47 protein-coding genes and 2 tRNA genes (1 of these 49 only partly in view) are annotated in these 57,350 nt (G+C 70.7%); 30 read left to right on the top strand and 19 right to left on the bottom strand.

What is annotated here, in order from left to right; genetic code table 11:
- On the top strand, positions 1-426 hold the 3' portion of the coding sequence (locus ACIPSE_RS01890) for a hypothetical protein (protein WP_401656319.1). The gene continues 342 nt to the left of window position 1, outside the view; 426 of the gene's 768 nt are visible here — the last part of the coding sequence; its start codon lies beyond the left edge, outside the window; the stop codon is at positions 424-426.
- Between the two features lie 80 nt (positions 427-506).
- On the opposite strand, the gene ACIPSE_RS01885 is transcribed toward ACIPSE_RS01890, so the two are convergent.
- Positions 507-3,824, bottom strand: coding sequence for a S8 family serine peptidase (locus ACIPSE_RS01885; protein ID WP_401656317.1), 3,318 nt, complete (start codon positions 3,822-3,824; stop codon positions 507-509).
- Positions 3,825-4,132: 308 nt separating this feature from the next.
- Between ACIPSE_RS01885 and ACIPSE_RS01880 the strand changes: the two genes are divergently transcribed.
- From ACIPSE_RS01880 to ACIPSE_RS01870, 3 genes are all read left to right on the top strand, one after another.
- A complete protein-coding gene (locus ACIPSE_RS01880) occupies positions 4,133-4,579 on the top strand; it encodes an NUDIX hydrolase (protein WP_401656315.1) in 447 nt (148 codons plus the stop codon).
- 230 nt (positions 4,580-4,809) lie between these two features.
- Complete coding sequence (locus ACIPSE_RS01875) at positions 4,810-6,597, top strand: TIGR03767 family metallophosphoesterase (RefSeq protein ID WP_401656313.1); 1,788 nt, start codon at positions 4,810-4,812, stop codon at positions 6,595-6,597.
- Between the two features lie 82 nt (positions 6,598-6,679).
- Complete coding sequence (locus ACIPSE_RS01870; protein ID WP_401656311.1) at positions 6,680-7,126, top strand: hypothetical protein; 447 nt, start codon at positions 6,680-6,682, stop codon at positions 7,124-7,126.
- Between the two features lie 114 nt (positions 7,127-7,240).
- Here ACIPSE_RS01870 and ACIPSE_RS01865 read toward each other — a convergent pair whose 3' ends face one another.
- Together ACIPSE_RS01865 and pepN are read right to left on the bottom strand one after the other, a co-directional pair.
- On the bottom strand, positions 7,241-8,287 hold the full coding sequence (locus ACIPSE_RS01865) for a hypothetical protein (RefSeq protein ID WP_401656309.1): 1,047 nt from the start codon (positions 8,285-8,287) through the stop codon (positions 7,241-7,243).
- A 205-nt stretch (positions 8,288-8,492) separates the two neighbouring features.
- Positions 8,493-11,069, bottom strand: a complete 2,577-nt coding sequence (pepN, locus tag ACIPSE_RS01860) for an aminopeptidase N (protein ID WP_401656307.1) — start codon at positions 11,067-11,069, stop codon at positions 8,493-8,495.
- Positions 11,070-11,205: 136 nt separating this feature from the next.
- Between pepN and ACIPSE_RS01855 the strand changes: the two genes are divergently transcribed.
- On the top strand, positions 11,206-11,868 hold the full coding sequence (locus ACIPSE_RS01855) for a DsbA family protein (RefSeq protein ID WP_401656305.1): 663 nt from the start codon (positions 11,206-11,208) through the stop codon (positions 11,866-11,868).
- A gap of 222 nt (positions 11,869-12,090) precedes the next feature.
- Here the strand turns inward: ACIPSE_RS01855 and ACIPSE_RS01850 are convergent, their stop codons facing one another.
- Entirely contained in the window at positions 12,091-12,357 is a 267-nt protein-coding gene (locus ACIPSE_RS01850; RefSeq protein ID WP_401656303.1) for a hypothetical protein, read from the bottom strand.
- A 135-nt stretch (positions 12,358-12,492) separates the two neighbouring features.
- Between ACIPSE_RS01850 and ACIPSE_RS01845 the strand changes: the two genes are divergently transcribed.
- Positions 12,493-13,269, top strand: coding sequence for an SAM-dependent methyltransferase (locus tag ACIPSE_RS01845; RefSeq protein WP_401656301.1), 777 nt, complete (start codon positions 12,493-12,495; stop codon positions 13,267-13,269).
- Between the two features lie 120 nt (positions 13,270-13,389).
- Here the strand turns inward: ACIPSE_RS01845 and ACIPSE_RS01840 are convergent, their stop codons facing one another.
- From ACIPSE_RS01840 to ACIPSE_RS01800, 9 genes are all read right to left on the bottom strand, one after another.
- Positions 13,390-14,031, bottom strand: a complete 642-nt coding sequence (locus ACIPSE_RS01840; RefSeq protein WP_401656299.1) for a superoxide dismutase — start codon at positions 14,029-14,031, stop codon at positions 13,390-13,392.
- Positions 14,032-14,159: 128 nt separating this feature from the next.
- Positions 14,160-15,545: an amino acid permease gene (locus tag ACIPSE_RS01835; protein ID WP_401656297.1), complete on the bottom strand. Its 1,386-nt coding sequence runs from the start codon at positions 15,543-15,545 to the stop codon at positions 14,160-14,162.
- 123 nt (positions 15,546-15,668) lie between these two features.
- The gene (locus ACIPSE_RS01830) at positions 15,669-16,559 is read right to left on the bottom strand and encodes a TauD/TfdA dioxygenase family protein (protein ID WP_401656295.1); all 891 of its coding nucleotides are present in this window, start codon (positions 16,557-16,559) and stop codon (positions 15,669-15,671) included.
- 70 nt (positions 16,560-16,629) lie between these two features.
- On the bottom strand, positions 16,630-17,967 hold the full coding sequence (locus ACIPSE_RS01825; RefSeq protein WP_401656292.1) for an LLM class flavin-dependent oxidoreductase: 1,338 nt from the start codon (positions 17,965-17,967) through the stop codon (positions 16,630-16,632).
- Positions 17,964-18,689: an ABC transporter ATP-binding protein gene (locus ACIPSE_RS01820; RefSeq protein WP_401656289.1), complete on the bottom strand. Its 726-nt coding sequence runs from the start codon at positions 18,687-18,689 to the stop codon at positions 17,964-17,966. Before ACIPSE_RS01820 ends, ACIPSE_RS01825 begins: the two co-directional genes overlap by 4 nt.
- A complete protein-coding gene (locus ACIPSE_RS01815) occupies positions 18,665-19,504 on the bottom strand; it encodes an ABC transporter permease (protein WP_401656287.1) in 840 nt (279 codons plus the stop codon). Before ACIPSE_RS01815 ends, ACIPSE_RS01820 begins: the two co-directional genes overlap by 25 nt.
- Positions 19,501-20,580 carry an ABC transporter substrate-binding protein gene (locus ACIPSE_RS01810; RefSeq protein ID WP_401656285.1) on the bottom strand — a complete coding sequence of 360 codons (1,080 nt, stop codon included), beginning with the start codon at positions 20,578-20,580 and terminating at the stop codon, positions 19,501-19,503. The genes ACIPSE_RS01815 and ACIPSE_RS01810 overlap by 4 nt, the downstream gene beginning before the upstream one ends.
- A 251-nt stretch (positions 20,581-20,831) precedes the next feature.
- Entirely contained in the window at positions 20,832-22,043 is a 1,212-nt protein-coding gene (locus ACIPSE_RS01805; RefSeq protein ID WP_401656283.1) for an ROK family protein, read from the bottom strand.
- An 85-nt stretch (positions 22,044-22,128) separates the two neighbouring features.
- Positions 22,129-22,215 carry a putative leader peptide gene (locus ACIPSE_RS01800; protein ID WP_401657632.1) on the bottom strand — a complete coding sequence of 29 codons (87 nt, stop codon included), beginning with the start codon at positions 22,213-22,215 and terminating at the stop codon, positions 22,129-22,131.
- Between the two features lie 270 nt (positions 22,216-22,485).
- On the opposite strand from ACIPSE_RS01800, the gene ACIPSE_RS01795 reads away from it, so the two are divergent.
- Entirely contained in the window at positions 22,486-23,064 is a 579-nt protein-coding gene (locus ACIPSE_RS01795) for a biotin transporter BioY (RefSeq protein WP_401656281.1), read from the top strand.
- A gap of 91 nt (positions 23,065-23,155) precedes the next feature.
- Here the strand turns inward: ACIPSE_RS01795 and ACIPSE_RS01790 are convergent, their stop codons facing one another.
- On the bottom strand, positions 23,156-23,875 hold the full coding sequence (locus ACIPSE_RS01790; protein WP_401656279.1) for a hypothetical protein: 720 nt from the start codon (positions 23,873-23,875) through the stop codon (positions 23,156-23,158).
- Positions 23,876-24,151: 276 nt separating this feature from the next.
- Between ACIPSE_RS01790 and ACIPSE_RS01785 the strand changes: the two genes are divergently transcribed.
- Complete coding sequence (locus ACIPSE_RS01785) at positions 24,152-27,022, top strand: protein kinase (RefSeq protein WP_401657630.1); 2,871 nt, start codon at positions 24,152-24,154, stop codon at positions 27,020-27,022.
- A 72-nt stretch (positions 27,023-27,094) separates the two neighbouring features.
- Here ACIPSE_RS01785 and ACIPSE_RS01780 read toward each other — a convergent pair whose 3' ends face one another.
- Complete coding sequence (locus tag ACIPSE_RS01780) at positions 27,095-28,513, bottom strand: amino acid permease (RefSeq protein WP_401656277.1); 1,419 nt, start codon at positions 28,511-28,513, stop codon at positions 27,095-27,097.
- A 206-nt stretch (positions 28,514-28,719) separates the two neighbouring features.
- Between ACIPSE_RS01780 and ACIPSE_RS01775 the strand changes: the two genes are divergently transcribed.
- Positions 28,720-29,208: a ribose-5-phosphate isomerase gene (locus tag ACIPSE_RS01775; protein ID WP_401656275.1), complete on the top strand. Its 489-nt coding sequence runs from the start codon at positions 28,720-28,722 to the stop codon at positions 29,206-29,208.
- Between the two features lie 74 nt (positions 29,209-29,282).
- Positions 29,283-30,104, top strand: coding sequence for an Fpg/Nei family DNA glycosylase (locus ACIPSE_RS01770; protein WP_401656273.1), 822 nt, complete (start codon positions 29,283-29,285; stop codon positions 30,102-30,104).
- Positions 30,105-30,150: 46 nt separating this feature from the next.
- Here ACIPSE_RS01770 and ACIPSE_RS01765 read toward each other — a convergent pair whose 3' ends face one another.
- The gene (locus ACIPSE_RS01765) at positions 30,151-31,380 is read right to left on the bottom strand and encodes a GNAT family N-acetyltransferase (RefSeq protein WP_401657628.1); all 1,230 of its coding nucleotides are present in this window, start codon (positions 31,378-31,380) and stop codon (positions 30,151-30,153) included.
- 192 nt (positions 31,381-31,572) lie between these two features.
- Here ACIPSE_RS01765 and ACIPSE_RS01760 point away from each other — a divergent pair, with 192 nt between their 5' ends.
- Together ACIPSE_RS01760 and ACIPSE_RS01755 are read left to right on the top strand one after the other, a co-directional pair.
- Positions 31,573-32,757: a PP2C family protein-serine/threonine phosphatase gene (locus tag ACIPSE_RS01760; RefSeq protein WP_401656271.1), complete on the top strand. Its 1,185-nt coding sequence runs from the start codon at positions 31,573-31,575 to the stop codon at positions 32,755-32,757.
- A 26-nt stretch (positions 32,758-32,783) separates the two neighbouring features.
- A complete protein-coding gene (locus ACIPSE_RS01755; RefSeq protein WP_401656269.1) occupies positions 32,784-33,236 on the top strand; it encodes an HD domain-containing protein in 453 nt (150 codons plus the stop codon).
- A 66-nt stretch (positions 33,237-33,302) separates the two neighbouring features.
- Here the strand turns inward: ACIPSE_RS01755 and ACIPSE_RS01750 are convergent, their stop codons facing one another.
- Positions 33,303-34,418, bottom strand: coding sequence for an acyltransferase family protein (locus tag ACIPSE_RS01750; RefSeq protein ID WP_401656267.1), 1,116 nt, complete (start codon positions 34,416-34,418; stop codon positions 33,303-33,305).
- Positions 34,419-34,906: 488 nt separating this feature from the next.
- Between ACIPSE_RS01750 and ACIPSE_RS01745 the strand changes: the two genes are divergently transcribed.
- Positions 34,907-35,101, top strand: a complete 195-nt coding sequence (locus ACIPSE_RS01745) for a hypothetical protein (RefSeq protein ID WP_401656265.1) — start codon at positions 34,907-34,909, stop codon at positions 35,099-35,101.
- 181 nt (positions 35,102-35,282) lie between these two features.
- Here the strand turns inward: ACIPSE_RS01745 and ACIPSE_RS01740 are convergent.
- Positions 35,283-35,353: transfer RNA gene (locus ACIPSE_RS01740), tRNA-Gly, on the bottom strand.
- 130 nt (positions 35,354-35,483) lie between these two features.
- Between ACIPSE_RS01740 and ACIPSE_RS01735 the strand changes: the two genes are divergently transcribed.
- The 6 genes from ACIPSE_RS01735 (at position 35,484) to ACIPSE_RS01710 (ending at position 40,532) form a co-directional block, all read left to right on the top strand.
- A tRNA-Pro gene (locus ACIPSE_RS01735) sits at positions 35,484-35,560 on the top strand.
- A gap of 150 nt (positions 35,561-35,710) precedes the next feature.
- The gene (tig, locus tag ACIPSE_RS01730; RefSeq protein ID WP_401656263.1) at positions 35,711-37,087 is read left to right on the top strand and encodes a trigger factor; all 1,377 of its coding nucleotides are present in this window, start codon (positions 35,711-35,713) and stop codon (positions 37,085-37,087) included.
- 303 nt (positions 37,088-37,390) lie between these two features.
- On the top strand, positions 37,391-37,996 hold the full coding sequence (locus ACIPSE_RS01725) for an ATP-dependent Clp protease proteolytic subunit (protein WP_171143358.1): 606 nt from the start codon (positions 37,391-37,393) through the stop codon (positions 37,994-37,996).
- A 74-nt stretch (positions 37,997-38,070) separates the two neighbouring features.
- Positions 38,071-38,751 carry an ATP-dependent Clp protease proteolytic subunit gene (locus ACIPSE_RS01720; protein ID WP_401656260.1) on the top strand — a complete coding sequence of 227 codons (681 nt, stop codon included), beginning with the start codon at positions 38,071-38,073 and terminating at the stop codon, positions 38,749-38,751.
- 188 nt (positions 38,752-38,939) lie between these two features.
- Positions 38,940-40,229: an ATP-dependent Clp protease ATP-binding subunit ClpX gene (gene clpX / locus ACIPSE_RS01715; protein WP_401656258.1), complete on the top strand. Its 1,290-nt coding sequence runs from the start codon at positions 38,940-38,942 to the stop codon at positions 40,227-40,229.
- Positions 40,230-40,310: 81 nt separating this feature from the next.
- Positions 40,311-40,532, top strand: coding sequence for a hypothetical protein (locus ACIPSE_RS01710; RefSeq protein WP_401656256.1), 222 nt, complete (start codon positions 40,311-40,313; stop codon positions 40,530-40,532).
- A gap of 79 nt (positions 40,533-40,611) precedes the next feature.
- Here the strand turns inward: ACIPSE_RS01710 and ACIPSE_RS01705 are convergent, their stop codons facing one another.
- Complete coding sequence (locus ACIPSE_RS01705) at positions 40,612-41,553, bottom strand: hypothetical protein (protein WP_401656255.1); 942 nt, start codon at positions 41,551-41,553, stop codon at positions 40,612-40,614.
- A gap of 136 nt (positions 41,554-41,689) precedes the next feature.
- Between ACIPSE_RS01705 and ACIPSE_RS01700 the strand changes: the two genes are divergently transcribed.
- From ACIPSE_RS01700 to ACIPSE_RS01650, 11 genes are all read left to right on the top strand, one after another.
- Positions 41,690-44,314, top strand: coding sequence for a valine--tRNA ligase (locus ACIPSE_RS01700; protein WP_401656253.1), 2,625 nt, complete (start codon positions 41,690-41,692; stop codon positions 44,312-44,314).
- Positions 44,315-44,453: 139 nt separating this feature from the next.
- Entirely contained in the window at positions 44,454-45,938 is a 1,485-nt protein-coding gene (locus tag ACIPSE_RS01695; protein WP_401656251.1) for a bifunctional folylpolyglutamate synthase/dihydrofolate synthase, read from the top strand.
- 10 nt (positions 45,939-45,948) lie between these two features.
- Positions 45,949-46,344: a DUF4233 domain-containing protein gene (locus ACIPSE_RS01690; RefSeq protein ID WP_401656249.1), complete on the top strand. Its 396-nt coding sequence runs from the start codon at positions 45,949-45,951 to the stop codon at positions 46,342-46,344.
- Positions 46,345-46,408: 64 nt separating this feature from the next.
- Positions 46,409-46,822 carry a nucleoside-diphosphate kinase gene (ndk, locus tag ACIPSE_RS01685; RefSeq protein WP_401656247.1) on the top strand — a complete coding sequence of 138 codons (414 nt, stop codon included), beginning with the start codon at positions 46,409-46,411 and terminating at the stop codon, positions 46,820-46,822.
- A 297-nt stretch (positions 46,823-47,119) separates the two neighbouring features.
- Positions 47,120-48,139, top strand: coding sequence for a rod shape-determining protein (locus ACIPSE_RS01680; RefSeq protein ID WP_004001297.1), 1,020 nt, complete (start codon positions 47,120-47,122; stop codon positions 48,137-48,139).
- A gap of 194 nt (positions 48,140-48,333) precedes the next feature.
- Complete coding sequence (gene mreC / locus ACIPSE_RS01675) at positions 48,334-49,281, top strand: rod shape-determining protein MreC (RefSeq protein WP_401656245.1); 948 nt, start codon at positions 48,334-48,336, stop codon at positions 49,279-49,281.
- A gap of 13 nt (positions 49,282-49,294) precedes the next feature.
- The gene (gene mreD / locus ACIPSE_RS01670) at positions 49,295-49,975 is read left to right on the top strand and encodes a rod shape-determining protein MreD (protein ID WP_401656242.1); all 681 of its coding nucleotides are present in this window, start codon (positions 49,295-49,297) and stop codon (positions 49,973-49,975) included.
- 131 nt (positions 49,976-50,106) lie between these two features.
- Positions 50,107-52,389 (top strand): penicillin-binding protein 2, encoded by a 2,283-nt coding sequence (gene mrdA / locus ACIPSE_RS01665; RefSeq protein WP_401656240.1) that lies wholly within the window; start codon positions 50,107-50,109, stop codon positions 52,387-52,389.
- On the top strand, positions 52,386-53,582 hold the full coding sequence (rodA, locus tag ACIPSE_RS01660) for a rod shape-determining protein RodA (protein ID WP_401656238.1): 1,197 nt from the start codon (positions 52,386-52,388) through the stop codon (positions 53,580-53,582). The genes mrdA and rodA overlap by 4 nt, the downstream gene beginning before the upstream one ends.
- A gap of 76 nt (positions 53,583-53,658) precedes the next feature.
- Entirely contained in the window at positions 53,659-55,266 is a 1,608-nt protein-coding gene (locus ACIPSE_RS01655) for a CHAD domain-containing protein (protein WP_401656236.1), read from the top strand.
- Positions 55,267-55,357: 91 nt separating this feature from the next.
- Positions 55,358-57,322: a TIGR03960 family B12-binding radical SAM protein gene (locus tag ACIPSE_RS01650; protein WP_401656234.1), complete on the top strand. Its 1,965-nt coding sequence runs from the start codon at positions 55,358-55,360 to the stop codon at positions 57,320-57,322.
- The last annotated feature ends 28 nt before the right edge of the window (positions 57,323-57,350 follow it).

Genomic DNA, 57,350 nt, shown 5'->3' with positions numbered 1-57,350 from the left:
TGGCTGATCGCGACCAACGGGGCGGACATCACCGGTGATTCGGACAGCGGCGCCTCGAAGGCGGAGGCCGACGCCCCCGCCGCGGACGCCGCCCGCTTCGGCAGCCCGCACTACCTGGCCTGCACCCGGCTGGTCGCCGAGGGCACGGTCGTCTCGGTGGAACGCCTGGCGGACGGAGTGCAGTTGAGGGTGACGGTCGAGGTGAGCCGCTACTACAAGCAGGACACCGGCGACCGCCCCGACCGGCTCACCTATGTCGTCGACGACACGTTCACCGACGGCCTCGGGCGCGGCGACCAGGTCCTGTTCGGCGTCCCGCGGGGCGCGGTCGTACCCGACCACTGGGTGGTGGGGGAGCGGGAGGTCGCCCGCGAACGGGCCTGGGTCCAGGCCTCGTTGCCGCAGTCGCGCGACCTCGGCTGCTGACCCTCCGGCGTCCGGGACGGGCCGGGGAACGCGAAGGGCGGGCGCCCGCTTCGGACGCCCGCCCCGTCGTACGCGGACCGCTACGGGGTGACCGTCTCGATCAGGACGCTGCCGATGCCCGCGGCCGTGCCGCGCGCGTTGACGAGCTGCACCTGGCCGAAGAACTCACGGCCCTCCGGGGCGGGGGCCGCGGCGGTGACGCTCGCGGTGACGCCCGTGGAGGCGCCGGTGGCGAGCTTCACGGCGACGGAGTCGTCGACCGTGACGGTGCCCAGGGCGCTGGAGAAGAACACGTCCTGGTAGTCGTACGCGGTGGACCCGGCCGGGATCGAGTAGCCGACCACCTCGATGGTGTACGTGCCGGCGGCCGGGGAGGCCACGGAGACGGACTCCTCCGAGTCGCCGTCGGCGGACTGGCCGACCACGGTGCCCGCCGCGTCGTAGACCGTCAGGTCCAGGTCGGCGGAGGTGTCGGAGACGTTGCCGATGGCGACGTCCAGCGACTGGGCGCCTGCGGGCACCTCGACCGTGGTGGTCTGGGTGGCGCCGTCCGCGATGGTCGGGCGGTCGTTCTTGGCGGAGCCGAGCGGGCCGCCGACCAGCTTGCCGTCGATCGCGGCGAAGTTGTTCGTCACCGTCCAGGAGGCGGCGACCGGCGTACCGACCTTCGCCTCGGGCACGGTCACGGTCTCCGGGTCGAAGGCCGCGCCGTAGACGGCGACGTTCAGCTTGTACGGGTTGTCGAGCAGCGGCGACGTACGGCGCGACTCGACCTCGATCTCCCAGACGCCGGCCTGCGGGTCCGCGTACGCACGCACGTCGGGCTTGCAGCCGTTGCCGTCGAGGTAGTTGTTGTAGCAGTACGGGGTCGAGGTGTTGTCGACCGGGACGCCGTACGGGTGGATGGCGATGAACCGGGTCTGGCTCGCGCCCTTCAGCCCGCCGATCGCGACCTCCAGGGACTTGGCGCCCTCGGGGACCGTCACGAAGTACGACTGGGTGCTGTTGCGCTGCACGGTGGAGGACGCCGAGTAGGTGTACTTCACCGGTGCCGAGACGACGACCGTGGTGAGGATCTGCTTGTCGACGCCCTCGGTGCGCGGGTCGTCGACCTCCAGGATCGCGCTCTTGAGGCCGGCGGACGGCGACTTCGCGGCGATCTTGACGGTGACGGGCTTGTTCAGCTCCAGCTTGACCTCGTCCGAGCCGACGATCGAGAAGGTGCCGGAGGCGTTGTTCTCCAGGCTGAGCTCGTGACGGATCGCCTTGGCGGCGCCGGAGGTACGGGTGACGGTGACGTCGTACGTCTTCTTGACGCCGGCCTTCAGGCCGCCCTCACGGTCGTAGAGGCCGGTGCCGTAGCCCGGGGTCTTCAGGAACTGGTCGATCGCGGTGTCGACGGGTGCCTTGACGGTGTAGTCGTGGGCGGTCGCGCCGTCCTTGATGGAGTCCCACGCGTCGACGATGTCGATGAGGCCCGCGCCCTCCTCGTACGCCTGCACACCCTTGATGTGGTCGGCGGTGGAGGTGAGGGCGGTGCGCAGGGTCGCCGGGGTGAGCGCGATGCCCTTCTGCTTGGCGGCGCTCAGCAGCAGCGCCGAGGCGCCCGCGGCCTGCGGGGAGGCCATCGAGGTGCCCTGGAGCATCGAGTAGCCGGCCGGCAGCGTGTAGCCCGCCTCGGCGACCGGGGAGCCCGGCAGCCAGGTCTGGGTGGTGTTGATCGAGGCGCCGGGCGCGGACAGGGTCGGGGTGAAGCCGCCGTCCTCACGCGGGCCGCGCGACGAGAACGGCATCATCGCGTACGACTTCGTGACCTGCGAGCCGTAGTTGGAGGCCCAGGTCTGCTTGGAGATGGCCGCGCCGACGGAGATCACCTTGTCGGCCAGACCGGGGTCGCCGATGGTGTTGGCACCCGGGCCGGAGTTGCCCGCGGAGATCACCAGCTGGACGCCGTAGGTGTCGATGAGGCGCGTGTAGAGCTCGGCGCGCGCGTTGTTGCCGTCGTTCAGCGCGGGGAGGCCGCCGATGGACATGTTCACGATGTCGACGCCGCGGTTGGCGACGAGGTCGATCATGCCCTCGGTGAGTGCCACGTTGGTGCAGCCGCCGGTCCAGGTGCAGGCACGGGAGGAGACGATCTTCGCGCCCGGGGCCGCGCCGTTCATCTTCCCGCCGAACAGGCCGTTGGCGGAGGTGATGCCGGCGACGTGGGTGCCGTGCTCGGACTCGATGACGCCGATGTTGACGAAGTCGCGCTTCTGCCCGACCCAGGAGCCGCCGTAGGGGTCCATGGGGACGTCCTTGCGGATCTCCACCACGAACGGCTGCCGCTCGACCACGTCGGTCGCGGGGTTGTCGGTGCCGAAGTAGCCGATCTGGAAGCCGTCCTTGTACGGCTTCATCGGCTCGTCGTCACTGAAGTCGTTGTTGTTGTTCAGGTCGACGCGCACGGTCCCGGCGGCGGCGTCGTACAGGACGCCCCACGAGTCGGTGGTGTCGCCGTCGCGGTTGGCGTCGCCCGCGGCGTCGCCGCCGACGGTGTACGACTCCAGGAAGGTGCTGACGCTGTACGAGCCCGCGGGCGCCGTCCAGGTCTTGCCGCCGTAGGTGAAGGTCGGTCCGGAGACGTTGGTGACCTGCGGGCGCCAGGTGCGGTCGCTGTCGAGGATCGGGTCGGTCGCGGTGACCCAGTCGACGATCTTGCGCTCACCGGTGGTGGTCTTCTGCAGCGCCGGGTGGCCGAGGTCGACGCCGGAGTCCAGGATGCCGATGGTGATCCCGCGGCCGTCGGCCTTCGGGTGGTCCTCGACGAACTCGACGGCGCCCGTCTCGAAGGACGGGTTGTACGGGTTGACCGCGGGGGTCTTCTTGTTCGGCGCCGCGTACGTGGTGGTCGCGCTCGCGGAGGTCTTCGCGCCCTGGGCGGTGTCACCGGCCGGGGTCGGGTCGTCGAGGGCGATCTCCTGCCGCAGGTCGATGCCGTGCACGGAGGAGAGCTTGGCGGCGGCGGCGATGGCCGAGTCCGCCTTCGCGGTGGGGACGGTGGCCCGGACGTAACCGAGCTTGTCGTAGGTCCGGCCCACGGAACCGCCCTTGACCGCGTCCAGCTCCGCGGCGACCTGCTCGGTCTGGCCGGGGGCGGTGGCGATCATCAGCGTGACGTTCTTGTCGCCGCCGGCCTTGGCCTCGGCGAGCAGGTCGGCGTCGTCCGAACCCAGCTTGTCGTGGGCGGACTTGACACCCGGGTCGGCCGCCGCGGGCGTGGCGGCGGCATCGGCGGAGAAGGCCATGGGTATCGGCCCGGCCGCGGAGAGCGCGGCGACGAGTCCCGCGGCCACGGCTATGCGTGCCGCGCGTCTGGCGCCCGGTATCGGTTCACGCCTGGGGGTGTGGGTCATCGGCATCCCTTGTAGGTAAAGGAACGTGCAGGGGCGGCCGGAGCCGATCGGTCCTGACCGCGGCGGTCCGGATCAAAACCCCGGACGATCGCACAGCTTTACCTATGGGAAGGATGTTTAGGGAGAGTTGACCGAATCGATATGGGCCGATGGGGAAAACCCGCGATCACTTATCGGGATATGAGGAGTGAAACGGTCAAAACTCTGAGGGTTCCACAGGTTGTTCCGGTATCGGCACCCTGACGGCCCCGGCCCTGACAGCCCCGGGTGATCCCGGGGCCGGCCGGGGCAGGCCCTATCGTCCGTGTATGCGCGAGAAGTTGAGGGTGGCGGCCTACGCCGTGTGCGTACGGGAGGGGCAGGTCCTGCTCGCCCGCTGGATCGACGGCCGGGGCCGGGCGGAGTGGACCCTGCCCGGCGGCGGCATGGAGCACGGCGAGGATCCCTACGACACCGTCCTGCGGGAGGTCGAGGAGGAGACCGGCTACCGGGCCGAGATCACCGGCCTGCTCGGGGTGGACTCCCGCCGCGCCGTCGAGACGCGCCGCTTCGGCCGCAAGGTCGACCAGCACGGCGTACGCCTCGTCTACGAGGGCCGGATCGTCTCCGGCGAACTGCGCGACGAGATCGGCGGCTCCACCGACATGGCCGCCTGGCATCCGCTGGACGAGGTCCCCGCCCTGCACCGCGTCGGACTGGTCGACGTGGGCCTCCGCCTCTGGCGCGAACGTCCCGTCACAGGCCGGGTGCCCTAGGGGGTACCCCGGAAGATGAACAGCGCGTGACCGTCTTCGGGCCGTTCGAGAAGCGTCCGCGAACGCGAAGGGTGGCCCAAGATCCACGTACGGTGATCGGCGCTGCGCGTTGCGGTCTCGTTCACGCGCAGGTCATTCCCGGTGCCAACGATCCAGAGCGAGCGGGTTGTTCGCGATCGCGAGCCCCCCGCGACCACTGCCGACGCGTTCGCACTCGGGGAGACCGCGCCATGTCGCGCACACGCTCTGTCGTCAACTCCGCGCTGGAGACCACCGCGCGGGGCGTCAACCGCCGTACCGTGCTCGCCGCCACCGGCGCGGCAGCCGCCTCCGTGGGCATCGGCTACGCGCTGCGGCCCACCGACAGCCAGGCCGCCGACGCCGCCACCGCCGACGCCGCCGGGGCCGGTGAGGCGCCCGTGGCCCAGTCCCGGCAGGCCCCGGCCGCGCCGCTCGCGCCGTACACCCAGGGCACGACCCTCGCGAGCGTCTCCGCCCCGCGCACCTCCTCCGGGTTCCGCCGCCTGGGCGACGGCCCCGGCTGGAGCCGGGTGGTCCGCTCCGACCTGGCCGCGCCCAAGTCGGGGCGCGCGGGCCGCCGTACCGCGCTCGCCGCCTTCGTCCAGCTCACCGACCTCCACCTGATCGACGTCCAGCACCCGCTGCGCCTGGAGTACCTGCGCTCCACGGACGTGCACGCCTGGCGCCCGCACGAGGCGCTGACCGTGCAGGGCGCGGTCGCCCTCGTCGAGCGGATCAACGCGCTGCGCGGCGGTCCCGCCACCGGCGCCCCGCTGCACTTCGCGATGACCACCGGCGACAACACCGACAACAACGCGGGGACCGAGCTGGAGTGGTTCCTGAAGGTGATGAGCGGCGGCCGGATCACCCCCGACTCCGGTGACCCGCAGCGCTACGAGGGCGTCCAGAACAGCGGCATCCAGCAGTACTGGCAGCCCGACTCCACCGTCCGCGACGCCGACAAGCTGCTCGGCTTCCCGCGCCTGGACGGGTTCCTCGCCGCCGCCCGCCGCGAGGTCAACAGCCCCGGCCTGAACCTGCCCTGGTACTCCACGGTCGGCAACCACGACGCCCTTCCGCTGGGCACCTACGCCTCGCACGCCGACGCCTACCTCACCGAGCTCGCCGTCGGCGGGAAGAAGCTGATGACACTGTCCGCGTCGGACGCCAAGAAGCTCCAGGACTCCCTCAAGCAGGACAAGGACCCCCGGGGCGCCACCTACCGCGAGCTGCTGAAGGCCCACGCCCGCGACATGCGCTCGGTCACCCCGGACGAGGCCCGGGCGCCGTACACGCCCACCGAGTACGTCAGGGCCCACCTGGACCCGGCCCACCGTGGCCTCGGCCCCGTCGGGCACGGCTACTCCACCGCCAACCTCGACGCGGGCACCCAGTACTACTCGTTCCGCATCGCCGACGACGTCATCGGCATCAGCCTCGACACCACCGACCCGGGCGGCCACTACCAGGGCTCCATCGGCACGGCCCAGCTGAAGTGGCTGGACCGGACGCTGCGGGAGAACAAGGGCGCGTACGCGATCGTCTTCAGCCACCACACCAGCGCGACCATGGTCAACACCCGCCCGGACCCGGCCCGCCCCGGCGAGCGCCGCCACGACGGGCAGGAGGTGCTGACCCTGCTCGGCCGCCACCGGGGCGTCCTGGCCTGGGTCAACGGTCACATCCACCGCAACGACATCACCGCGCACCCGGTCGGCGGCGGACGCTCCTTCTGGGAGATCTCCACCGCCTCCCACGTCGACTACCCGCAGCTCGCCCGGGTCATCGAGATCGTCGACAACAAGGACGGCACCCTCTCCCTCTTCACCACCTGCGTGGAGTCCGCCGCCCCCCGCCGCACCGACTTCACCGACCTCTCCCAGACGGGCCTCGCGGCCCTGTACCGCGAGCTGTCCTACAACGCCCCCGGCGCCAGCACGGTGCTCGGCGGCGACGCCAAGGACCGGAACACGGAACTGGTGCTGAAGAAGGGCTGAGACCGGCGGTCCATTGACAACGCGCACGTCACCGTCCGAAGATCTGCCCGCTGATCACGAGTGCGTCGGGTGGGGATGCGTGATGTCGAGGGTGTCGGACCGGGTCGTCGAGCGTTCACGGCGTTTTCTGGCGCCGGACGAGCAGCCGCGGTGGGTGGTGCTGGCCCAGGGCGGCATCAACCCCTGGTACCAGGGGCTGTTCTTCGCGGTCGGGCTGATCGCCTTCCGGCTCCTCGCCGCCGGACTCGGCCTGGACTTCGACGGCGGCGCGTTCTTCGGACCCCTCGGCGGCATGATCGGCTTCGTCGTCTGCCAGTCCCGCGTCACCCGCCGCGTGCTCCTGACCACCGACCGGGCGATCGTCGTCCTGGAGTACGACAGCTTCGGCGGCGTGCACCCCTCCCGGGTACTGTCCCGGCTGCCTCTCGACACGCCCGTCGGTCCGCTGTCCGGCATCTGGGCCCGCACCGAACTCGCCGGTGAGCGCCTGTGGATCCACAAGAAGTGGCAGCGCGGCGTCCCCGCCTGACCCGGCGCCGTACGCGAAGGAGCCGCCGGGCCCCCTCCGCCCGGCGGTTCCTCCGCTCCCCTCCCGGTGCCTCCCCGATCCCCCTCCGGCCGGGGTGGCACCGTGCCCCGCGCGCTACCGGGGCAGCACCACGACATAGGCGGCCGGGTCGCGGTCGCCCGCGGCCATCAGGGCCGTGCGGACGACGGTGGCCTGCTGCTCCGCCGACTCGCGGAGCTTCTTCGGGGTGATGTGGACGACCGTGATGCCGAGCCGCTCCAGGTGCTCGCGCTTGCGGACGTACTCCGACCACATCGCGTCCTCGTCCTGCCGCGGGGCGCGGGTGTCCAGCTCCACCGCGACGGCCTGCTCGGGCCAGTAGGCGTCCAGGCCGCCCAGGTGCGGGCCGCCGGGCAGGCGCAGGTCCACGTTCCAGACCGGGTCGGGCAGGCCGTGGTCGCGGACCATCCGGTACAGACGGTCCTCGGCGATCGCGCGGCCCTCCGCGAGCAGGGAGTCCACCGCGTCCACCACGTGCGGCCGGGTCAGCAGCTTCGCGTTGTTCAACTCACGTACCACCGCGGCCGGTTCGCAGTGGCCGCCGCGCACCGCCTCCGTCAGCAGCCGCCGCACGGTCCCCGCGTCGGAGAGCTCCGCGACCGCGTCCGCGAGGGCGCGCGGCACCGGGGCGACCGGCAGTCCGGTCACCGTGCGGGCGGCGGGCAGGGACGTCGTGCGCACGATCCGGGCCGAGCCGGTGGAGCGCAGACGGCGCAGCCGGGGGACGAGGACGTCGAACCGGTCCAGCGACATCAGCGACGGCGACGAGGTGAAGCCGTGCAGGGTCAGCGCCGCGAGGCCGGTCAGCATGGCCTCCGCGTACAGCGGGGCGTGCGGCTCCTCCGCGCCGGGCTGGGCGGGCACCCCGGGCGTGCGCTCCTTCGCCGCGTACATCAGCACCGCGTGCAGCCGCTCCTCGCTGGTCGGCGGGCCGGCGTGCAACAGGACCACGCCGGGCAGGAGCTGCTGCCAGGGGCCGCCGGGGCGGCAGTGCTCGTTCGTCTCGGCCGGCGAGATGCCGCGGGTGCGCAGCTGGGCCGTCGTCAGCACCCGGCGGTGCGCCTCGGAGAGGTGGCGTACGGGGCGGGGGGAGAGCGGGGGGACCGGGGTGTTGTGGTTCATGCAGCGGGGATTCCCGCCACCCGGACCCCCTCTAACCGCTGTTACGCGGCTGTCGATAAATGCGGACAACACGGTACTAAAGGACGGGTGTTCGGATGCCGATAGGCGCCGAAAACCCCTGGTCCGAATGGGGTGGACCAGGGGTTACGGCTACTATTGCCCGGATTTCGTAACGGCTACCGCCCGCCTAAGCGTTGGCCAACGATCAGCCCGCCGCGGCGTCGCACTCCTGTCCGCGCAGCGCCCGCGCCAGATCGTCCCGCGCCTCCAGCACGAGCCTGCGCAGCGCCGGCGCGGCAGAGGCGTGCGCCGCCAGCCACGCGTCCGTCGCGGCCAGCGTCCCGGGGGAGTCCTGGACCGCCGGGAACAGCCCCCGCACCACGTCCATGCCGATCTGGATCGACCGCTCGGACCACACCCGCTCGATCGCCTCGAAGTACTTCGCCGTGTACGGCGCCAGCAACTCCCGCTGCGAGGACCGCTCGAAGCCCGCGATCGTCGCCTCCACCAGCGCGTTCGACAACGCGTCCGACTCCACGACCTGCGCCCACGCCTGCGCCTTCACCGCCGCCGACGGCCGCGCCGCCAGGCAGCGCACCTGATGCCGCCGGCCCGACGCCGTGTCGTCCCGTGCCAGCTCCGCGGCCAGCTCCTTCTCGCCCGCGCGGTCGTGCTCGGCCAGCCGGTCCAGGAACGCCCAGCGCAGCTCCTGGTCGACGTCCAGGCCCTCGACGGCCGCCGTGCCGTCCAGCAGCCCCAGGAGCAGATCGAGGCCCGCCGCGTCCTGCGCGACCCGCGCGTGGAACCGCGCCCACGCCAACTGCTGCTCGCTGCCCGGCTCCGCGGCCTCCAGCTCACGCCGGGCGCCCTCCGACAGCAGCGCCCCGCCGGTGGCCCGCCAGGACGGTGCCACGTAGTGCGCCAGCGCCGACTCCGACCAGGCGTGCAGCATCTGGAGCACCCCGATGTCGGACTCCCGGCCCGCGAACCGCAGGACCAGGTCCACGAAGTCCCGCGCGGGCAGCAGCGCGTCCCGCGTCATGTTCCACAGCGCCGACCAGCACAGGGCGCGGGCCAGCGGATCGGTGACCGAGCCGAGCGCCTCGCGCAGCGTCGCCAGCGACGTCTCGTCGAACCGGGTCTTGCAGTACGTCAGGTCGTCGTCGTTGACGAGCACCAGCTCCGGCGCCTCGGCCCCGGCCAGCTCCGCCACGACCGTGCGCGGCCCGTCGACGTCGGCCTCCACGCGCGCGTAGCGCTCCAGCGCGCCGGAGCCGCCGCGGCGGTACAGGCCCACCGCGACCCGGTGCGGGCGCAGTTCGGGATGGGACTCGGCCGCCTCCTGGAGCACCGCCAGCTCCCCTACCCGCCCGTCCGCGTCCAGGACCACCTGCGGGGTCAGCGAGTTCACGCCCGCCGTCTGGAGCCACGACCGCGACCAGGAGCTCATGTCCCGGCCGCTCGTCTCCTCCAGGACCGACAGCAGATCGCCGAGGCGGGTGTTGCCGTACGCGTGCCGCTTGAAGTAGCGGCGGGCGCCTTCGAGGAACGCGTCCTGGCCGACGTACGCCACCAGCTGCTTCAGGACGGAGGCGCCCTTGGCGTACGTGATGCCGTCGAAGTTGAGCTTGGCGTCCTGGAGGTCGCGGATGTCGGCGGTGATCGGGTGCGTGGAGGGGAGCTGGTCGGCGCGGTACGCCCAGGCCTTGCGGCGGTTGGCGAAGGTGATCCAGGCGTCCTTGAAGCGGGTCGCGCCCACGTTCGCGAAGGTGCCCATGAAGTCCGCGAAGGACTCCTTCAGCCACAGGTCGTCCCACCACACCATGGTGACCAGGTCGCCGAACCACATGTGCGCCATCTCGTGCAGGATGACGTTGGCCCGCGCCTCGTACGACGCCTGCGTCACCTTGCCGCGGAAGATGTACTCCTCGCGGAAGGTGACCAGGCCCGGGTTCTCCATCGCGCCGAGGTTGTACTCGGGCACGAACGCCTGGTCGTACTTCCCGAAGGGGTACGGGTGGTCGAAGTGCTCGTGGAAGAAGTCCAGGCCCTGCTTGGTGACGAGGAAGACGTCATCGGAGTCGAAGTGCGGGGCCAGGCCCTTGCGGCACATCGCGCCGAGGGGGATCTCCAGCGTCGTCCCGTCCTCGAAGGTGCGGGAGTAGGAGTCCGTCACGTAGTGGTACGGGCCCGCCACCACACAGGTGATGTACGTCGAGATCGGCTTCGTCTCCGCGAACCGCCACACGCCGTCCGTGAGGGCGCCCTCGCCGTTGCTCCACACCGTCCAGGCCTCGGGCGCGCGCACCTCGAAGCGGAACGGGGCCTTGAGGTCGGGCTGCTCGAAGTTGGCGAAGACGCGGCGCGAGTCGGCCGGCTCGTACTGGGTGTAGAGGTAGACCTCGCCGTCCTCGGGGTCGACGAAGCGGTGCAGGCCCTCGCCGGTGCGGGAGTACGCGCACCGGGCGTCGACGACGAGCTCGTTGTCGGCGGCGAGGTCCTCCAGCAGGACCCGGGAGCCGTCGAAGACCTCGCTCGGGTCGAGATCGCGGCCGTTGAGGGAGACGGAGGTCACACTCGGGGCGATCAGGTCGGCGAAGCTGGAGGCGCCGGGCTCGTTGCAGCGGAAGCGGATCGTCGTGACGGACCGGAAGGTGCGGGGCCCCTCGGCCGGCGCCTCGCCGAGCGCCGAACGGATGTCGAGGGACACGTCGTACCCGTCGACGGAGAGCAGGGCGGCCCGCTCCCGGGCTTCGTCGCGGGACAGATTCTCACCGGGCACGGGCGCACTCCCTCAAGGGGTGTTCGGTATGTGGACAGCACCGATCCTGCCATGTGCTCCTGACGCGCCGCAGCGGGGAATGCCATGGCGGGCGGGCGGTGTTCCCGCAGTATTCGAACGCTTCCCGAGGAGACGCATGTCCGAGACCGCGAGCACCGCCGCCAAGACCCCGGTCGACTTCTGGTTCGACCCGCTGTGCCCCTGGGCCTGGATGACCTCACGGTGGGTGCTGGAGGTCGAGAAGGTGCGGGACATCGAGGTGCGCTGGCACATCATGAGCCTGGCCGTCCTCAACGAGGACAAGCTCGACCAGCTGCCCGAGGAGTACAAGGAGATGCTCGCGACCAAGGCGTGGAAGCCCGCCCGGGTCGTCACCGCCGCCTGGCAGAAGCACGGCGCGGACGTCCTCGGCCCCCTCTACACCGCGCTCGGCACCCGCTTCCACAACAACGGTGAGGGCCCGACCCTGGAGGCCATCTCCGGCGCCCTCGCGGACGCAGGCCTGCCCGCCGACCTCATCGACTACGCCGAGCAGGACGACTTCGAGTTCGACGCCGAGCTGCGCGCCTCCCACAAGGAGGGCATCGACAAGGTCGGCCAGGAGGTCGGCACCCCCGTCATCGCCGTCCCCGGCCCCGACGGCGAGCAGATCGCCTTCTTCGGCCCCGTCGTCACCCCCGCCCCGAAGGGCGACGCCGCCGCCCGCCTGTGGGACGGCACCCTCGCGGTCGCCTCGGTCCCCGGCTTCTACGAGATCAAGCGCACCCGTACCAAGGGCCCGGACTTCAGCAACCTCTAGGTCTCCAACCTCTGGGTCCCCACCTTCTGGGTCTCCACCTTCTGGGTCTCCGCGTCCCGGTCGGGGAACTCGCCGGTGTCGTTGTGGTCGCCCCACCACGTCGGCACGCGGCCTCCCTCGGTCCGGTGGCATCAGGGCAGAGAGCCGCACGGTCCTGTCGGCAGCCCGGAATCCCGTCCCGCCGGGGCGGGATTCCGGGCTGCCGGGGGCGGAACCCGGGCGTCACGCTCCCGCCGTCCCTCCGCCCCCCTCCGTCCCGCCGGTCTCCCCGGCCGTCAGCCGGAACCGCTCCGGCAGCAGCAGGCCCCGGGTCTTGCGCAGGTGCGGGTAGTACGTCAGGCAGCCCTCGGCCGTGCAGCGCCACAGGTTGTCCACCGGGAGGCGTTCCCCCCGCTCCGCCCGCACCGCCGCCTTCTCCTCGCGGTTCAGCAGCCGGAAGAGCTGCATCCCCTGGCAGGTCGGGCAGTCCAGCGACCGCGTCCGTGTCATCGACCCCTCCTCGCTCCGCCGGGCCCGAAAATATCGGGGCCGGGCGAGAAGTCAACGCGTACGGATGTACGGGAGGCCGCGGCCCTCTGCTCCGATCCGGCGTACGGGCAGGGCACTTCGTAGCACGATGGGTCCATGACGGAGATCGACACCTCGGTGCCGCATTCGGCCCGGATCTGGAACTACTGGCTCGGCGGCAAGGACAACTACCCCGTCGACGAGGAGGCCGGTGACGCGTACACCGCGGTCTTCCCCGGCATCGTCACCATCGCGCGCAGCAGCCGCGCGTACCTCGGCCGCAGCATCCGCCACCTGGTGGAGGAGGCGGGCATCCGGCAGTTCCTGGATGTCGGCACCGGCCTGCCCACGGTCGACAACACCCACGAGGTCGCCCAGCGCAGCGCCCCCGAGTCGAGGATCGTCTACGTCGACAACGACCCCCTCGTCCTCACCCACGCCCGCGCCCTGCTCACCTCCACCGACGAGGGCGTGACGGCGTACGAGGACCTCAGCCTGTACGAGCCGGAGCGGATCCTGGAGGCGGCGGCCCGCACCCTGGACCTCTCACGGCCGACGGCCCTGATCCTGAGCGGCATCCTCGGCCATGTCACCGACTACGACGTGGCCCGCGACCTGGTCGCCCGTCTCCTCGCGGGGCTGCCCTCCGGCAGCTACCTCGACATCAACGACGGCTCGCGCGGCACCGACCCGGACTACGAGCAGGCGCAGGACGCCTACAACGAGACCGGCGCGGTCCCCTACCTGCTGCGCCCGGTGGACCGGATCGCCGCGTTCTTCGACGGCCTGGAGCTGGTCGAGCCCGGCATCGTCTCGGTACCGCTGTGGCGTCCGGACGGCGACACCCCGCCGGAGCCGATCGGCCAGCACGGCGGCCTGGGCCGCAAGCCCTGATCCGTTGCCGCGCGGGGCAGGAGGCCCCCGCGAGTCACGTCCTCGCGGGGGCCTCCGTCATTCCGCCTGCCACGTGAAGGGTGAGAAGACGATCACGAGCAGGACGTATTCATACACCCCTCAGGGCGCGAGCAGCAGCACATCCGCCCGGGTCCTGGCCGCCTCGTAACGCCGGGCCACGTCCTGCCAGTTGACGACGGCCCACATGGCGTCGATGAAGTCGACCTTCTGGTTCCGGTACTGGAGGTAGAAGGCGTGCTCCCAGGCGTCGAAGACGAGGATCGGCACGGAGCCCTGGCCGACGTTGCCCTGGTGGTCGTAGACCTGCTCGACGACGAGCCGGCCGCTGAGCGGCTCGTAGGCGAGCACGCCCCAGCCGGAGCCCTGGGTGGTCGCGGCGGCCTTGGTGAGCTGGCCCTTGAACCCGGCGAAGGAGCCGAAGGACTCGGCGATCGCGTCGGCGAGGTCGCCCACGCCGTCCGCCGCGAGCGGCTCGCCGCCGCCGTCGCCGGTCATGTTGTGCCAGTAGATCGAGTGCAGGATGTGCCCGGAGAGATGGAACGCCAGGTTCTTCTCCAGGCCGTTGATCGAGCCCCACGTCTCCTTGTCCCGCGCCTCCGCGAGCTGCTCCAACGTGTCGTTGGCGCCCTTCACGTACGCCGCGTGGTGCTTGTCGTGGTGCAGCTCGATGATCTCGGGGCTGATCACGGGGGCGAGCGCGGCGTAGTCGTAGGGCAGGTCAGGGAGTGTGTAGACGGGCATGGAGGGTCCCCTCGAAAGCGTGTGGCGCGTTCCGCGAACACATCTTGTTGCAAGTGACTTGCAATAACAAGCTAACAGCAAAAAGCCCCCGCGCGGATCCGCGCGGGGGCTCTCGGCGTGGTGGGGAATCAGACGGTCGCCCGCCTCCGCTGCCAGGCGTAGCCGGCCGCCGCCAGAGCCAGCGTCATCGCGCCCGTCGAGTACAACTGGACGCGGGTGTCCGGCTCACGGGCCATCAGGACGAGGATGCAGGCCATACCGGCCAGGGCGACCCAGGTCAGCGCGGGGAACGCCCACATGCGGACCGTCAGCCGTCCGGGCGCCTCGCGCTCCAGCCGCCGCCGCAGCCGCAACTGGGCGACGGCGACGAAGATCCATACGACGAGGATGACCGCGCCGATCATGTTGAGCAGCCAGCTGAACACGTCGTCCGGCCGCCAGTAGCTGAGCAGCACGCACCCGAAACCGAAGACCGAGGAGACCAGTACGGCGGTCCGGGGCACACCCGAGGACACCCGGCCCAGCGCCCGGGGACCCTGCCCCCGCTCGACGAGCGAGTAGGCGATGCGCGAGGCGCCGTAGATGTTGGCGTTCATCGCCGAGAGCAGGGCGACCAGGACGACGACGTTCATCAGCTGACCCGCGCCCGGGATGCCCAGGCGGTCGAGGGCGGCCACGTACGGGCCCTTCTCGACGACCTCGGCCGAGTCCCAGGGGACGAGCGTCACGATGACCGCCATCGAGCCGATGTAGAAGAGCGCGATGCGCCACATCGCCGTACGGACCGCGCTCGCCACCCCGCGCACCGGGTCCTCGGACTCGGCCGCCGCGATGGTCACCGTCTCCAGTCCGCCGTAGGCGAAGACGGAGGCCAGGATGCCGATGACCAGGCCCTCACCGCCGTGCGGGAGGAAGTCGGTGAGGTTCGAGACGCCCGGGGAGTCCGTGCCCGGCAGGACGCCCGCGACGGCCAGCGCCCCGAGGACCAGGAAGAGGGAGATCGCGCCGACCTTCAGCGCCGCGAACCAGAACTCGAACTCGCCGAAGTTCTTCACCGCGGCGAGGTTCGTCCCGCAGAACACGACCATGAACAGCGCCACCCAGGCCCACTCCGGGGTGCCCGGCAGCCAGCCCGTCACGATCTTCGCGGCGCCGATGCCCTCCAGGCCCACGGCCGTGCACAGCAGCACCCAGAACGACCAGCCCGCCGTGAAGCCCGCCCACGGCCCGATCGCCCGCTCGGCGTGCGCCGAGAAGGAGCCGGACGACGGGTACGCCGCCGACATCTCGCCGAGCATCCGCATCACCAGCATCACGAGGAGACCGGAGAGGGTGTAGGCGATCACGATCGACGGCCCGGCGGCGGCGATGCCCGCGCCGGAGCCCACGAACAGGCCCGCCCCGATCACCCCGCCGAGGGCGATCATCGACAGATGGCGCTGCTTGAGGCCGTGCGAGAGGGCCGTCGGGGCGTCCGCCCCCGGTGGGGCGGGGGCGGTGGTGCGGGAAGGCATGGGCGCGGCTCGTCCAATGGTCGAGAGGGGCGGTGGGGGGGCAAAACGCCCACAGTCTGGGCGGCCTCCCCGCTGACGGGGGAAGGCCGCCCACTATCCGGACGCGTCCGGTGCGCTGTGTGGTTACGCCGCTACGGAGGTGTAGTGCGAGGCGTCGCCCTGCACCGAGTAGCTCTCCTTGCCCTCCACGCCGACCGGGATGTCACCGGCGACGGTCACCCGGTGCAGCCTGCGGGCCTGACGGTCGTAGTTGTCGACGGCGTAGTGCTGCGTGATGCGGTTGTCGAACAGGACCAGCTGGTTCGGCGACCAGCGGTGCCGCAGGATGTGCTCGGGCCGCACTACGTACGACTGGAGCAGGTCGAGGACCGTGCGGGACTCGCCCACCGACAGCCCCACGATCCGCTGCGCGAACCCGCCGATGAACAGGCCGCGTTCACCGGTCAGCGGGTGGACGCGGACCACGGGATGGGCCGTGCGGTACGCGATCGAGGTGAACCGGGCGCGCTGGGCGGCCCTCGTCTCGTCGATCTCCTCCGTCGGCACCGCGTAGTCGTAGTCGTTGGTGTGCTCGGCCCACAGCGTGTCCGCGAACTGCCGCAGCGGGTCCGGCAGACTCCGGTACGCCGCCGCCGCGTTGGTGATCAGCGTCTCGCCGCCGTACGGCGGGAGCGTGATGCTGCGCAGGGTGCTGGCCTGGGGCGGGTTGAGGACGAAGGTGACGTCCGTGTGCCAGTGGCTGGCGCTGCCCTGCTCGCTGTCGACGGGCAGCACGTTCGGGGCGCCCTCGACCGCGCCGACCGTCGGGTGGGCGGTGGTCAGGTCCCCGAAGTGGCGGGCGAACGCCTGCTGTCCGGCGTCGTCGAGGCGCACGTCGTCGAAGACCAGCGCCTTGTGGACGTTGAGCGCCTCACGGATACCGGCGACGGCCCGCTCGTCGAGCGGCCCGGAGATGTCCACACCGGAGACCTGCGCGCCGATGTGGGCGGTGACCTTGCGGATGTCGAGCGTCATGACGGATCGGCCTTTCGGGAAGGGGAGTTCGGGAAGGGCTGTGCGGAACTCGGACTCGGCGCGGACCGGTTCAGACCGGGGAGGCGGTGTACTGGTTGGCGGGGCGGGGCAGGCCGTAGCGCTCGCGCAGGGTGCGGCGCGGGCCGTACTCCTCGCGGAGCAGACCCCGGGCGCGCAGGAGCGGGACGACGTGGTCCACGAAGAGGTCGAGGCCGGACGGCAGTACGGCCGGCATGATGTTGAAGCCGTCGGCGGCGCCGAGCGTGAACCACCGCTCGATCGCACCGGCGACCTGCTCGGGCGTCCCCGCGAAGGTGAGATGCCCGCGCCCGCCGCCGAGCCGCCCGACGAGCCGCCGCACGGTCAGCCCCTCGCGCCGGGCGAGTCCGACGACCAGCGTGTAGCGGCTCTTCGCACCCTCGATCGCGCTCTCGGGCGGCAGATCCGCGGGCAGCGGGGCGTCCAGCTCCAGCGTGCCGCTCGGCAGGTGCAGCAGCCGCTCCAGGTTGGCCACGCCGTGCGCGGGCACGATGTGGTCCTCCAGGAGCTGCTCGGCCGCCCGCGCCTCGGCCTCGGTGGAGCCGATGACCGGCACGATCCCGGGCAGCACCTTGAGATGATCGGGGTCCCGTCCGGCCGCGCGGGTACGGGACTTGAGGTCGGCGTAGAAGTCCTGCGCGTCCTCCAGGGTCTGCTGCGCGGTGAACACCGCCTCCGCGTACCGGGCGGCGAACGCCCTGCCGTCCTCGCTGGACCCCGCCTGCACCAGCAGCGGGTAACCCTGCGGTGAGCGCGGCACGTTGAGGGCGCCCTCGACACCGAAGTACGTGCCCCGGTGCCGGGGCGGATGGATCTTCGTGTCGTCGCCCCACACCCCGGACGCCTTGTCGGCGACGATCGTGTCGTCCTCCCAGCTGTCCCAGAGCTTCAGCGCCACGTCGAGGAACTCGGCGGCCCGCGCGTACCGGTCGGCGTGCGCGGGCTCGGCGTCCAGCCCGAAGTTGCGGGCCGCCTCCGCACCGGCGGTGGTGACGACGTTCCAGCCCGCCCGGCCGCCGCTGACGATGTCCAGCGAGGCGAACCTGCGGGCCAGGTTGTAGGGGGAGTTGTAGGACGTGGACGCGGTGGCGATCAGGCCGATGTGCTCGGTGGCCGTCGCCAGTGCGGTGAGCAGGGTCAGCGGTTCCAGGGCGCCCGCCGGACGCTGACCCACACTGCCCCACAGGTGCGGACCGTCGGCGAGGAACAGCGAGTCGAAGGTGCCCCGTTCGGCGGTCCGGGCCAGCCGGACGTAGTGGCCGAGCTCGACGTGCGCGTACGGATCGCTCTCCGGGAGCCGCCAGGACGCCTCGTGGTGGCCGGTGTTCATCAGGAACGCGTTCAGACGCAGCCGGCGGACGGCGCTCATGCGGGGTCCTCCGTGACGCCCAGCGCCGCGAGCAGCCGCTCCCGGTACTCGCCCAGCAGCGGATCCCGGTACGACCGCGGATGCGGCCGGTCGACGGTCAGGTCGAGGCCGATCCGGCCGTGCTCCAGCACCAGCACCCGGTCGGCGAGCACGATCGCCTCGTCCACGTCGTGCGTGACCAGCAGCACGGACGGCCGGTGCCGCTCCCACAGCTCCCGCAGCAGGGCGTGCATCCTGATCCGGGTCAGCGCGTCCAGCGCCCCGAACGGCTCGTCGGCCAGCAGCAGTTCGGGCTCCCGGACCAGCGACCTGGCCAGCGCGGCCCGCTGTGCCTCACCGCCGGACAGCTCGCTGGGCCAGGCCCGCTCGCGCCCCTTGAGCCCCACCTCGTCGAGCGCGGCCCGCCCCGCGGCCTCGCCGTCCGTGCCCAGCAGGACGTTGTCCAGGACCCGGCGCCAGGGGAGCAGCCGTGAGTCCTGGAAGACCACGGAGATCCGTTCCGGGGCGGCCAGTTCACCGCTCCCGGCGACCTGGTGGTCCAGCCCCGCGACCGCCCGCAGCAGCGTGCTCTTGCCGGAGCCGCTGTGCCCGAGCAGGGCCGTGAACTGCCCCGCCGGCAGGTCGAGGTCGATGCCGTCGAGGACCGTGCGCCCCTCGAACGACCGGGTGAGGCCCCGGAGCCGGACGGCCGGCCGGGTCAGCTGCTCAGTGTGCGTCGCCACGACAGCACCCTTCGTTCGATGAGACGGACCGCGCTGTCGGAGACGAGGCCGAAGATCCCGTAGACGACCAGACCGACGAGGATGACGTCCGACTGGCCGTAGTTCGTGGCCTGGAACATCATGTAACCGAGCCCGCTGGTCGCGTTGATCTGCTCCAGCACCACCAGCCCGAGCCAGGAACCGGTGACGCCGAGCCGGAGTCCCACGAAGAATCCGGGCAGCGCGCCGGGGATCACGATCTGCCGGACGAACTGGAGCCGGTTCAGGCCCTGCACCTCGGCGAGTTCGACGAACCGGCTGTCGATGCCGGACAGCGCGGCATGGGTGTTCAGATAGATCGGGATGTAGACGACGATCGCGATGATGGCGATCTTGAAGGTCTCCCCGATGCCCAGCCAGAGGATGAACAGCGGGATCAGCCCCAGGGTCGGGATCGCCCGGTTGAGGTTCACCGTCCCGTCGATCAGCGCCTCGCCGACGCGGCTCAGCCCCGCGGCCAGCGCTAGGACGACCCCGGCGGTCAGCCCGATCGCGAAGCCGGACGCGGCCCGTTGCAGCGAGGTGAGGACGTCCTCGGACAGGGTGCCCTCGTTCCACAGCCGCACCCCCGTCGCGACGACCGTCCAGGGTGCCGGGATCGCCGCCGGGTCCAGCCGGCCGGCTGCGGAGGCCGCGGCCCACAGGGCGAGGAAAAGGGCGGGACCGATCAGCCGGGTGGCGGGCAGCCGCCTGCCGGGCGCGAGCGTACGGCGCCTGCGCCGGGCCACGGGCGGGGCCTCGGTGACGGCGGGCGCCGCCGTCGTCACGGCGCTCACCTGCGGTACTCCTCGGTCACGGACCGCGCGGCGATGCCCTCGAAGCGGTGGTCGAAGAGCGAGCCCACGTCGAACTCCTTCACGAACCCGCCCTCCGCGAGCAGATCGGCCGTCTCCTGCTCCCAGCGGATGGCCTCGTCCCAACTCGGAGGGAAGAGCGGCTTGTTGGCGAGGTCCGAGATCGACTTGGCCTGGGCGGCGGTCAGGTTCTGCGTCCTGACGTAGAACTCCCGGTTCCAGACGTCCGGGTTCTCGTACGCCCACACCGCGCCCTTGGCCCAGTACGGGATGTACGCGGCGACCGCGGCGGCCTTCGCCTCGTCACCCAGCACCGACGCGGGCGCCCACAGCAGGTTGAGCAGGTCGACGACGTCCGTGGCGATGACCCGGGCGCCCTTCGCCTCGTACTGCGCGAGATAGGCGGGCGACTGGGTGTTGCCCAGCGGGGCGATGTCGACCTGGCCCGACTGGAGGGCGGTGAGGAACTGGTTGCTGGTCAGCGGGACCAGGTCCACGTCGTCGTAGGCGAGCCCCGCCTGCTTCAACGCCCGCAGCAGCACGACCCCTTGGGCCTGGCCCTGCGAGAACGCGAGCTTTCTGCCCTTGAAATCCCCGACCGAGGTGATGTCGCTGCCCGGCTTGGTGGCGAAGACGTAGTTGGGCTTGCGGGTGATGTTGATCGCGACGATCTTCGCGTCCAGCCCCTGGTAGTGGGCCTGGATCGGCGGGATGCCCGCGTTGTTGGCGAGATCCAGGGACCTGGAACGGAAGGCGTTGATGACATCGGGGCCGGCGGCGAGATTCACCCAACTGGACACCGTGAACGGCAGCTTGCCCAACTCGGCCAGCTTGAACTGGAGTTGCTGGGTGCCCTGGTACGAGGTGATCTTCAGACCGGTACCGGGCGGGACCTTGTCGGCCAGCGGCGCCGAGGAGGCCGCCGTGCCGCCGGTGGCCGCACGGGACTCGGCGCAGCCGGTCAGCCCCGCGACACCGGCCGCGGCACCGAGCAGGGAGGTGAGGAACAGGCGGCGGTCGACGCCGCGGACAGGGGGATCGGACACGGGCCTGGGCATGGGAGAACTCCGTCAGCCGAAAGGGGAGGAAAAGGAGAGAGGAAGGACGCGAGAGGAAGCGGAGCGAGGAGACGCGAAGGCAGGCGAAATCCGCGCAGGAGAGCGGAGGAAGTGAGCGGAGAAGAGAGCCGAGCGCGCTCGACGCGCGCGTCAACGTGTCAGCTGCAGAAGGTGCGACAACTCGTGAACAGGCTCATGACCAGCATGTTCCCGACCGCTGCCGACGGCTGTCAACATTCCGAGTTTCTGAATTAAATAGCCTCAGGTGAGGCGCCCAGCGGGTCCCGGTACAGCACGTCCAACGCGACACAGCCCCCGGCCATGGCCAGCACGTGATCCTTGAAACTGCTCGGGACGACGGACGCCGCCCGGGCGCCCCCGACCCCCTCGCGCAGTCCCTCCAGGCAGTCCGGCCGGGACATCGCTCCCACCTCGGTGACCACGACGACGTCCGGGTTGAGGATGTCGAGCAGCATCCCCGCCGCCCGCCCCGTCATCCGCGACCGCTCCACCAGCAGCCGTACGGCCGTCGCGTCGCCGCCCGCCGCGGCCCGCACCAGATGCACCGGGTTCACCCCGGCGATCGAGCCCGCCGCCCGCGCCCTGCGGCACAGCGTCCGCTCGCCCAACTCGGCCTGGAGGCAGCCGATCCGGCCGCACGCGCACGGCTCGGTACCGCCCGGAACCGGCAGATGGGCGATCGCACCCGCCTGGGAGCGCGGCCCGTGGTGCACCTCGTCATGGGTGGCGAACGCGGCGTCGACGACGTTGCCGACGAAGAGGTGCAGCATGCTCCGGCTGCCCCGGGCCCGCCCGAACAGCCGCTCCGCGTTGACCAGTGCCCGCGCGTGCCCGTCCACATGGACCGGCAGCCCGGTCCGCTCACCGATCGGCTCCCGCACCGGGACGTCCCGCCAGCCCAGCAGCGGATGCTCCACCACGGTCCCCGACTCCCGGTCCACCCAGCCGCCCGCCGAGAAGCCGATCCCGAGCGGCCGGCACCCCGGGGCCTCGCGCAGCAGCCCCACGAGCCGCTCGGCCGCCCGCGCCAGGACCCGCCGCGGATCGGTGCCGTCGTGCGGCAGCTCCCGCGAGCGGACCACCCGGCCCCGCAGATCCAGCAGCGCGAGCGTGGTGTGGGGCACGGCCACATGGACGCCGCCCACCACGAAACGCGAGTCGTCCAGGTCGACCGGCACATGGGGCCGCCCCACACCCCTGCTCCGCCGGGGCACGGCGGACTCCCGGATGAGTCCCCGCTCGGTGAACCGGGCGCAGTAGTCCGTCACCGACGCCGGGGACAGCCCGGTCAGCCGGGCGATGGTGGAGCGCGCGACCGGCCCGTGCTCCAGCACGGACCGCAGGACGACACTGGCGCTCGTCCGCCGCCGGTCGCTGTCGGCGGCAGGGGGCAGGGGCGTGGGCGCGGGAGCGGCCAGGGGATGGGACAGGGGAGTGGGCATGGATGTGGGCATGGATGTGGGCATGGCGATCACCTCGGGAGCGGTTCCGGCACCGTCTCTGTCCGTGAGGCGCGCCGAGGCCGCCTCACCCGCGGCGGCGACAGGCGGCTGCGCTCACACGCCGCAGGTCGACATGGCGACGCGACGTGAGCAGCAGGGCCTGGGGAACCATGGCCCGAAGCGTAGGGCCGGGCGTCGGCCGCGACCAGAGCGCCGACGGCCATTTGGTGGGACCCTACAGACGCTGTTCACATTGGACACGTGACCGAAACGTCCCTGCCTCAGTGACCGGCGTCACCTCTGGACCCGTGTAGCCCTCACCCTTTGTCCGGAGCCCACCAAGCTCCCGCTCCACCCTTTGTCGAGCGCTGACGGTGATCGCCACGAGGGCCCCGGGATAGCGTCACGGTGTCCCCAGTGCCCTCACCTCGCCGGAGTCCCCATGAGCACCGCCGTCGCCCCCGTCCGTCCCGGCCAGGTCCTCGCGGACCTCCTCCCGGCCTCCCGCGTCCGCGACATCGCGCTCGTGCTCGGCGGCGCCGCCTTCACCGGCCTCGCCGCCCAGATCGCCGTGCCCGTCCCGGGCTCCCCGGTGCCGGTGACCGGCCAGACGCTCGCGGTGCTGCTCGTCGGCACGGCGCTCGGCGCCGGCCGCGGCTTCCTCTCCCTCGCGCTCTACGCGATCGCCGGCGTCGTGGGCGTGCCGTGGTTCGCGGAGGGTGCCTCCGGCGCCGCCGCGCCCTCCTTCGGCTACGTCCTCGGCATGATCCTCGCGTCCACCGCCGTCGGCGCCCTCGCCCGGCGCGGCGCCGACCGCTCGGCCCTGCGCACCGCGGGCGCGATGCTGCTCGGCGAGGCGATCATCTACGCCGTCGGCGTGCCCTACCTCGCCTTCGCGGCCGGCATGTCCCTCTCCGCCGCGATCGCCGCCGGTCTCACCCCGTTCCTGATCGGCGACGCCCTCAAGGCCGCGCTGGCGATGGGGCTGCTGCCGACGGCGTGGAAGCTGCTCGACCGGTGACCGTGCGGTAGAACGCAGGACGGACGCACCGAAGGAGGGGCCGGGGTGGTGACACCACCCCGGCCCCTCCTTCCCGTTTCCCGTCGCGCTGTCAGTCCTGCTGCCGCGGGCGCCGCTGCGACCACCAGAGCCCGGCCGCGCCGGCGCTCAGCAGCGCCGCGCCCGCCGCGCCCAGCAGCACCTCGCGCGGTGCGGCGCCGGTCTGGGGCAGGTCGTCACCGCCGGGTGCCACCGGCTTGTTGTCGGTGCCGAGGAGCAGCGGGGTGGCCGGGGCGTTCGGCGACGGGTTCGTCGTGCCGAACGGAACCGGGCCCTGCTGCCAGTACGTCTTCTTCCCGTCGGCGGTCTGCACCGGGAGACAGATCTTCCCGGTCTTGCCGAGATCGAACGACGCGTCCACGGCGTACGACTTCGAGTCGCCCGCCGCGAGATTGTCGATCGGGCAGGCGAAACCGCTGTTGGAACCCTCCGGAAGATCACCTTCGGGAATCTGGGAGCAGCCTTGTACTCCGTTGACCGTGAGGCCGTCGAAACCGACGACCAAAAGCTGGATCTTTCCGCTCTCCTTGGTCCCCTCGTTCTTCACCGTCGCGGTGATGTCGGTCTTTTCGGAAGAATTGTCGACCGAGATCTGTTCGGGCAGAGTCGTGGTCAACTTGACCCCGGCCGGTGCCTCGTCGACGACCTTTCCCCCCTTGCTGCTGCCGGGCCCCTGGTCATCCGCACTGGCGGTGACAGAAAGGATCATCACGGTCGAGAAAGATGCCGTGACCAGCGATCCCGCGATGGCCGTCATACGACGAGAACTCATGTTCGCCCCCCTTGCCTGCGCCTGAATTCGCAGTACTCGAAGAGGTACCACAAGATTTCTCCGCACTATGCTGGTACGGCGCGAAGTGTGACCATTGTGTTGAAGTAGGGGCGCGCGGGGGAGTGTTGAGGAGCGTAGAGGGGGTGCAGCGGATTGCCGGGTAATTCGGGGAACGCGGGAAACACGGGAAACCAGGGAAACACCCGGAACGGTGGGTCGCCGGGGACGCTGGTGGCGGGACGTTATCGCCTGGCCGAAAGCATCGGACAGGGCGGAATGGGGCGGGTGTGGCGAGCGGCCGACGAGATGCTCGACCGCCCGGTCGCCGTCAAGGAGATGCGCATCGACGGCCTCGACGCCGAGGACACCCGCACCCGCCGCGAACGCACCCTGCGCGAGGCGCGCGCCACCGCCCGCATCGACCACCCCAACGTCGTCCGCGTCTACGACGTCGTCGACGAGGGTGAACGCCTGTGGATCGTCATGGAGTTGGTCGTCGGCCGCTCCCTGGAACGTCTCATGGCCGAGGAGGGCCCCCTGGCGCCCGCCGCGACCGCCCGGATCGGCATCGGCCTCGTGGAGGCGCTGCGCCAGGTCCACGCGCGCGGTGTGCTGCACCGGGACATCAAGCCGGGCAACGTCCTTGTCGAGGACGCCGGACGCCGGGTCGTCCTCACCGACTTCGGCATCGCGGCCATGCAGGACGCCAAGGCGCTCACGATGGTCGGCATGCTGGTCGGCTCGCCCGACTACATGGCCCCCGAACGGGTCTCCGGCCGTCCCCAGGGCCCGCCGTCCGACATCTGGTCCCTCGGCGCGACCCTGTGCGCCGTGCTCGGCGGCCGTTCGCCCTTCTCCCGCGACACCACCCTCGCCACCCTCCACGCCGTCCTCTACGAAGAGCCCGAACTTCCCCCCTCCGCAGGCCCTTTGACGGCCACACTGGCCGCCCTCCTGGAGAAGGAACCGGAGACCCGCCCCGGCCTGGACGACCTGGAGGCAGCCCTCCGCCAGGTCGCCTTCCCGGCCCCCACCCCCACGGTGGCGGTGGGAGCGGCGGACATCGACGCCCCCGGCTCCCGTGCCCAGGCTCCCGCCTCCGGACCACAGGAACCGGAAGCTCCAGGAACCCCCCTGCCCGAGACCGAGGCCGAGGTCGAACGGGAGCGCCGGCCATGGCCCGGATCATCGGACGCCCCCTCCGAGCCGGAGGAGCCCCGCCCCGGACCCTCGACTGCGGACCCGGCGGTTACGGCGCCGGGTCCGGAACGGGAACCGGAGCCATGGCCGAGGCAAGGACCATCAGGCACCGCCTCGGCGCCGGACTCGGCGGAGGAGGGGCGGGCGGACGCTTCGGCTGCGCGCGGCCCGGCGGTCGCCGGACCCGGGGCGGAGCCGAGGCCGGAGCCCGGGTCGTGGCGAGAGCGATCAGGTGTCGCTTCCGGGCCCGGCCCGGCGGGGGAGCCGCAGCCCGGTCCCTCGGCGGCGCACGCCCCGGCCTCCCCGGGACCGGGACCGGGGTCGGAGCGGCCTGCGCCGGAGCCGTGGCCAGGGGTGTCAAATGCCGCCGCAGCGCCGGGCTCGGTTGAGGGGGAGCGGTCTGAGCCTTCTGCCGCGCGCGGTCCCGTCGTAGACCCGGCGGTTGCCGGACCGGAGGCGAGGTCGGAGCCGGGGTCGTGGTCAGGGCGATCAGGTGCCGCTTCCGGGCCGGACCCGGCAGAGGAGTCCCAGCCCGGTCCCTCGGCGGCACACGCCCGAGGCTTGGATCCGGCGGCCCTGAGCCCGGGGTCGCAACGGCCCGCGTCGGAGTCGGGGTCCTGGCCAGGGGCCTCAGGTGGCCCCTCCGAGCCTGACCTGGCCGAGGAGCCGCAGCCCGGTCCCTCGGGGGCACACGCACCGGCCCCGAACCCGGCGTTCCCCGGACCGGAGGCGGAACCGCCCGTGCCGGATTCCGGTGTCGTCGGCGCCGGGGCCGATTCGCCGCGCGGGAACGGTACGGCGGGCGGCACCGCGGAGCAGCCCGCCTCGTCCGAGGCGTCGGCGTCGGCGCCGGCCCCGGACCGTGACACACCCCGATTCCCCTGGCCGGTGCGGGAGTCACCCACCCCGGCCTACCTGGACGCCTCGCGGCTCCCGCCCTCGCTGTCCGACGCCCCTGAGGAGCCCGAACCCGACCCCGTCCAGGACGCGATCCCGCCCCAGTACGCCGCAGCGCCCACCCCCGACAGCCGTCCCGTCAGCCTGGATCGGCGGCGCCCCACCGAGGTGGTCGCCCCCGGCCCCTCCGCCTCTTCCACCTCTTCCACGTCCTCCACCTCCTCCAGCTCGTCCAGCGAAGCGGCGTCGGCCATCGGTTCGGAGGTCCGTTCCGAGACGCCCACCGTGCCGCGTCGCGCGGGCGTCTCGCTGATCCGGTCGCAGGCACTGACGGAGCCGCACCCGCTCGTCGAACCGGCGCCGGCACCGGTGCCCGCACCGGAGCCGGCCGGGCGACGAGACCCCCGCCCCCGACGCCGTACCGGCTGGATCGCCGCCGGGGCGCTGGCCACGGCGGGAGCGGTGGCCGCGGCGGTGCTGCTGCTGAACTCGGGTTCCGGTGCGCCGGACGACGACCGGGCGGGAGGCGGCTCGTCCAGCGCGGCGGCGTCGCCCACGGGGTCGGGGACCCCGTCCCCGTCCCCGACCCCGTCGTCCACCGTCGAGGGAACGGCCCGCCCGCGCAGCCTGCCGCCCGGCGCGCACGAGGAGGCGGGCGGCTACGGATGGGCGACGCCCACGGGCTGGCGCAGGGACGTGAAGACCGGCGCGGAGGTGCACTACACGTCGCCCGACGGCACGCAGGAGCTGGTCGCCAAGTCGTCCCTCGCGCGGGGGGACTTGATGGACACCTGGGAGACCTCGGAGCGCAACGCCCAGCAGGGGCAGGACTACACGAAGATCCGCCTGGAGGAGACGACCTTCCAGGGCAACCCGGCGGTCGTGTGGGAGTACACGTTCACCCTCAAGGGCACCGCCTGGCACGCCCGGTTGCTCGGCTTCAACGAGGACGGGAAGTCGTACCAGGTCGACATCTTCTACCAGCCGGACGTCGAGGCGCAGGCGCTGAAGACGTACGGGAAGGTGAAGGAGAGCTTCACCGTGCTGTGAGTGCGGCGCTGCGAGAGCGGCGACGGCACAGCACGGTGAAGGGCACGGCACGGTGAAGGACGACGGCCGGTGTCAGCCGACCCTGACCTCGTCCCGGGGCTCCCCGGAGTCCGTGGCGGGAGCGGCCGGACGGCCCTTGCCCAGCGCCTGCCGTACGAACGCGATGGCGAGGACGACCGCCGCGACGAGCAGGGACAGCAGCACGGTCTCACGGCCGTCGTGCTCGGTGTCGGTGAGCATGTAGCCGAGGACGAACACGATGAGCGCGGCCGTCGCCCAGGTCAGATACGGGTACAGCCACATCCGTACGACGAGCTTCTCGGGCGACTCGGCCTGGATGATCCGCCGCATGCGCAGCTGCGAGAAGCAGATGACGAGCCACACGAACAGGGCGACCGCGCCCGAGGAGTTGACCAGGAAGAGGAAGACGGAGTCCGGGAAGCGGTAGTTGAAGAACACGGCCACGAACCCGAAGACGACGGACGCGACGATCGCGGCCATCGGCACCCCGCGGGAGGTGGTGCGGGCGAACGCCTTGGGGGCGTCACCCCGCTCGCCGAGCGAGAAGGCCATGCGGGAGGCCGTGTAGAGACCGGAGTTGAGACACGACAGCACGGACGTCAGCACGATGAAGTTCATGATCTGGCCGGCGTGCGCGATACCGAGGGAGTCGAGCGCGGCGACGTAGGAGCCGTCCTCCGCGATGGACCCGGAGTCCCAGGGCAGCAGCGTGACGACCACGAAGATCGAGCCGAGGTAGAAGACGCCGATCCGCCAGATGATGCTGTTCGTCGACTTGGTGACGGCGCGCTGCGGGTCCTCGGACTCACCGGCGGCCAGGGTGGCGATCTCGCTGCCCATGAAGGAGAAGACGACGAGCAGGACACCGGTGAGGATCGCGCCGGGCCCGTTGGGCAGGAACCCGCCGTGGCCGGTGAGGTTGGAGAGCCCGGCCTGCGAGGTGTCCGCGCCCGGCAGCACACCGAAGACGGCCAGCAGTCCGACCACGATGAACGCGCCGATGGCGACGACCTTGATCCCGGCGAACCAGAACTCGAACTCGCCGTAGGAGCCGACGGAGACGAGGTTCGTGGCGGTCAGCACGACCATCACGATCAGCGCCCACCCCCACTGCGGTACGGCGGGGATCCAGCCTTCGAGGATCTTGGCGCCGGCGGTCGCCTCCACGGCGAGCACGACGACCCAGAAGAACCAGTAGAGCCAGCCGATGGAGAACCCGGCCCAGCGGCCGAGCGCCCGGTCGGCGTGCGCGGAGAACGACCCGGAGGTCGGGTTGGCGGCCGACATCTCGCCGAGCATCCGCATCACCAGCACCACGAGCGTGCCGACGAGGGCGTACGAGAGCAGGATGCCGGGACCGGCGGTGGCGATACCGGAGCTGGAGCCGACGAAGAGGCCGGCGCCGATCACACCGCCGATGGCGATCATCGACAGATGTCGGTTCTTGAGGCCGGCTTGGAGACCAGTCATGAGGGGGGAATTCCTTTACGCCGGTGAGCGGGGTGCGTGTGGGGTACGCATCGGGCCGGTCCAGTGAAACGGAGGCAAAGGAATTCGTGAACCTTTGATTCAGGATCGTTACTTGAGTTTTTCCTGAGGTTTCGCGGTCGGGGGCATGATTTTCCTGATCGACACCCAGGGCGGCTGCCCGGAAACAGGCGTGTCACACTCGTCCCATGCGCGTGTATCTCGGCTCCGACCATGCGGGCTTCGAACTCAAGAACCACCTCGTCGACTGGCTGAAGGCGGCCGGCCACGACGCCGTGGACTGCGGCCCCCACATCTACGACGCCCAGGACGACTACCCGCCGTTCTGCCTCCGCGCCGCTGAGCGCACCGCCGCCGACCCCGACGCCCTCGGCATCGTCATCGGCGGGTCCGGCAACGGCGAGCAGATCGCCGCGAACAAGGTCAAGGGGGTGCGCGCGGCCCTCGCCTGGAGCGAGGAGACGGCGTCCCTGGGCCGCCAGCACAACAACGCCAACGTCGTCGCGGTGGGCGCCCGGATGCACACCCAGGACGAGGCGACGAAGTTCGTCGAGACCTTCCTCGCCACGCCCTTCTCCGGTGACGAGCGCCACATCCGCCGCATCGACATGCTCGCGGACTACGAGACCACGGGCGACCTCCCGCCGATCCCCCCGCACCACCCCCAGCAGGACTGACGCCGCACCTTCGGCGCCGGACGGCCCTCACCCCGTCCGGCGCGCGGCGAGAACGACACGACCGAGGAGTCACCGTGCCCGAGGGCCACACCATCCACCGGCTGGCCCAGGACTACGCCGCCGCGTTCCTCGGCACGGCCCCCCGCGTCACCAGCCCCCAGGGCAAGTTCTCCGACGCCGCCGCCCTCCTCGACCGCGCGGAGCTCACCCGTACCGAAGCCCACGGCAAGCACCTCTTCCTCGGCTTCCGCGACACCGGCCCCGCCACCGAGTGGATCCACATCCACCTCGGCCTCTTCGGCAAGGTCGCCTTCGGCCCCACCCCCGCGCCGCCGCCCACGGACACGGTCCGCCTCCGCCTGGCGAACCCCACCGCGTACGTCGACCTCCGCGGCCCCACCACCTGCGCGCTCGTCACCGACGGCGAGAAGCGGGCGATACACGACCGCCTGGGCCCCGACCCGCTGCGCGAGGACGCCGACCCCGACCGGGCCCTCGCCCGGATCTCCCGCAGCCGTACGACGATCGCGGCGCTCCTCATGGACCAGAAGGTCATCGCGGGCGTGGGCAACGTCTACCGCGCCGAGGTCCTCTTCCGGCACGGCATCGACCCGTACCGCGCGGGCAAGGACATCACCCGCGCCGAGTGGGACGCGATCTGGAGCGACCTCGTCGGCCTGATGCGCGAGGGCGTCCGCAACAACCGCATCGACACCGTCCGCCCGGAGCACACCCCGGAGGCGATGGGCCGCCCCCCGCGCAAGGACGACCACGGCGGCGAGGTCTACGTCTACCGCCGCGCCACGATGCCCTGCCTCGTCTGCGCCACGGAGATCCGCACCGCCGACCTCGCGGCCCGCAACCTCTTCTGGTGCCCCACCTGCCAGCGGTCCTGACCGCCCGGCGGACCGCTCCGGCCGCTCGGAAGCCGTGCGGCGGCCCTCAGAAGCCGTGCGGCAGCCAGGGCGCCAGCACACTCCCGAAGCCCACCGACGCCTCCGCCAGGGCCCCTTGGCGCAGTTCCCGTACCCGGCCCGCCGAGGCCAGTGCCGCGAGGCTCACCCCGCCGAGGTACGCCGCCCCCAACTCCCGTACGGACAGAGCGAGATCGGGAGTGTCCCGGGTGGGCTCGCAGGACGCGCCCTTGGAGTCGCCGCTGAGCCGCCAACGGCCCGCGTTCCAGGGGCAGAAGGCGTCCTCGACCTCGAACACCACGTCCACCGGCGCCTGGTAGGTGCGGGCCTGCAACGCGGCACCCAGGTCGACCAGCCGTACATGCAGCGAGTCCCGCTCGCGCAGCTGACAGCGCCGGATGTCGGAGACGAGATGCTGCCAGCCCTCGTCGACCGGCCGCCCGCGGGTGGTGAGCCGCGACGTGAGGTCGACATCGAACAGGAACCGCCACAGGGCGGCGTTCGCGGCCGGGTCGAGCCCCTGCACATCACGGACGAGGACGGTCCCCTCGGGCCCCGCGGCACCCCACTCGGGCTTCACCTGGAACCGCGCGTACCCGACGGTCCCCCCGTCCCGCGTGGCGACGACGCACTGCAACGGCGACGCGCCCGCCCGCTCGCTCTCGGGGTCGAGGAGCCCGACACGCTCCCAGCCGGGCGCGCGCGCCAGCATCCCCGGCCGTCCGGGCACCAGCCGCGCGTACACCGCCTCACAGGCGTCCAGCACGTCGGCCGGCCGCGCGTAGCGGACCTGTACGTCGTCGGTACCGGGCGGCACGGACAGCCGTACCCGGGTCGTGTCGATCTCCGCGGTCACGTTGAAGGTCGCCGCGGCGTACCCGAACCGGCCGTAGATCTCCGGTTCCGAGGCCGTCAGCACGGCGAGGGGCTCGCCCCAGGACCGCACGTCGTCCAGTTGCCGCCGCATCATCGACCGCAGGATCCCGCGCCGCCGGTGGGTCGCGGCCACGCTCACCATCGTCACCCCGGCCACGGGCACCGAGGCGCCGCCGGGCACCGTGAGCCGGAAACCGAACGCGCCCGCCGAACCGACGCACACGCCCCCGTCCCAGGCGCCGATCGAACGGTCCACCTCGGTGAGCGCGTCCCACAACTCCCGTTCCTCGGGCGCCTCGGGCACGCCGCCGAAGGCGCGGATCAGGGTGTCGTACCACTCGTTCCAGTCGTCCTGCCGCAGTACTCGCAGGTCGGCCGCCATGGACGCGGGGTTCCGGGACTCAGTTGCCATGGGCCATGCCTACCAGGGCAATGCGGGACGAGCCAGGGAATTTCTCCTTGGTGGCCGCGAAGCGGCTTTCCGTGAAGTTCACTGTGAAGTCGAACCTCGGAGGGGGGACAAGTGGGACCTCCCGTGCCAAGCAGCAGGTCCGATGGATAGGGTCCCCAACTAATGGCAGCAGGACGAGAGCGGCGCGCGGAAGCCGAGACGTTCACGGCCCGGTTGAAGATGCAGTGGCACCGGGCTCGCGTCGGCGTGCGCAGAAGTGCCGTCGACTACTTCCGCGGGGACGGCTCGGACTGGGTCGCCCTGGCCCTTCTGCTGTTCACGATCCCCCTCATCGCGGCGACGACCCTCGCCAACTCCGTGTGGTGCTCCCCGGCCGCGCTGGTCCTCCCGATCGTCACGGGCGGCCTGCTGCTGCGCCCGGCGAGCCTGCTCGGCCTGTACGCGGCGGCGGCCACGGCGCTGATCGTGGAGTCGGTGCAACTGGGCCCGTACACGGAAGGCCCCTCCCGGGTCACCCCCGGTGTGGTCCTGGTCGTCGCGGCGTGCGGATTCTTCGGGCTGCTCATCGCCCAGTTCCGCAGCCGGGTCGGCGTGCCCTGGCGGCGCGGCGGCACCATGCTCTTCGACCTGCGCGAACGCATCCGGGTGCAGAGCAAGCTGCCGAAGCTGCCGCACGGCTGGCACCGCGAGATGGCGCTGCGCCCGGCGGGCGGCCAGTCCTTCTCCGGCGACTTCGTCGTCGCCGCGCGCACCAACAACGGCCGCACCCTGGAGGCCGTGCTCACGGACGTCTCCGGCAAGGGCATGGACGCCGCCTCGCGCGCCCTGCTGCTGTCCGGAGCCTTCGGCGGCCTCCTCGGCTCGCTGCCCCCGCACGCCTTCCTCACGGCCGCCAACGGCTACCTCCTGCGCCAGGACTGGGACGAGGGCTTCGCGACCTCGATCCACCTGGTCCTGGACCTCGACTCCGGCGACTACGAGCTGTACTCGGCCGGCCACCCGCCGGGCGTCCAGCTCAGCGCGGGCACCGGCCGCTGGGAGGAGAAGGCCGCCGAGGGCCCGCTCCTCGGGGTGTACGACGGCGCCCAGTTCGACCCCGTGAAGGGCTCGCTGCGCCCCGGGGACGTGCTGATGCTGTTCACGGACGGCCTCGTGGAGACCTCCGAGCGGGACATCGTCGAGGGCATCGACCGGCTCACCGGCGAGGCGGACCGCTATGTCGCGGGCGGCTTCCACGGCGCCGCCTGGCATCTCATCGAGGCCGTCGCCAAGGACGTCAACGACGACCGGGCCCTGCTGCTCATCACCCGCGAGGGCCCCACCACCACCCAGGTCGCCGGGGGCTGATCCGCGCCCCGGGGCACACTGGCCGGATGACCCCACTCACCGAGCCCGAGGTCGAGGCCGTCGCCCGCGCCGCACACGCCGGCCAGACCGACAAGGCCGGACGCCCCTACGCCGAGCACCTCCAGGCCGTCGCCGAGGGCGTCCGCGCCCGGGGCGGCGACGCCGACCAGATCGCCGCGGCCTGGCTGCACGACGCCGTCGAGGACGACGCGCTCACCGAGGAATGGCTGCTCGCGGCCCCGCTGTCGGACCGTACGAGGGCCATCGTGCTCGCCGTGACCAAACGGGCGGGGGAGAGCCCCGAGGCGTACGCCGGGCGCATCCTGGGCACTCCGGGCGCGCTGCTGGTGAAGCAGGCGGACCTGGCGCACAACGCGGACCCGGCCCGCCTGGCGGTCCTCGACGGGATGACCGGCCGGCGGCTGACCGAGAAGTACGCCCGCATGCGGGCACTCCTCGGCCTGGACCCGACCGCCTGACCCCGTACCGCCCGACCGGTACCGCCCGACCGGTACCGGTCGACCCGTACCGTCCGCCGGCACCGGCTAGGCGAGCACCTTCTCGCGGCGCTCCCGGTCCTGGTCCCGCTCCTGCGGCTGCCGCTCCCCGGCCGGTGCGCCCGTCGTGGCGGCCGGCTCCGGCTTGAACGCCCACGCCATCCTCGGCTCCATCGCGAACCGGAAGACCCGCTGGACGGGCTTGGTGCACAGCACGGTGACGACGGCCGCGGCGATCACGGAGACGAGGACCTCGCCGAGCGGCCCGTGCAGCCACGCGTGCTCGAACCAGCCCGCGTGGTCGGCGCCCTTCACCACGAAACCGTGCAGCAGATAGCCGTAGAGCGTGCCCGCGCCGAGCGCGGTGAACCACATGTTCCGGCGCGGCACCCAGGCGAAGAAGCAGGCCGTCAGCAGCAGCGAGCAGCCGAACATCGCGAGCACCATGACCGGCCCGGCCCACCAGGGCGCGCCCAACTCCTGCGCGGCGTCCCGGTGGTAGAACCACGCGGTGTTCATCCGCGGCACCGCCCACCAGCCGACGGCGAGCGCGGCGGCGAACACGGGCACCGACGCGATCCGCACCGCGCGGGTGCGCACCCGCTGGAAGTGCTCGGGCCGCATGCACAGTCCCAGCACGAAGTACGGCAGGAACTGGAGCACCCGCTGAAGGTCCAGGTCGTCCCCGATGGACGGTGTCACGGACGCGAGCATGGCCACGCCGAGCGAGAAGAGCAGCGGCCGGCGGAGCGTGCGCAGGGCCGGGGTGCACAGCCGCCAGACGAACAGCGCGCACAGGAACCAGGTCAGGTACCAGGGGTCGAGCAGGCTGAACTCCATGCCGGAGTCGCCGCCGACGGTCCGCTCGAAGACGACGTACGCCGACTCGAAGAGCACGTACGGCACGGCGACGCCGGTGACGAGCCGTCTGACCCGGTCGGGACGCATGTCGAAGCTGCGGGAGAAGAAGCCGGAGATGACGATGAACGCCGGCATGTGGAACGAGTACACGACCGTGTACGCGGCCTCCAGGATGCGGCTGTCACCCTTGAGCGGCTCCCAGGCGTGACCGACGGCGACGAGCACGATCGCCAGGTACTTGGCGTTGTCGAAGAACGCGTCGCGTTGCTTGCCGGGCTGCGCCGGCCGAACTGGCGGGAACATCTGAGGCACCCTAGCGCCGCCTGTGCGATTCAGTGAAACCGGCCGAGTTGTTCCAGGTAATCGCCCTGAAGGCCAAGGGAATTACCCGGAACCTCGAAGACTCCGAGGTCCGCGCAAGCGCCGTTTTGGTAGGACTCATCCCGACTAAATGGTGCATAAGGTCGGCGGTCGACACCTGCTGAATGTCCGCTTCGATTTATTTACGTTCCCTGCGAAGAGAATGTGTGGACACGGAAACGAACCTGTCCGATTGTGTGGCCCGCACTGGCGTGAAACCCGTACGGGCGAACTCTCGAATTCCCGTACGATGCCTGCCGGGTTGGCGACGGGGACCTCTCGACGCACCACAGTCCAGGCACAGGTGTGGTCAACGATGCATCACCCGCCGCATACAGCGGCCTGGTTGGTGGCACGATGGTTCTGGCGGGGGTGTGCTGGGTCGGCATCCCCGGGCCGGGAGAGTGGACCGACCGAGGGTGTGATCAGTTGTGGCCATTTCGCTGTCAGTGGTGCTGCTGTTGGCGATCATCTTGGTGGTGTTGATCCGTGGCGGATCCCTCAAGGCCGGACCCGCCGTCGTGGCGATCCTGTTCGGCTTCTTCCTCGCCTCGACGGGCATGGCCGACGACATCCAGCGCTTCCTCAACTCGATAGCCGACACCATCAACTCGATCCAGTTCTAGCGGTGCCCGGTCCCTGGGGGCCGCGGGGGACGGCGCCCGGCGCCCGCCCCCGGCTCACCCCTGCGCGACAGGGCGCGCGACGGAGCGTGCGCGGGCGGTGACGGCGCGCGCCCTCCGGCCCGTGGAACGCCTCAGGGCCAGGTCGGGGAGACATCCTCCGACCTGGCCCTGAGCCATGAAGAGCGGGCGACGGGAATCGAACCCGCGTAGCTAGTTTGGAAGACTAGTGCTCTACCATTGAGCTACGCCCGCACAGGACGCGCCGCAGGTCAGCCGACCGCGGCACTGAAGGCATCGTAGCGGGTCGGCCCCCCTCATCGCACACCCCGTAAATGCGGCAGCCTCGCTGTCTGCGGGGATGTACCCTACGTGTCGCACCAGACGGGGTGTGGCGCAGCTTGGTAGCGCGTCCGCTTTGGGAGCGGAAGGCCGTGGGTTCAAATCCCGCCACCCCGACCACCTTGTACGGCCGTCTGCGCTCACTTCGAGTGATCGTCGCCGGTGATCGCCTTTGGGGCGTGTCGCTGCTGCCGTTACTATGCAAGCTGCATGCCCGTGTGTCTCTCTGCCGGGCAGATCCCTAAAGTCAGCCCCCAAGGAGACCGAACCGTGAAGAGCGCCGTCGAGACCCTGAACCCCACTCGGGTTCGGCTCAGCATTGAGGTGCCCTTCGAGGAGCTCAAGGACAGCCTCGACGCGGCGTACAAGAAGATCAACCAGCAGGTCACGGTGAAGGGCTTCCGCAAGGGCAAGATCCCCGCCCGCGTCATCGACCAGCGGTTCGGCCGTGGCGCCGTGCTGGAGGAGGCCGTCAACGACGCGCTTCCGAAGTTCTACACCGAGGCGGTCAACGAGGCCGACCTCGACGTGCTCGGCCAGCCCGAGGTCGACATCACGGAGCTGAAGGACGGCGAGACGCTGAACTTCACCGCCGAGGTCGACATCCGCCCCGAGATCACGCTCCCCGAGGACTTCTCCTCCATCGAGGTCGAGGTCGACGCGGTCGAGGTCAGCGACGAGGACCTCGACAAGTCCGTCGAGCAGCTCCGTGAGCGCTTCGCCTCCACCTCCCCGGTGGAGCGCGCCGCCGAGGACGGCGACGTCGTCACGATCGACCTGGAGGCCAAGGTCGACGGAGAGGTGCTGGAGGACGGCGTCGCCAGCGGCGTCTCCTACACCATCGGCTCCGGTGAGCTCCTCGAAGGCATCGACGACGCCGTCAAGGGCGTGGAGGCCGGTGGCGAGGCCACCTTCACCTCCGAGCTCAAGGGCGGCTCCGCGGCCGGCAAGGAGGCCGAGGTGACCGTCAAGGTCTCCCAGGTCGCCGCCCGCGAACTGCCCGAGCTGGACGACGAGTTCGCGCAGCTCGCCTCCGAGTTCGACACCCTGGAGGAGCTGCGCGCCGACAGCCGCAAGCGCCTCGAGAACATGAAGCAGTACGACCAGGCCACGCAGGCCCAGGAGCGCGTCCTGGAGAAGCTGCTGGACCTCGTCGAGGTGGCCGTCCCCGAGAAGCTCCTCGAGGACGAGATCAACACCCGCAAGCACAACCTTGAGCACCACCAGCTCGGTCAGATGGGCCTCGACCTCGCGAAGTACCTGGAGATCCAGGGCAAGACCGAGGAAGAGTTCGACACCGAGACCAAGGACGCCGCGGTCAAGGGCATCAAGACCCAGTTCGTCCTGGACGCCCTGGTCAAGCGCGAGAAGCTGAACGTGAACCAGGAGGAGCTCACCGAGCACCTCATGCGCCGCGCCGCCTCCTCGGGCATGTCCCCCGACCAGTTCGCGCAGGCCGTCGTCGAGGGCGGTCAGGTTCCGCTCCTCGTCGGTGAGGTCGCCCGCGGCAAGGCCCTGGCCGTCGTGGTCGAGGCCGCCACGGTCAAGGACACCAACGGCGAGGTCATCGACCTGGACGACGACGAGGACGAGGTGACCGAGGCCGCCGCCGAGGAGACCCCGGCCGAGGAGAAGACCGAGGCCTGATCCGGCCTGACGGCACGGTGACGCCGTAAGGAAGGGCCCTGAGGATCCGCGTGATCCCGGGGCCCTTCTGCCATCCGGCCGCGGGCGGGCGGGTGCGGTGACGGCGAGCGGGCGGCCAAACCCCGTGCCCCCGGCTACGCCCCCGGCGAACACCCCCGACTCCGGGATTCCCCGAAGGGACCCGCGCGTTAGGGTCCATGAGTATGAGGGCAGTGGAGTCCCCGGACGGCTCCCTCCCGTAGGGAAACGTGAAGACGGCCCGGCGCCGTCGTAAGACGAGCAGGTGGATACGTGACGAATCTGATGCCCTCCGCCGCCGGTGAGCCCAACTTCGGTGGTGGCCTCGGCGACCAGGTCTACAACCGGCTGCTCAACGAGCGGATCATCTTCCTCGGCCAGCCGGTCGACGACGACATCGCGAACAAGATCACCGCACAGTTGCTGCTCCTTGCCGCCGACCCCGACAAGGACATCTACCTCTACATCAACAGCCCCGGCGGCTCGATCACGGCCGGCATGGCGATCTACGACACCATGCAGTACATCAAGAACGACGTGGTGACCATCGCCATGGGCCTCGCCGCCTCCATGGGCCAGTTCCTGCTCAGCGCGGGCACCCCCGGCAAGCGCTTCGCGCTGCCGAACGCCGAGATCCTGATCCACCAGCCGTCCGCCGGTCTCGCCGGCTCGGCCTCGGACATCAAGATCCACGCCGAGCGGCTGCTGCACACCAAGAAGCGCATGGCCGAACTCACGTCCCAGCACACCGGTCAGTCGTTCGAGGAGATCACCCGCGCCTCCGACCGCGACCGCTGGTTCGACGCGGACGAGGCCAAGGAGTACGGCCTCATCGACGAGGTCATCACCACGGCCGCCAACATGCCGGGCGGCGGCGGCACCGGGGCCTGAGCAGCCCCCGCAGGGGCCCGTACGACCCCCGCACAGCCCCCAGCCGACCGCCACAGCTCCTAGGAGACAAGACAGTGAACGACTTCCCCGGCAGCGGCCTGTACGACCGCACCCGCGCCGAGTACACCGGCCCGGCCGCCGAGTCCCGGTACGTCATCCCGCGCTTCGTCGAGCGCACCTCGCAGGGCGTCCGCGAGTACGACCCGTACGCGAAGCTCTTCGAGGAGCGGGTCATCTTCCTCGGCGTGCAGATCGACGACGCCTCCGCCAACGACGTCATGGCGCAGCTCCTGTGCCTGGAGTCGATGGACCCGGACCGGGACATCTCGGTCTACATCAACAGCCCCGGCGGCTCCTTCACGGCGCTCACGGCCATCTACGACACGATGCAGTTCGTGAAGCCCGACATCCAGACGGTCTGCATGGGCCAGGCGGCCTCCGCCGCCGCGATCCTGCTGGCCGCCGGTACGCCGGGCAAGCGCATGGCCCTGCCGAACGCGCGCGTGCTGATCCACCAGCCGTACAGCGAGACGGGCCGCGGTCAGGTCTCCGACCTGGAGATCGCCGCCAACGAGATCCTGCGGATGCGCGCGCAGCTGGAGGAGATGCTGGCCAAGCACTCCACCACGCCGATCGAGAAGATCCGCGAGGACATCGAGCGCGACAAGATCCTCACGGCCGAGGAAGCGCTCTCGTACGGTCTGATCGACCAGATCATCTCCACCCGGAAGATGAACAACGCGGCCGTCCGCTAGGCGGAGGCTGTATCGTCTGCCGCCCCTTGGCATGGTTCGTGTGCTTTGACACGCTGCACGTCAAAGTGAACCGCGCCAAGGGGGGCCCGAACGGGGGGCCAGGCAAGGTACCGTCGGAATAAGGCAGCACCAGGAGCCGCTGGATTCGAAAGCGTCCAGGCGTCTCCCAGGCGAAGGGGAAGCACACCGTGGCACGCATCGGTGACGGCGGCGATCTGCTCAAGTGCTCGTTCTGCGGCAAGAGCCAGAAGCAGGTCAAGAAGCTCATCGCAGGGCCCGGTGTCTACATCTGCGACGAGTGCATCGATCTCTGCAACGAGATCATCGAGGAAGAGCTCGCGGAGACGAGCGAGGTGCGCTGGGAGGAACTCCCCAAGCCCCGCGAGATCTACGAGTTCCTCGAGGGCTACGTGGTGGGCCAGGAAGCGGCGAAGAAGGCCCTCTCCGTGGCGGTCTACAACCACTACAAGCGCGTCCAGGCCGGCGAGAACGGCGGCGGCAGCGGCCGTGACGACGCGATCGAGCTGGCGAAGTCCAACATCCTGCTGCTGGGCCCCACGGGCTCCGGCAAGACCCTCCTGGCCCAGACCCTGGCCCGCATGCTCAACGTGCCGTTCGCGATCGCGGACGCCACGGCGCTGACGGAGGCGGGCTATGTCGGCGAGGACGTCGAGAACATCCTGCTCAAGCTGATCCAGGCGGCTGACTACGACGTCAAGAAGGCCGAGACCGGGATCATCTACATCGATGAGATCGACAAGGTCGCGCGGAAGAGTGAAAACCCCTCGATCACCCGTGATGTCTCGGGGGAGGGCGTTCAGCAGGCCCTGCTGAAGATCCTGGAGGGCACGACGGCCTCGGTCCCGCCGCAGGGCGGCCGCAAGCACCCGCACCAGGAGTTCATCCAGATCGACACGACGAACGTCCTGTTCATCGTGGGCGGCGCGTTCGCCGGCCTGGAGAAGCTCATCGAGTCCCGCGCGGGCGCCAAGGGCATCGGCTTCGGCGCGACGATCCGCTCCAAGCGCGAGCTGGAGGCCAAGGACCAGTTCGAGGACGTCATGCCCGAGGACCTGGTGAAGTTCGGGATGATCCCCGAGTTCATCGGCCGTCTCCCGGTCATCACCTCGGTCCACAACCTCGACCGCGAGGCCCTCCTCCAGATCCTGGTGGAGCCTCGCAACGCGCTGGTCAAGCAGTACCAGCGGCTCTTCGAACTCGACGGTGTGGAGCTGGACTTCGACCGCGAGGCCCTCGAAGCCATCGCCGACCAGGCGATCCTCCGCCAGACGGGCGCGCGCGGCCTGCGCGCCATCATGGAGGAAGTGCTCCAGGGCGTCATGTACGAGATCCCGTCCCGCAAGGACGTCGCCCGCGTCGTCATCACCGCGGACGTCGTCCACTCCAACGTCAACCCGACCCTGATCCCCCGCGACGCCCGCGGCGGCCGAGGCTCGGGCGAGGCGAAGACGGCGTAGCCCTCGCGAACTGGCAGACGATGCCCGGCACATGTCGATGTGCCGGGCATCGCCTTTTCCGCCACGCGGTACGGGCGAGCCATGTTCATGGCGCTGGCTGTCGCGAGTGTGCTGGCGGCCGGGGCGGTCGTGACGGCCGGCACGGCGCATGCCAGTGCCGCGACCTGCCGGAGCTGTCTGAGGCAGTGGTACGTCGTCGGACCCGAGGTGACGGCCCACGGGGCCGGCGAGGTTGAGCGGCCCGTCCTGGTTGCAGGCGAACGGGCGCGGACCGCCTGCACGAAGGCGTCCACCGGCAACTGATTCGTGCCGCCGCGCGACGCGAAGGGGCCCAGCCGGGTGGCTGGGCCCCTTGTCGTGCGAATCGAAGTGCCGCGGCGGGTCAGATCTTGACGCGGACTTCCTTGCGGACCTTGGCCGTCATCTCGGCCGCGCTCTCCAGGTCGGCACCCTTGCCCGCCATGGCGCTCGCCAGGTCGACGTGGATGATGACGCCCAGCGTGCTGTGGTCACCCCAGATGCAGACCGGCATGCTGACCGAGCTGGGGCCGGTCGACGTGGAGGACGAGGTGTCCTTGTACTTCGTCTCCTGGCACTTGAGGACCGCGCCGTCCAGACCGCTCGGGGTGTAGGCCTTCGGGCTGCCGACGACCTCGGCCCCGTCCTCGTCCGTGGCCTCCTTCTTCATGTCCGCGAACATCGCGTCGACGACCGCTTCCGGGTCCTCGATCTCGCCGTAGACACCCATGAAGTTGATCATCTGCATGGCGAGGGGGTTGCTGTCGTCCCCGGACTGGTAACCCGCCGACACGTCCTTGGCGTTCTTCACGCCGTGCTTCTCGGCTTCCTTGACGTCGCTCTCGTCGAAGCCACCGCTCTCGGCGTCGTCGCTCTGCTTGTACTCGCCGTTGAGCAGCGTCGCCGGAGTCGTCAGCTTGTGCGGACCGTCGTCGGCGACGTCCGAGCCACCACCGCCCCCGCCCAGCACCAGTGCCGCGCCCACCGCGATCGCCGCGACGACCGCGACCGCGCCGATGATCAGGCCGAGCTTCTTCTTGCCGCCGCCCGGGGCCGGGGGCTGGGGCATGCCGTAGGGGGCCTGGCCGTAGGGCGGCTGGCCGTACGGGGGCTGGCCCTGCGGCGGGACGCCCTGCGGGGGCTGCTGCGGGTAGCCGTAGCCCGGCTGGGGCGGAGGGGCCTGCTGGGGGTAGCCGTAGCCGGGCTGGGGGGCCTGCGGCGGCTGCTGGCCGTAGGGGCCCGGCTGGCCGTACGGTCCGGGCTGCTGGGGCTGCCCGCCGTACGGGCCCGGCTGGTTGTAGCTCATTTTCTGGGTTCCCCCTCAGATGCTTATGTGTTCCTGACATCCTCGCTCAGGCACAGCCCGCTCACGGCATCGGGGCCCTCACCGTTACAGAAGCATCGGTTTCGGGACGGCGTCGTGACCCCCCTACACTGGCCCCGTGACCGAGAACGCTCAGCAGCAGCCCACAGCGCCCCACACCGAACTGCCGACCCAGTACGCGCCGGCCGATGTAGAGGGACCGCTGTACGAGCGCTGGGTAGAACGCGGTTACTTCGCCGCCGACGCGAAGAGCGACAAGCCCGCGTACACCATCGTCATCCCGCCGCCGAACGTCACCGGCTCCCTCCACCTGGGCCACGCCTTCCAGCACACCCTCATGGACGCGCTCACCCGCCGTAAGCGCATGCAGGGCCATGAGGCGCTGTGGCTGCCCGGTATGGACCACGCCGGCATCGCCACCCAGAACAAGGTCGAGCAGCAGCTCGCCGAGGAGGGCAAGTCCCGCCACGACCTGGGCCGCGAGGAGTTCGTCGAGCGCGTCTGGCAGTGGAAGGAGGAGTACGGCGGCAAGATCCTCGGCCAGATGCGGCGCCTGGGCGACGGCGTCGACTGGGACCGCGAGCGGTTCACCATGGACGAGGGCCTGTCCAAGGCCGTCCTCACCATCTTCAAGAAGCTGTTCGACGACGAGCTGATCTACCGCGCCGAGCGGATCATCAACTGGTGCCCCCGGTGTCTGACGGCCATCTCCGACATCGAGGTCGAGTACCAGGAGGACGACGGCGAGCTCGTCTCCATCACGTACGGCGAGGGGGAGGAGACGCTGGTCGTCGCCACCACCCGCGCCGAGACGATGCTCGGTGACACCGCCGTCGCCGTCCACCCCGACGACGAGCGCTACCGGCACCTCGTCGGCAAGCGCATCAAGCTGCCGCTGACCGACCGGACCATCCCGGTCGTCGCCGACACCCACGTCGACCCCGAGTTCGGCACCGGTGCCGTCAAGGTCACCCCGGCCCACGACCCCAACGACTTCGCCATCGGCCAGCGCCACGGCCTGGAGTCGATCACGGTCATGGACGAGCGGGCGATCATCACCGTCCCCGGCCCCTTCCAGGGCCTGGACCGCTTCGAGGCGCGCTCCGCGATCGTCGGCGCGCTGCGCTCGCAGGGCCGGATCGTCGCCGAGAAGCGGCCGTACACGCACAGCGTCGGCCACTGCTCGCGCTGCAAGACCACCGTCGAGCCGCGGCTGTCCCTGCAGTGGTGGGTCAAGGTCGGCCCGCTCGCCAAGGCCGCCGGTGACGCGGTCCGCGACGGCCGGGTCACCATCCACCCGCAGGAGATGGAGAAGCGGTACTTCGACTGGGTCGACAACATGCACGACTGGTGCATCTCGCGCCAGCTGTGGTGGGGCCACCGCATCCCGGTCTGGTACGGCCCGGACGGCGAGATCGTCTGCGTCGGCCCCGACGAGGAGCCGCCCACCGGTGAGGGCTGGCGTCAGGACACCGACGTCCTCGACACCTGGTTCTCCTCCGGCCTGTGGCCCTTCTCCACCCTCGGCTGGCCCGAACAGACCGAGGACCTGCGGAAGTTCTACCCGACCGACGTCCTGCTCACCGGCCACGACATCATCTTCTTCTGGGTCGCCCGGATGATGATGTTCGGCCTGTACGCGATGGACGGCGAAGTCCCCTTCAAGACCATCGCGTTGACCGGACTCGTCCGTGACGAGCGCGGCAAGAAGATGTCGAAGTCCTTCGGCAACGTCGTCGACCCGCTGGACTGGATGGACAAGTACGGCTCCGACGCCGTCCGCTTCACCCTGGCCCGCGGCGCCAACCCCGGCACCGACGTCCCGATCGGCGAGGACTGGGTCCAGGCGTCCCGCAACTTCGCCAACAAGATCTGGAACGCCACCCGCTTCGCGCTGATGAACGGCGCGACGGTCGAGGGGCCGCTGCCCGACCCGTCGCGGATGTCGGCGACGGACCGCTGGATCCTGTCCCGTCTCAACGCGACGGTCGCCCAGGTCGACGCGTTCTACGAGGACTTCCAGTTCGCGAAGCTCTCCGACGCCCTCTTCCACTTCGCGTGGGACGAGGTCTTCGACTGGTACGTCGAGCTGTCCAAGACGACGTTCCAGGCGGGCGGCGAGGGCGCCGAGGTCTCCCAGCGCGTCCTCGGTGAGGTCCTCGACGTCACCCTGAAGCTGCTCCACCCGGTCGTCCCGTTCGTCACGGACACCCTGTGGACGACCCTCACCGGCGGCGAATCGGTCGTCGTCGCCGACTGGCCGGCCGACAGCGGCTTCCGCGACACCGCCGCCGAGCGGGAGATCGAGACCCTCCAGTCGGTCATCACCGAGGTCCGCCGCTTCCGCGCCGACCAGGGCCTCCAGCCCGGCCAGCGGGTCCCGGCCCGGCTGACGCTGGACGGTACGGCGCTGGCGCCGCACGAGGCCGCCATCCGCCAGCTCCTGCGTCTCCAGCCCGAGGGCGAGAACTTCTCCGCCACGGCGACCCTCCCGGTCGCGGGCGCCTCGGTCGCGCTCGACCTCTCCGGCACGATCGACGTGGCGGCCGAGCGCAAGCGGCTCGCGAAGGACCTGGCCGCCGCCGAGAAGGAGAAGGCCCAGGCCCACGCCAAGCTCGGCAACGAGGCGTTCCTGGCGAAGGCCCCGGACAACGTCGTGGACAAGATCCGCGGCCGTCTCGCCAAGGCCGACGACGACATCGCCCGCATCCAGTCCCAGCTGGACGGGCTGCCGCAGGCCTGACGACAGCCCCGTACGGGTCCCCGGCGCCGCACGGCGCCGGGGACCCGTCCGTTTCCAGGGGTACGGCCGGCCGTACGGCCCGCGCCCGCCGGACGGGACCAGCCACCCCTCGCCAGGGGCGCCGCCTTAGACTGACCTGGTGAGTGAAAGCGACCCCTTCGACGAGATCGTCGCGGAAGAGACCGACCGCGACCCCGACCTCGCGGTCATCGAGGCCGGCAGCCGCACCCTGCGCACGCAGGGCGGCACGCCGAGTCCCGACGTGCCCGCGCGGCCCGCGGACCCCGAGCTCGACAAGGCGCTGCGCGCGGTCGAGACGGAGCTGGCGGGCCGCTGGGGCGAGACCAAGCTGGAGCCCTCCGTCACGCGGATCGCCGCGCTGATGGACGTCCTCGGCGAGCCGCAGCGGGCCTACCCCTCGATCCACATCACCGGCACCAACGGCAAGACGTCCACGGCCCGCATGATCGAGGCCCTCCTCGGCGCGTTCGAGCTGCGTACGGGCCGGTACACCTCCCCGCACGTCCAGTCCGTCACCGAGCGGATCAGCCTCGACGGAGCGCCGATCTCCGCCGAGCGCTTCATCGAGACGTACGAGGACATCAAGCCGTACGTCGAGATGGTCGACGCCCAGCAGGAGTTCCGGCTGTCCTTCTTCGAGGTGCTCACGGGCATGGCGTACGCGGCCTTCGCGGACGCGCCCGTGGACGTGGCCGTCGTCGAGGTCGGCATGGGCGGCACCTGGGACGCGACGAACGTGATCGACGGCGACGTCGCCGTCGTCACCCCCATCGACCTGGACCACACGGACCGGCTCGGCGGGACGCCCGGCGAGATCGCCAAGGAGAAGTCCGGCGTCATCAAGCAGGACGCGACGGTCATCCTGGCGCAGCAGCCGGTGGACGCCGCTCAGGTCCTGCTCAAGAAGGCGGTCGAGGTCGACGCCACGGTCGCTCGCGAAGGACTGGAGTTCGGGGTCGTCTCCCGGCAGGTCGCCGTCGGCGGCCAGCTGCTCACCCTGCGCGGGCTCGGCGGGGAGTACGAGGAGGTCTACCTCCCCCTGCACGGCCCGTACCAGGCGCACAACGCGGCGGTGGCGCTGGCCGCCGTCGAGGCGTTCTTCGGGGTCGGCGCGCAGCGTCCCGAGCCGCTCTCCCTCGACACCGTCCGCAAGGCCTTCGCGAGCGTGTCCTCGCCGGGCCGTCTGGAGATCGTGCGCCGGTCGCCGACCGTCGTGCTGGACGCCGCGCACAACCCGGCGGGCGCCCGTGCCACCGCCGAGGCGGTCGGTGAGGCCTTCGACTTCAGCCGGCTGATCGGGGTCGTCGGGGCGAGCGGCGACAAGAACGTCCGCGGGCTCCTGGAGGCCTTCGAGCCGATCTTCGCGGAGGTCGTCGTCACGCAGAACTCCAGCCACCGCGCGATGGACGCGGACGAGCTGGCCGCGATCGCCGTCGAGATCTTCGGCGACGAGCGGGTCCAGGTCGAGCCGCGGCTGCCGGACGCGCTGGAGGCCGCGATCACGCTGGCCGAGGAAGAAGGCGAGTTCGCGGGCGGTGGCGTGCTCGTCACCGGATCCGTCATCACCGTAGGCGAAGCCCGGCTGCTGCTGGGGAAGGGCTGATCTCCCACCGATGCGTACTCTCTGTGCCTCCACCCTGATCGGCGAGTTCTTCATCATCGGCTTCGCCGCGCTGGTCGCCATGAAGGACCCGGACCTGAGCACGTCGACCGTGTGGACGGTCAGCGGCATCGCCATGGTCCTGTGCCTGCTGCTGTGCGGCGTGGTCACCCGGCCCGGCGGCATCGCCTTCGGCTGGGTGCTCCAGATCGGGCTGATCGCCTCCGGGTTCTTCGTGCCGACGATGTTCTTCCTCGGCGTGCTCTTCGCCGCGCTGTGGTGGGCCTCGGTGCACTACGGCCGGAAGATCGACGAGGCGAAGGCGCGCTTCGCCGCCCAGGAGGCGGCCGAGGACGGCTCCGCGCCCCGGCCCGCCCCTCCGGGCTCCACCGCACCTGACGCTGTGTGACGGACGCGCCGACACGCCCTGTAACCTCGGTCTTCCCGCACCCGCTTGACTAAGGAGCCTCCTCGTGACGCAGCGCACCCTCGTCCTCCTCAAGCCCGACGCCGTCCGTCGTGGCCTGACCGGCGAGATCATCGGCCGTATCGAGCGCAAGGACGGCTGGCGGATCACCGCGCTGGAGCTGCGCACCCTGGACCAGGACACGCTGGAGCAGCACTACGGCGAGCACAAGGGCAAGCCCTTCTACGAGCCGCTGGTGGAGTTCATGGCCTCCGGCCCGGTCGTGGCGCTGATCGTCGAGGGCGAGCGGGTCGTCGAGGGTGTGCGTCAGCTGGCCGGCCCGACCGACCCGATCGCCGCCGCGCCGGGTTCGATCCGCGGGGACTTCGGTGTGATCGTCCGCGAGAACCTGATCCACGCCTCCGACTCCGAGGAGTCCGCCGAGCGCGAGGTGAAGATCTTCTTCCCCGGGCGTGCGTAGGTTTCGTGGCTTTTTCTGAGAGTCCGTCAGGAATCTCCTCTCGCCTGACCAGGGGCGGCCGTACATTTTCGGCCGTCCTTTGGCATATGCGTGCCGAACGGGGGAACGAGTGCCCCCGATGGACCGTCTCCACAAGCGAGGCGGCGTTCCGTCTGCTGACAATGGCGAAGACCCTCGCGCAGTGTTCGTGCGGGCGCCACTACGATGGAAGCCTTCACGTCACAGCACCCACTTCGCCGTCCTGAAATGCCCTGAAAAGCTCCCAGGAAGGCCAGACGAATCCTGATGGGGAACTCAATGTCGTTCATCGGCCGTGACATGGCTGTCGACCTCGGGACCGCCAACACGCTGGTGTACGTCAGGGGTCGCGGGATCGTACTCAACGAGCCGTCCGTCGTCGCGATCAACACCAACACCGGTGGCATCCTGGCGGTCGGCGCCGAAGCGAAGAAGATGATCGGGCGCACGCCCGGCAACATCGTTGCCGTGCGTCCGCTGAAGGACGGTGTCATCGCCGACTTCGAGATCACCGAGCGGATGCTCCGCTACTTCATCCTGAAGATCCACAAGCGGCGGTATCTCGCCCGGCCGCGCGTCGTCGTGTGTGTGCCCTCGGGCATCACCGGCGTCGAGCGCCGTGCCGTCATCGAGGCGTCGTCCCAGGCCGGCGCCCGCCAGGTGCACATCATCGAGGAGCCCATGGCCGCGGCCATCGGCTCCGGCCTGCCGGTCCACGAGGCCACGGGCAACATGGTGGTCGACATCGGTGGCGGTACGACGGAGGTCGCGGTCATCTCGCTCGGCGGGATCGTCACCGCCCAGTCCATCCGCGTCGCGGGCGACGAACTGGACAACGCGATCATCCAGCACATCAAGAAGGAGTACTCCCTCCTCCTCGGTGAGCGCACGGCCGAGCAGATCAAGATCACGATCGGTTCGGCGTACGACCTCGACTCCGACGAGCACACCGAAATCCGCGGCCGGGACCTCGTCTCCGGGCTGCCCAAGACCGTCGTCATCTCGGCCGCCGAGGTCCGCAAGGCGATCGAGGAACCCGTCAACGCGATCGTCGACGCGGTCAAGACGACCCTCGACAAGTGCCCGCCGGAGCTCTCCGGCGACATCATGGACCGCGGAATCGTTCTGACCGGCGGCGGCGCCCTGCTCCGCGGCCTCGACGAACGGCTGCGCCGCGAGACCGGCATGCCGATCCACATCGCCGAGGACCCCCTCGACAGCGTGGCGCTCGGCTCCGGCAAGTGCGTGGAGGAGTTCGAGGCGCTCCAGCAGGTCCTGGACGCCCAGCCGCGCAGATGACGTAACTCTTCGATTCCGCCGTACGAGATGATCTCCTCTCGTACGGCGGATCGTTGATATAGAGGCATAAGCTCACCCATGAGATCGCGCGCGACCGATCGGTCCGCGCCCGCCCGACCCGCGCGCCGCTCGATCCGCGCATTCCTGAACACTGAACACTGCACGTTCCTATGAGGAAGGCACGGCCGCCGCACGTGAGGGACACACGAGAGAGCCGGCTGCTCCTGGTGCTGCTGATCGCCATCGCGTTCGCACTGATCACGGTGGACATCCGCGGCGGGGAGGACTCGCCGGTCGACGGTGCCCGACAAGCCGCCGCCACGGTCTTCGGCCCCATCGAGGACGGTGTGTCGGCCGCGGTGAACCCGGTCGGCAACGCGGTCTCCGCGATCCGCGACTCCGGCGAGCGCCACGACCGCCTCGCCGCGCTGGAGAAGGAGAACGCGGCCCTCAAGGCCAAGCTCGGCAGCGACGACCGCAACTCCAGCCGCCTCAAGCAGCTCAACAAGATGCTGAGCGTCGCCGCCGAGGGCCAGTACGGCATCAAGGGCGCCGAGGTCATCGCGATAGGAGCGGCCCAGGGCTTCTCCTGGACCATCACCGTCGACATCGGCTCCAACGACGGCATCCAGCGCGACATGACCGTCCTGAACGGCGACGGACTCGTCGGCCGCGTCACCACCGTCGGCCCCGACACCTCGACGGTCCTGCTCGCCAACGACCCCGACTTCACCGTCGGCACCCGCATGGAGTCCACCGACGAACTCGGCTTCGCCTCCGGACAGGGCGACCAGCCGCTGCGCGTGGAACTCCTCAACGGCAAGGCCGAGGTGAAGAAGGGCGACCGGCTCGTCACCTTCGGCTCCCAGGCCGACAAGCCGTTCGTGCCCGGCGTCCCCGTCGGTGTCGTCTCCAAGGTCGACCCCTCCGGCGGCGGCCTCACCCGCACCCTGTACGTCACCCCGTACGTCGGCTTCACCAAGCTCGACGTCGTCGGCATCGTCGTCGAGGCGCCGAAGAAGGACCCCCGCGACACGGTCCTGCCCGCCAAGCCGAAGCCGACCCCCACGCCGACGGTGACCGTCACGGTCACCCCCTCCGCGGGCGCCCCGCTGGGCGGCCAGACCGAGCAAGAGCAGTAGGAGCTGATTTCCCTTGCGCGTCAACCGCATCCTGCTCTCCACCTCCCTGGTCGTCGTCGCCCTGGTCCTCCAGGTCAGCGTCCTGTCTCGGCTCCACCTCCCGGGCGCCGTCCCCGACGTGACGCTGCTGACCGTCCTCGGCCTCGCCATGGTGTACGGCCATGTCGGCGGCGCCCTCGTCGGCTTCGGCGCGGGCCTCCTCGCCGACCTGGCCCCGCCCGCCGACCACGCCGCCGGGCGCTACGCCCTGGTCCTGTGCGTCATCGGCTACCTCGCGGGCCTCGCCAAGCCGGACAACGGCCGCCTGAAGTCGGCGACCGGACCGATGCTCGTCGTGGTCGCCGCCGCCGTCGGCACGACCCTGCTGTACGCCGGTGTCGGCGCCCTCGTCGGCGACACCGCCGCCCGTCACGTCGGCCTCGGCAGCCTGCTGTTCACGGCCGCCCTGTACGACCTGCTGCTCGCGCCGTTCGTCGTCCCCGGCATCATGGCGCTCGCCCGCCGCGCCGAGAACGACCCGCTCGCCGACACCGGCGCCTCCGCGAAGAAGTCCGCCGACATCTCCTCCGGGTGGCTCTCCTCCGGGACCGGCCTGAAGATCGGCGGCCAGCGCGGCGGACTCGGAAGCCTCAGGACCAAGGCCCGCGCACGCACCGCGCGCGTCGGCCGCATCAAGGGGGTCAAGCGCCTGTGAGGGCACGTCAGACGGCGGCCGGGGCCGCCGGGTTCACCCGAACGTGTGCGCCAGGCCGGAACGCCGTCTCACAGGTCGGCCGTTCATCATTCGTACGCGCTCACACGCCGGCGCACTGAGAGGGGGCAGCAGTGACCAACATTCCCGAGACCGGACGGACCCCACGGGTCCAGATCCGCCTCATCGTCATCCAGATCCTCGTCCTGTCCCTCCTCGGCACCCTCGGCGGGCGCCTGTGGTACCTCCAGATCCGCGAGGGCGACGAGTACGCCAAGGAAGCCTCCGGCAACCACGTCCAGCAGGTCGTCGAACCCGCCGTGCGCGGCTCGATACTGGACGCCCGCGGCGTCGCCCTCGCCGACAACGAGACCCGCCTCGTGGTCTCCGCCTCCCGCACCGACCTGCTGAAGATGGACGACGACGGCAAGGCCGTCCTCACCAAGCTCGCCGGTGTCCTCGGCATGACGCCCAAGGAGGTGATGGACAAGGTCCGCCTCTGCGACTCCGAGACCCCCCAGCCCTGCTGGAACGGCTCCCCGTACCAGCCGATCCCCATCACCGACGAGGCCACCGCCAAGCAGGCCCTCCAGATCCGCGAGCGCGCCGAGGACTTCCCCGGCATCACCGCCGAACCCGAGGCCGTGCGCCGCTACGCCGCCCCCGGCAAGGCCAACGCCGCCCAGGTCCTCGGCTACCTCTCCCCGGTCACCGACGAGGAGATCACCGAGGCCCAGGACAGCGACTCGCCCTACCTGCGCTCCGACCAGGTCGGCCGCTCGGGCCTGGAGCGCCAGTACGACAAGGAGCTGCGCGGCAAGGCCGGCGTCACCCGCTACGAGGTCGACAACCTCGGCCGGGTCATCGGCCAGGCCGAGGCCGACGCCGCCGAGCCCGGCTCCAACCTCGTCACCAGCATCGACGCCCGCGTCCAGCGGGTCGCCGAGTACGAGCTGAACGACGCGATGAAGGAAGCCCGCAAGCAGTTCGACGACAACACCGGCGAGAACTACAAGGCCGACTCCGGCGCCGTCGTCGTCATGGAGGCCAAGACCGGCCGCATCGTCGCCATGGCCTCCAACCCGACCTACGACCCCAACGCCTGGGTCGGCGGCATCTCCGCCAAGGACTACAAGACGCTGACGGGCAAGTCCTCCAACTACCCGCTGCTCAACCGGGCCATCCAGGGCCAGTCGGCGCCCGGCTCGATCTTCAAGGTCGTCCCGACGGCCGCCGCGGTCAACGCCGGCTACTCCTTCAACGGCCCCTACGAATGCTCCAGCTCGTACTCCATCGGCGGCCAGGTCTTCAACAACTTCGAGTCCAAGGGATACGGCCCGATCAGCCTCGGCCGCGCCCTGGAGGTCTCCTGCGACACCGTCTTCTACCGCCTCTCCCACGAGGAGTGGAAGAAGGACGGCGGCACCAAGCCGAAGAAGAACGCCAACAACTGGTTCTACAAGACCGCCCACCAGTTCGGCCTCGGCGCCGAGACCGGTATCGACCTGCCCAACGAGGTCACCGGCCGGGTCCCCGACCGCCAGTGGAAGCAGGACTACTGGAAGGCCAACAAGGACGCCTGGTGCAAGTACGGCAAGAAGGGCGGCACCTACGCCCAGCAGATCGCCTACGAGAACTGCCTCGAAGGCAACCTGATGCGCGCCGGTGACTCCGTCAACTACTCCATCGGCCAGGGCGACACCCTCGTCACCCCCATCCAGATGGCCACCATCTACGCGGCGATCTCCAACGGCGGCACGCTGTACACCCCGTCCGTCGGCAAGGCGATCGTCAGCGCCGACGGCCAGACCGTCGACGAGATCGAGCCCAAGGCGCACGGCAAGCTGCCCATAAGCAAGAAGACGCTGTCCGAGATGGACGAGGCCCTCGCGGGCGTCGCCACCCGCGGTACCGCCGCCTGGCGCTTCGCGGACGTCGGCTGGCCCCAGGACAAGATCGCCATGCACGCCAAGACCGGTACGGCGGAGGTCTACGGCAAGCAGACGACGTCCTGGTTCGCCACGTACACCAAGGACTACGCGGTCGTCATGACGATCTCCCAGGGCGGTACGGGCTCCGGCGCCTCCGGCCCCGCCGTCCGCAACATCTACGACGCCCTGTACGGCGTCGCCGACGACGGCACCATCGACAAGAAGAACGCCCTGCTGCCCACCCCGCAGAAGAGCCTGCCCAAGGTCCGCACCGACGGCACCATCAAGTCGCCCAAGGTCGCCAAGGACCCGGCCAAGGAGCAGCGCGCCACCCAGCAGGGCGCCCCCGAGCCGGACCAGACCCAGCTCGCGGCCACCGTCGAGAACACCGGGACCGGCGGCAACCGCGACACCCGGCGAAGGCGCCGCCGCGGGACGGGCCGGGGATGCGGACCGCGCCGGGGCGGCCGGAGGATGCTCACATGACCGGCAACAGCTTCTCCGTCTCCGGATACGGACCCGAACGCGCCGGCTGGACGCGGCTGTTCGCCCGTGACTCGCTCGCCCGCCGCCTCGACTGGCCGATACTGCTGTCCGCGCTCGCCCTCTCCGGACTCGGCTCGCTGCTGGTCTTCTCGGCGACCCGCAACCGCACCGAGATCAACCAGGGCGACCAGTACTACTTCCTGCTGCGCCACCTCATGAACACCGGCATCGGCTTCGCCCTGATGATCGGCACCGTCTGGCTCGGCCACCGCGCGCTGCGCACGGCCGTCCCGATCCTCTACGGCGCCTCGGTGTTCCTGATCCTGATGGTGCTCACCCCGCTCGGCTCCACCGTCAACGGCGCCCACTCCTGGATCGTCATCGGCGGCGGTTTCTCGCTCCAGCCCTCGGAGTTCGTGAAGGTCACGATCATCCTGGGCATGGCGATGCTGCTCGCCGCCCGCGTCGACGCGGGCGACAAGCCCTACCCCGACCACCGCACCGTCCTCCAGGCGCTGGGCCTGGCCGCCGTGCCGATGCTGGTCGTCATGCTGATGCCCGACCTCGGGTCGGTCATGGTGATGGTGGTGATCGTGCTGGGCGTGCTCCTCGCCTCCGGCTCCTCCAACCGCTGGGTGTTCGGCCTGCTTGGCGCGGGAACCCTGGGCGCGGTCGCCGTCTGGCAGCTCGGCGTCCTGGACGACTACCAGATCGCCCGCTTCGCCGCCTTCGCCAACCCCAGCCTCGACCCGGCCGGTGTCGGCTACAACACCAACCAGGCACGCATCGCGATCGGCTCCGGCGGCCTGACCGGCTCGGGCCTCTTCCACGGCTCGCAGACCACCGGCCAGTTCGTGCCGGAACAGCAGACCGACTTCGTCTTCACGGTCGCGGGCGAGGAACTGGGCTTCATCGGCGCGGGCCTGATCATCGTGCTGCTCGGTGTCGTCCTGTGGCGCGCCTGCCGCATCGCCCGTGAGACGACGGAGCTGTACGGCACGATCGTCGCCGCCGGCATCGTGGCCTGGTTCGCCTTCCAGGCCTTCGAGAACATCGGCATGACCCTCGGCATCATGCCCGTCACGGGTCTCCCGCTGCCGTTCGTGTCCTACGGAGGCTCGTCGATGTTCGCGGTGTGGGTGGCGGTCGGGCTGTTGCAGTCGATCAGGGTCCAGCGGCCGATGTCGGCCTAGCGGCGGCCGGAGGTCACCGGTGGTTCACCCTGGTCAGCCTCTGTCGTGGGGCCGGGGCAGGAACTAGATTCGGGTCATGGCGGACACAAAGCGCGAGATCGAGCGTAAGTACGAGTCCGAAGAGAGCGGGCTGCCCGACCTGACCGGAGTGGCCGGGGTCGAGGCAGTGATCGACAAGGGTGTCGCCCACCTCGACGCCACCTACTACGACACCCCCGACGAACGTCTCGCCCGGTCGTCGATCACCCTGCGCCGTCGCACCGGTGGCTCCGACGCCGGCTGGCATCTGAAGTTCCCCGTCGCCCCCGGCGTACGCGACGAGATCCAGGCGCCCCTCTCCCCGGCCGTCCCGCGCACCCTCCACGGTCTCGTCCGCTCCCGGATCCGGGACGCCGAGCTGCGTCCGGTGGTCCGGCTGCGCTCCGACCGGGACGTACGCCATCTCGTCGACGGGCAGGGCCGGGTGCTCGCCGAGGTCAGCCTGGACTCCGTCCGCGCCGAGCGCCTCACCGGGGACGGCGGCAGCGCCCAGTGGACCGAGATCGAGGTCGAACTCGCCGACGGCGGCGACCCGGCCTTCCTCGACAAGGTGGAGAAACGACTCCGCAAGGCGGGCGTCCGCCGCTCCGGGTCCTCGTCGAAGCTCGCCAGGGCGCTGGCGGAGACGGCCCCCGCCCCGAAGAAGGCACGCAGAGCGGCGAAGGCGGGGCAGGCCGACAAGGCGGGGAAAGCGCACGACGTAAGGAAGGCCGACAAGGCGGGGAAGGAAGGCAAGGCGGGGAAGGCCGCTCGAGCGGCTGCCGTGCCGGACCCGGTGACCGCCGGCGACCACGTGCTGGCGTATCTGCGCACCCAGCGCGACGCGATCGTCGACCTCGACCCGGCCGTGCGGCAGGACGCGCACGACTCCGTGCACCGGATGCGCGTCGCCACCCGCCGGACGCGCAGCGCCTTCCGTTCGTACGCCAAGGTCCTCGACCGGGCGGTCACCGACCCGATCGGCGCGGAGCTGAAGTGGCTGGCGGGCGAACTGGGCGTCGACCGCGACCAGGAGGTCCTCACCGAACGTCTGACGGCCGCCCTCGACGAACTGCCCCGCCCGCTGCTGGCCGGCCCGGTCCGCACCCGGCTGCGCACCTGGTCGCACGCCCGGCGCGGGGGATCGAGGCGGCGGCTGATCGCCGTACTGGACGGAAAGCGGTACCTGGAGCTGCTGGGGGCGCTGGACGCGCTCGTGGACGGGCCGCCGTGGCGGGAGGCGGCGGCGGGGGAGCCGCCGAAGGTGATTGCCAAGGCCGTGCGCAAGGACTTCGGGAAGCTGGAGGCCCTGGTGGAGGAGGCCGTCGCGCTCCCGCCGGGCGCCGACCGGGACCTCGCCCTGCACGAGGCCCGCAAGAAGGCCAAGCGGACGCGCTACGCCGCCGAGGCCGCGGCCGACGCGCTCGGGGAACCGGCCGTCGACCTGGTCCGCTCGATGAAGTCGCTCCAAGGGCTGCTCGGCGACCACCAGGACAGCGTGATGACCCGCGAGGCCCTGCGGGACCTGGCCGGGCAGGCGCACGCGGCCGGCGAGAACGCGTTCACCTACGGGCTGCTGTACGGGCACGAGGAGCGGCGGGCGGAACTGGCGGAGGCGGCGCTGCCGGAGGCGTGGACGTCGATGAAGGCCGCGATGGACGTCTGAGCGAGCCCCTCGCGGGGCCCGTGCGGGACAGGGGTGTCCTCCGCTCGCGTTAGGCTAGATGGTCACCCCTGTCAGTCCACGGAAGTGCGAGATGTCAGCCGAAACCGCCGAGTCGGTGTTCCCGCAGCTCGAAGCTCTGCTCCCGCATGTGCAGAAGCCGATCCAGTACGTCGGCGGCGAGCTGAACTCCACGGTCAAGCCGTGGGAGTCCTCCGACGTCCGCTGGGCGCTCATGTACCCGGACGCGTACGAGGTCGGCCTGCCCAACCAGGGCGTCATGATCCTCTACGAGGTGCTGAACGAGCGGGAGGGCGTCCTCGCCGAGCGCACCTACAGCGTGTGGCCGGACCTGGAGGCCCTGATGCGGGAGCACGGCGTCCCGCAGTTCACGGTGGACAGCCACCGCCCGGTGAAGGCCTTCGACGTGTTCGGGCTCAGCTTCTCCACCGAGCTCGGCTACACGAACATGCTGACGGCGCTGGACCTGGCGGGCATCCCGCTGGAGTCGCGCGACCGGGGCCTTGACGACCCGATCGTGCTGGCCGGCGGCCACGCGGCCTTCAACCCGGAACCCATCGCGGACTTCATCGACGCCGCGATCATCGGCGACGGCGAGCAGGCCGTCCTCGACATGACGGACATCATCCGCCGCTGGAAGGCGGAGGGCCGCCCCGGTGGCCGCGAGGAGGTCCTCTTCCGCCTCGCGAAGACCGGCTCGGTGTACGTCCCGGCGTTCTACGACGTCGAGTACCTCCCCGACGGCCGTATCGCCCGCGTGGTCCCCAACAAGTCGGGTGTCCCGTGGCGCGTGTCGAAGCACACCGTCATGGACCTCGACGAGTGGCCCTACCCCAAGCAGCCCCTCGTCCCGCTCGCCGAGACCGTCCACGAGCGCATGTCGGTGGAGATCTTCCGCGGCTGCACGCGCGGCTGCCGCTTCTGCCAGGCCGGCATGATCACCCGTCCGGTCCGCGAGCGCTCGATCACCGGCATCGGCGAGATGGTCGAGAAGGGCCTCAAGGCGACGGGCTTCGAGGAGGTCGGCCTTCTCTCCCTCTCCTCGGCGGACCACACCGAGATCGGCGACATCGCCAAGGGTCTCGCGGACCGCTACGAGGAGGACAAGATCGGCCTGTCCCTCCCCTCGACCCGAGTCGACGCCTTCAACGTCGACCTGGCGAACGAACTGACGCGCAACGGCCGCCGTTCCGGCCTCACCTTCGCCCCCGAGGGCGGCAGCGAGCGCATGCGCAAGGTCATCAACAAGATGGTCTCGGAAGAGGACCTCATCCGGACCGTCTCGACCGCGTACGGCAACGGCTGGCGCCAGGTGAAGCTGTACTTCATGTGCGGCCTGCCGACGGAGACCGACGAGGACGTCCTCCAGATCGCCGACATGGCGATGAACGTCATCGCCGAGGGCCGCAAGGTCTCCGGCCAGAACGACATCCGCTGCACGGTCTCCATCGGCGGCTTCGTCCCCAAGCCCCACACGCCCTTCCAGTGGGCCCCGCAGCTCTCGGCGGAGGAGACGGACGCCCGCCTGGAGAAGCTCCGCGACAAGATCCGCGGCGACAAGAAGTACGGCCGCTCCATCGGCTTCCGCTACCACGACGGCAAGCCCGGCATCGTCGAGGGCCTCCTGTCCCGCGGCGACCGCCGCATCGGCGCGGTCATCCGCGCGGTCTACGAGGACGGCGGTCGCTTCGACGGCTGGCGCGAGCACTTCTCCTACGACCGCTGGATGGCCTGCGCCGACAAGACGCTGCCCGCGTTCGGCGTCGACGTCGACTGGTACACCACCCGCGAGAAGACCTACGAGGAGGTCCTCCCGTGGGACCACCTCGACTCCGGCCTCGACAAGGACTGGCTCTGGGAGGACTGGCAGGACGCCCTCGACGAGACCGAGGTCGAGGACTGCCGCTGGACCCCTTGCTTCGACTGCGGGGTGTGTCCTCAGATGGACACGAGCATCCAAATCGGACCGACGGGCAAGAAGCTGCTGCCGTTGACCGTCAAGAACGTGGCACCGGTCGGGAGCGGTCACTCTCACTGACCCCGGCCGCCGTCGTCGAGCCCCCTTC

Source organism: Streptomyces sp. NPDC090106 (genome assembly GCF_044747265.1).
Taxonomy (GTDB): Bacteria; Actinomycetota; Actinomycetes; order Streptomycetales; family Streptomycetaceae; genus Streptomyces.
This window is presented reverse-complemented; position numbering and strand designations above follow the sequence as displayed.

What these genes read in the sequence shown, in the direction of transcription:
- ACIPSE_RS01810 (WP_401656285.1), bottom strand. Translation starts at nt 20,580, where the DNA reads ATGCCCAGGCCCGTGTCCGATCCCCCTGTCCGCGGCGTCGACCGCCGC.
- ACIPSE_RS01655 (WP_401656236.1), top strand. Translation starts at nt 53,659, where the DNA reads ATGGCGGACACAAAGCGCGAGATCGAGCGTAAGTACGAGTCCGAAGAG.
- ACIPSE_RS01825 (WP_401656292.1), bottom strand. Translation starts at nt 17,967, where the DNA reads ATGAGCGCCGTCCGCCGGCTGCGTCTGAACGCGTTCCTGATGAACACC.
- ACIPSE_RS01710 (WP_401656256.1), top strand. Translation starts at nt 40,311, where the DNA reads ATGTTCATGGCGCTGGCTGTCGCGAGTGTGCTGGCGGCCGGGGCGGTC.
- ACIPSE_RS01850 (WP_401656303.1), bottom strand. Translation starts at nt 12,357, where the DNA reads ATGACACGGACGCGGTCGCTGGACTGCCCGACCTGCCAGGGGATGCAG.
- ACIPSE_RS01790 (WP_401656279.1), bottom strand. Translation starts at nt 23,875, where the DNA reads ATGAGTTCTCGTCGTATGACGGCCATCGCGGGATCGCTGGTCACGGCA.
- ACIPSE_RS01840 (WP_401656299.1), bottom strand. Translation starts at nt 14,031, where the DNA reads ATGCCCGTCTACACACTCCCTGACCTGCCCTACGACTACGCCGCGCTC.
- rodA (WP_401656238.1), top strand. Translation starts at nt 52,386, where the DNA reads ATGACCGGCAACAGCTTCTCCGTCTCCGGATACGGACCCGAACGCGCC.
- ACIPSE_RS01775 (WP_401656275.1), top strand. Translation starts at nt 28,720, where the DNA reads ATGCGCGTGTATCTCGGCTCCGACCATGCGGGCTTCGAACTCAAGAAC.
- ACIPSE_RS01755 (WP_401656269.1), top strand. Translation starts at nt 32,784, where the DNA reads ATGACCCCACTCACCGAGCCCGAGGTCGAGGCCGTCGCCCGCGCCGCA.
- ACIPSE_RS01750 (WP_401656267.1), bottom strand. Translation starts at nt 34,418, where the DNA reads ATGTTCCCGCCAGTTCGGCCGGCGCAGCCCGGCAAGCAACGCGACGCG.
- ACIPSE_RS01705 (WP_401656255.1), bottom strand. Translation starts at nt 41,553, where the DNA reads ATGAGCTACAACCAGCCGGGCCCGTACGGCGGGCAGCCCCAGCAGCCC.
- ACIPSE_RS01785 (WP_401657630.1), top strand. Translation starts at nt 24,152, where the DNA reads ATGGGGCGGGTGTGGCGAGCGGCCGACGAGATGCTCGACCGCCCGGTC.
- ACIPSE_RS01795 (WP_401656281.1), top strand. Translation starts at nt 22,486, where the DNA reads ATGAGCACCGCCGTCGCCCCCGTCCGTCCCGGCCAGGTCCTCGCGGAC.
- ACIPSE_RS01830 (WP_401656295.1), bottom strand. Translation starts at nt 16,559, where the DNA reads ATGACGCTCGACATCCGCAAGGTCACCGCCCACATCGGCGCGCAGGTC.
- ACIPSE_RS01765 (WP_401657628.1), bottom strand. Translation starts at nt 31,380, where the DNA reads ATGGCGGCCGACCTGCGAGTACTGCGGCAGGACGACTGGAACGAGTGG.
- ACIPSE_RS01845 (WP_401656301.1), top strand. Translation starts at nt 12,493, where the DNA reads ATGACGGAGATCGACACCTCGGTGCCGCATTCGGCCCGGATCTGGAAC.
- ACIPSE_RS01780 (WP_401656277.1), bottom strand. Translation starts at nt 28,513, where the DNA reads ATGACTGGTCTCCAAGCCGGCCTCAAGAACCGACATCTGTCGATGATC.
- ACIPSE_RS01800 (WP_401657632.1), bottom strand. Translation starts at nt 22,215, where the DNA reads ATGGTTCCCCAGGCCCTGCTGCTCACGTCGCGTCGCCATGTCGACCTG.
- ACIPSE_RS01885 (WP_401656317.1), bottom strand. Translation starts at nt 3,824, where the DNA reads ATGACCCACACCCCCAGGCGTGAACCGATACCGGGCGCCAGACGCGCG.
- ACIPSE_RS01805 (WP_401656283.1), bottom strand. Translation starts at nt 22,043, where the DNA reads ATGCCCACTCCCCTGTCCCATCCCCTGGCCGCTCCCGCGCCCACGCCC.
- ACIPSE_RS01650 (WP_401656234.1), top strand. Translation starts at nt 55,358, where the DNA reads ATGTCAGCCGAAACCGCCGAGTCGGTGTTCCCGCAGCTCGAAGCTCTG.
- ACIPSE_RS01760 (WP_401656271.1), top strand. Translation starts at nt 31,573, where the DNA reads ATGGCAGCAGGACGAGAGCGGCGCGCGGAAGCCGAGACGTTCACGGCC.
- ACIPSE_RS01835 (WP_401656297.1), bottom strand. Translation starts at nt 15,545, where the DNA reads ATGCCTTCCCGCACCACCGCCCCCGCCCCACCGGGGGCGGACGCCCCG.
- ACIPSE_RS01875 (WP_401656313.1), top strand. Translation starts at nt 4,810, where the DNA reads ATGTCGCGCACACGCTCTGTCGTCAACTCCGCGCTGGAGACCACCGCG.
- ACIPSE_RS01865 (WP_401656309.1), bottom strand. Translation starts at nt 8,287, where the DNA reads ATGAACCACAACACCCCGGTCCCCCCGCTCTCCCCCCGCCCCGTACGC.
- ACIPSE_RS01725 (WP_171143358.1), top strand. Translation starts at nt 37,391, where the DNA reads ATGCCCTCCGCCGCCGGTGAGCCCAACTTCGGTGGTGGCCTCGGCGAC.
- ACIPSE_RS01855 (WP_401656305.1), top strand. Translation starts at nt 11,206, where the DNA reads ATGTCCGAGACCGCGAGCACCGCCGCCAAGACCCCGGTCGACTTCTGG.
- ACIPSE_RS01880 (WP_401656315.1), top strand. Translation starts at nt 4,133, where the DNA reads ATGCGCGAGAAGTTGAGGGTGGCGGCCTACGCCGTGTGCGTACGGGAG.
- ACIPSE_RS01690 (WP_401656249.1), top strand. Translation starts at nt 45,949, where the DNA reads ATGCGTACTCTCTGTGCCTCCACCCTGATCGGCGAGTTCTTCATCATC.
- ACIPSE_RS01680 (WP_004001297.1), top strand. Translation starts at nt 47,120, where the DNA reads ATGTCGTTCATCGGCCGTGACATGGCTGTCGACCTCGGGACCGCCAAC.
- ACIPSE_RS01870 (WP_401656311.1), top strand. Translation starts at nt 6,680, where the DNA reads ATGTCGAGGGTGTCGGACCGGGTCGTCGAGCGTTCACGGCGTTTTCTG.